The following is a 57,142-nucleotide window of genomic DNA, read 5'->3' on the forward strand; positions in this document are numbered from 1 at the left end:
GCCTAGAATCGAGTCAAATCCCTCGATGACGGTGTGCCATGTTTGATTTGAATGCCCTTCGCCTTGCAGCCCATACCGTGCACCAGACCCTGGCGCCCACACCGCAACTGGCCTGGCCTTTGCTGACCGAACGCATGGGTTGCACGGTATGGGTCAAGCATGAAAACCACACGCCCACCGGTGCCTTCAAAGTGCGCGGCGGCCTGTTGTATGTGCAGGGTTTGCTGGCCCGCGAACCGGGCACCAAAGGCCTGGTCACAGCCACACGCGGCAATCACGGCCAGAGCCTCGCACTGGCAGCGCGCAGCGTAGGCCTTCCAATCCGGATCGTGGTGCCGGAAGGCAACTCGGTGGAAAAGAATGCCGCCATGCGTGCCCTCGGCGCTACCGTGATTGAATGCGGCAAGGATTTTGACGAGGCCCGCACCCATGCGGCGGTGCTGGCACACACTTATAAATTGCACCTGGTCCCCGCCTTCCATCCCGACCTGATTCGCGGCGTGGCCACTTATGCGCTGGAGTTGCTAGAAGCAGTGGAAGAACTGGACACAGTGTATGTCCCCATCGGCATGGGCTCGGGCATTTGCGGGCTGATCCAGGCCCGCGACTTGCTGGGCCTGAAGACCGAGATTGTCGGTGTGGTGTCCGCGCACGCCGATGCTTATGCGCAAAGTGTCGAGCAGGGCCGTGTGGTCTGCACCGAGTCGGCCCACACGTTTGCTGACGGGCTGGCTTGTCGCCAACCGCTGCCCGAGGCGCTGGAAATTATTGCCAAGGGCGCGGCGCGGGTGATTCGGGTGTCCGACCAGCAGATCGCCCATGCGATTCGGGTCTACCATGAAACCACCCATAACACCGCTGAAGGCGCAGGCGCCGCCGCGCTGGCCGGCCTGATCAGCGAGCGCTCAAGGCAAAAAGGGCGCCGGGTTGCACTGATCCTGAGCGGCGCCAACATTGACCGCCTGCTGTATGCCGCCATTCTGGCCAACAGCGCTGACGCATGACCTAAAGGAGTGTGTATGCAGTACCTGATTCGCCGCGCCACACCGGGCGATGCCCAGGCCATCAGCAAGGTGGTGATTGCCGCCTTGCGCGAATCCAATGCCCGGGACTATTCCCCCGAGGTGATCACCCGGATCGGGCAGAACTTCTGCCCGGCCTCGATTCTGAAATTGATGCAGCAGCGCCAGATGTACGTGGCCGTACACGAACACCATGTAGTGGGAACTGCCAGCCTGGATCACGCGGTGGTGCGCAGTGTGTTCGTCAATCCGGGCCATCAGGGCCGAGGCATAGGCCAGGAATTGATGGCACGCATCAAGGAGGCGGCCATTGTTGCGCAGATTCAAGAGCTGCGGGTACCCTCCTCGCTTACGGCCGAGTCCTTCTACGCGCAACTGGGCTTTGCGAAAGTACGCGACGAGTTCCATGGGGACGAGCGCACCGTGATCATGGCCCTGCGTCTGGACGACTAAATCCCGGGGCAGCTATGCTGAGCCTGATGACTTCTTCTGCGTCGCTGCGCTCACCCTGCCCACCCGGCGCCTGCATCTGCGAGCGGGAGCAACTGTTGGCGACACCTGGCACCGACCTGCGCATCCTCAACCTCACGCGTCAGGCCGAGAAAGTGCTGATCGAGCGGCTGGAAAACCTGAAAAGCTTCGACGATCTTGAACATATGCAGCGCCGCATGCACGAGCAACTGGGCATTGAAGTACTGATCGACCCCGGCGTCACAGAAGTGCGTACCATGCGAGGCATTGCGATACACCTCGCCGAGCAACCGGGCCTGTGCCGAAAAACCCGACAGGCAATCCCGGCCGCCATCCGCCGGGCGCTGGAGAAACGACCTGAAATTGCCTGGAAACTGCTGGATGGTCACGGCTTGTTTAGCGACCCCTGAATCGGCTCTGAACAAGGGCTTTAACCCCGGAAAAGGTCATATTTTGCGGCATATGAACAAATTCGCTTGCCATAACCCGAATCTCTGCCCTATAAGCGCGTCTTTTAAATTAACTGAGTCATACCAATGAGTGCCGGATTCACCGAGGACGACATGCGCAGAGCGCTCGGCCTTGATCTGCCTGCTGCCCCGGTTCAACCTGAAGTTGAACCGGCTCCTGCCAAAACCATCCCTGCTCCGAAAAAAGCTGCGGCACCTGCCAAAGCGCCATCACCTGTGCCGAAAAAGCGCAGCGGGCCTGTCCTGCGCGTCACCATGCGGGTGACCAAGGTGTTTGACGGCGATGAAAGCCTGTTTGTCCATGACTCCAAGGATTTGAGCCGATTCAACGCCGAGCAAGAGGCGAAAAAAGCCCTGGCCAAGGCTGGCTTTAAATACTTTGAACTCGAGTCTATTGTTTCGGTGGACTGAGTCTGCCGCAGACCGCCCGTTTTGCCGCCACACCAAGGAGCCCGAACATGCAATCGCAACCCCTGAACGCCAGCGACTTTGACGTGATCGAAAACACGCTGCTCAAATACGGCGACGATCACTCCGTGCTCAACCCTTCGGAGCTCGACGGTTATTTCACCGCACTGGTTTCAAGCCCGACTCAGGTCGATATCGCCGACTGGTTCCCGGCAATCTGGGGCGGTCAGAACCCGGCCTGGGAAAACCCTGAGGAAGCCAAACAGTTCATCGAACTGAGCGTTCGCCATATCAATACCCTGGCCCGGCAACTGGCTGAGGACAGCAGCGCATTTGTTCCGCGTTTCGAGCAGACCGAACATCTGGGCCAGGATGTAACCCTGGCGGAAGAGTGGTGTTTTGGTTACACCCGTGCGGTGGCCATCAGCAACTGGCCAGCACTTCCGGCGCCGCAAGCACGCTTGCTCCAGGCCATCGCCGACTGCGCCGAGCAGGACAACTTCGAACTGCCCGACGACCTCGACGTTGCCGCCCACCAGCAAAGCGTTGCCGCCATTGCCCCTGCGGCCCGGGCGCTGCATGACTTCTGGTTGAGCCAGCGCTGACCTCGGCGAAGCTGATTTTGATTTTGTAGCAGCTGCCGAAGGCTGCGTCCGGCGGCGAAGCCGCCGTAAAATCAGCCACCGCGATTATCCAGATAAACCTTGCACTGCGCATTTACGATCGCTTCGCAATCGGACGCAGCCTTCGGCAGCTGCTACGAATTGTGCTGCGGCACACTATAGAAACCATCCCCATGACCACCCTCAGCCATTTCGATTCCCCGGTCAGCGAACCGATCAACAGCCAGATCCTGCAGCTCGTGGTCGATCACCTGAGCGATATCAGTGCGATGGAAATCGCCCCGAGCAATCTGCTGTACAGCATTTATCAGTACGCCATCGGCTTTGAAGTGCATCTGTACCTGCAGGCACTCGACGGCACCAAAGGCATTGCGATCGAGCTGATTGTCGCCACCGATGCCCAGGACCCGGAAAAAGTAACGGGCTTCGCCTTGTACCTGCCTTTCAAGGACGACCCCCAGGCCTGCGGCATTGCCTATATGGCCGAGCTGGCCAGCCACCGCCATCTGGGGGTGACCCGTTCGATGCTCGAGGAAGTCGTGCGCCGCTACCCTCACACCGAGCTGACTTGCAGTGTGACCAAGGTTGCGGAATTCGAGGCAATGGGGCTGCAAGTCATCGGTACCCGCGGACCGCAAGTGCTGATGAACACCCGTGACCATAGCAGCGACGGCCTGATGGCCGTGCTCGACGTCGCCGCGATCTACCAGTCCACCGAAGTGCGCCAGATCCATACCTACCTGCTGCAACGCAACGGCAAAAAGGCCATGCTCGACGCCGAGAAGAAACGTGATCGCCAGATCGATCAACTGACCGCCCGGGCCAAAGCCTTTGTGGCCCTGGCAAAAGACTAAAGGGGCGAAATAACGCATCATGGTTGCACTCCGTTAAGAGGGAACCCGTATGCGCGCTCACTTCACCCTGCCCCATCTCGGCGCCTTGACACTGAGTATGGTGTTCAGCGCTGGCGCCGTGGCCAGCGAAGAATCGCAACTGATCGACTCGATCAATGCTTACCGCAGCCAGATTCAATTGTGCGCAGGGCAGGCCTCGCAAGAGTTGCCGCCACTGTCGGCCGACACCCGCCTGGTGCTGCCGGCCAGCAGTTTTGGCGATTTGCAGCAAGCCCTGGCACAGGCGGCATACCCGATGGTCAACGTACAGGCGATCAACCTGTCCGGCCCCCGTGACGCCCAGGCCGCCATGAAAGCCGTCCAGGAAAGCTTTTGCCGCGTGGTGCTGGACCCGCAATTTGTCGATATCGGCGTCAGCCACGACCAGCGTGACTGGCGCATCGTTCTGGCCCGTCCGCTGCTGGCGGCACGCCTGGGAGACTGGCAGGCCGAAGGCCAGAAGGTCCTCGAGATGCTCAACAGCGCCCGTAACCAACCCCGCCAATGCGGCACCCAGGCCTTCGGCCCTGCCGCGCCCCTGACCTGGAACACCACCCTGGCTAGCGCTGCCGAGAGTCATTCACGGGACATGGCCAACAATAACTACTTCGATCACAAGGGCCGCGATGGCAGCACCCCGGGGGATCGCGCTGAACTGGCGGGCTATATCGCGCAGCAGATCGTTGAAAATATCGCCGCCGGGCAGGACACCACGCGCAAGCTGGTCGACGGCTGGCTGGCCAGCCCTGGTCATTGCGCCAACGTGATGAATCCGGGGTTTCGCGAGCTGGGCGCAGCCTACGCGGTAGACCCAAAAAGTGATGCAGGGATTTACTGGACGGCCCTGTTCGGGACGCAGTGAGGTATTGCGAAGGGGTTGAGCGAGGCGGTAACGCGAGATAAAGCAGCCCCACCCGAGCAGCGTCGGGTGGGGCCGTTTTTTTACAGCGCCATGTCAGCCGCTGGGTTGCTTGGAGCAGGCTTTGCCGGCTCCGTAGCAGGCGTTGCAGTGTGAGTTGCCGCCGGGATCGCCGGTGGTGGAGTCAATTGCAGGACTTCAGCCGTGTAGGCCCACTCTTGGGCAACGCGATCAGGATCGCCGTTCAGCTTGGTGCCATAGCTCGGCACGATCTGGTGCAGCTTCGCTTGCCACTCCGGTGTTGCAACCTTGTCCTTGAACACGGTTTCAAGCACGGTCAGCATGATCGGTGCAGCCGTGGAGGCACCCGGGGATGCGCCCAGCAGACCGGCGATGCTGCCATCTTTGGCGCTGACAATCTCGGTACCGAGTTTCAGCACGCCGCCCTTCTCTTCGTCACGCTTGATGATCTGCACGCGCTGACCGGCCTGCCACAGGCGCCAGTCTTCGGACTTGGCGTTCGGGAAGTACTCTTTCAACGCATTGAAGCGGTCTTCGTCCGACAGCATCAGCTGGCCGGCCAGGTATTCAACCAGTGGGTACTGTTCGATACCCACTTTGGTCATTGGCCAGATGTTGTGCGGGGTGGTGCTGGTCAGCAGGTCGAAGTACGAACCTTCTTTCAGGAACTTGGTCGAGAAAGTCGCGAACGGGCCAAACAGGATAACGCGCTTGCCATCCAGCACGCGGGTGTCCAGGTGCGGAACCGACATCGGTGGCGCACCAACCGAAGCCTTGCCGTAGGCCTTGGCCAGATGCTGCTCGGCAACAGTCGGGTTATCGGTTACCAGGAACGAGCCGCCAACCGGGAAGCCTGCGTATTCCTTGGCTTCAGGAATGCCGGACTTCTGCAGCAGGTGCAGGGCACCGCCGCCAGCGCCGATAAAGACGAACTTGGCGTCAGTTTCGGTTTTGCTGCCATCTTTCAGGTTTTTGTACACCACGCGCCACGAACCATCTTCATTGCGCTTGATGTCTTCAACTTCGCTCGACAGTTTCAGCGAGAAGTTAGGCTTGGTTTGCAGGTAAGCCGCGAACTGGCGTGTGATTTCGCCGAAGTTCACGTCAGTACCGATCGGAGACCAGGTGGCCGCGACTTTCTGGTTGGGATCGCGCCCTTCCATCATCAGCGGAACCCACTTCTTGATCTGCACCGGGTCTTCGGAGTACTGCATGCCCGCGAACAGAGGGCTGGCCTGCAGGGCTTCATAGCGCTTTTTCAAGAACTTGATGTTGTCATCGCCCCACACAAAACTCATGTGCGGCGTGGAGTTGATAAACGAGCGCGGATCTTTCAGTACGCCGTTCTTGACCTGCCACGACCAGAACTGACGCGATACCTGGAAAGCCTCATTGATTTCAATGGCCTTCGGGATTTCAACGTTGCCGTTCTTGTCTTCCGGCGTGTAGTTCAGCTCAGCCAGGGCGGAGTGACCGGTACCTGCGTTGTTCCAGCCGTTGGAGCTTTCCAGGGCAACGCCATCGAGACGTTCAATCATCTCCATGGACATGCCGGGTTCCAGCTCGTTGAGCCATACACCCAGAGTAGCGCTCATGATGCCGCCGCCGATCAGCAGTACATCCACGTGTTTAGGTTCTGCCGCATGCACGGAGGTAATCCCCATGGTCAGCGCCAGGCCCAGTAGCCCCTTGTTCATTTTTTTTAACATGTTGTAGTACCTAAGATAAAACGCCATCTGCCCGGCACTCGGTGCCTGAATTTGCCTGACCCACTACAGACGGTCACCTGCAATCGAGCCAGCTTCAAGCCCCGAACGGGCAGACATATAAGGCCTGTGCACGTTACAGACCTCACTTCATGTACCTTGGGCGCTGATCTCTTGTTGGTCTTGGCTTCAGCTACTTGGGTAACATTTTGGGTACAGCGGATGTGACTCCCTTGATGTCCGGCCTGCTCGCGGCTCCTTCCGGGGAACCTGCGTGGGCATGACGCTCCAGGGCGGCCAGCCGACTTACCGCGACATTCTACCTCAGGTGGCACTCTGGGCGAAGCAGCAGTAGCCAAGCCCCGCGCTCAGGTATAATCGTGCCTTTGCCCCGCCTATCAACAGGATTCACCCATGTCTTTAAGCAAACGCACCCAGGCACAGATCGAACGTCGCCTGATCACCTCCCTGACCGAGGCCTGCGAAACGGCCAAATCACAGATCCCGGGGTTTGCCTGGTTGACCCATGTTGTTGACTACGAGGCTTTCCCGGCCAGCCTGAAGGTGGTCTGGGTGTTCGATACGCAAGCCAGCAAAGACTTCGCCCTGGCCGATGGCGAGGCGCGCTATATGGGTGAACTGACGGCCCAGGCGCTGGCGGATGCCGGCGTAAAGGTGCGTAACGGCTCGGCCCATGTATTCTTCGATTCAGAAGAAGAGTGCCAGCGCAGTTGTGGCGGCAACTGGCCCAAGCGCCTGGCGCAAAAACAGACCGGACGCAGTTGAACCGTGGCAAAAGACATTGAAAACCCGTGCATTGCAGTTTGCCATTTAAGTGGTGAGCTCTGCGTGAGCTGCGGTCGAACCCGGGAAGATATCCGCAAGTGGCGGGGCATGAAGCGCCCGGAAAAAATGGCCGCCGTGCAGCGCGCCAGCGCTCGGCTCAAGAGCCTGCGCAAGAAGAACGGCTAAGCCCGCTACGCCAGATACTTGCCGAACCAGCCCAGGGTCCTGTTCCAGGCCAGAGTAGCCGCGGTTTCATCGTAGCGAGGCGTCGAGTCGTTATGAAAGCCGTGATTCACTCCCGGGTAGATATGCGCTTCATGGACTTTACCGTTACTGTTCAACGCCTGCTCAAAAGCTGGCCAGCCGTCATTGATCCGTGTATCCAGCCCGGCGTAGTGCAGCATCAACGGTGCCTGGATACGGGCGACCTCGTCTGCACCGGGCTGGCGCCCGTAAAACGACACTGCAGCTCCCAGCTCCGGGTAGGCCACTGCCGCCGCATTGGCCACCCCGCCGCCATAGCAGAACCCGGTAATCCCAACTTTGCCGGTACTGGCATCATGCTGCATCAACCACTCCACCGCCGCGAAGAAGTCATTCATCAGCCTGGCAGGGTCGACTTTTTGCTGCAACGCCAGGCCTTGCTCATCATTGCCGGGATATCCGCCCACTGACGTCAGGCCATCGGGTGCCAGAGCGATATATCCCGCCTTGCCCAGGCGCCGGGCAACATCTTCGATGTAAGGATTCAGCCCGCGGTTCTCATGCACCACCACCACGGCCGGCAGCTTGCCCGCCCCCTTGGCTGGCCGCACCAGATAACCGCGCACCTGGCCGTTGCCCCTGGGCGATGGGTACATGATGTACTCGGCAATGATATCCGGGTCGGTAAAGGAGACCTGCTCGGCGAGTGCGTAGTCTGGGCTCAACGCCGTCAGCACCGATAACGCAGTGGTGCCCAGGGCGAATACAGCAGCACGGTCAAGAAACTCGCGACGGTTGATCTTGCCGTGGGCGTAGTAGTCATAAAGCTCAAGTAACTCAGGGGCAAAGTCTTTCGCTGTCAGACGCGTCATCTTGGCGTTTCCTTGGGCCGGTAGCGCTTAACCATAGAGCAATTTGTAGCTAAATGCGTCTCAGAACTTTTACCTTGTGCTGTGGGATACCATACCGGCCATGCCTGAAACCTGTCAGGCCAGAACCATTAACTGAAGGGGTATCAAACGGTGAGAATTGCACTTGTGCTGTTGTTGAGCGCGTTTTCCATGCTGGCCCAGGCCGCGAATATCGGTGAGCGCCTGACGCCATGGACCCTGAACGACCAGCATGACCAACCCTACACGCTGGACGAAAAAACCCGCGTGCTACTGGTGGCGCGCAACATGGACGGCTCCAAGCTGGTCAAGGCTGCGCTGGAAAACCAGGCCAAGGGCTACCTGGAAGCACGCAATGTGGTGTTTCTCGCCGATGTGCAGCGCATGCCCTCGCTGATCGGCAAATTTATCGCCATCCCGGCCATGCGTGACTACAGCTACCGTGTTGTGCTTGACCGCGACGGGGCTGTTGCCGCCCAGTACCCCGGTGCCGAAGACAAGGTACTGTGGCTGCAACTGGATAGTGGCAAACTAATGTCACAGCAAGAGTTTTCCAGCGCCGACGAATTGCGTGCGGCACTGGAAAAACTGCCGGTGCAATAATCGCGTGTAAGGGATCTGGCTAGCACTTATCGCATCGGCGGCAAACCATAAGCCGCCAGATCAAAGTCGGCCAGCTGGCGGATGATCAGGTCGGCATGCGTGTACTTGCTGTCGGCCATGGCTACATCAGGTACGGCAATCGCAGTCATGTTGGCGGCTTTGGCAGCCGTTACCCCGAAAGGCGAATCTTCGAATACCAGGCAGTGCTCGGGCGCAACACCCAGGCGCCGTGCCGCCGTCAGGAAGATATCCGGTGCAGGCTTGGCTGCCCCCACTTCAGGGTCGTCAGCGGTGACAATGGTGTCGAACAGCTCAAACCACTCACCATGCAAGGTGGTTTTGTGGGCAAAGGAATGTTGCGATGAACTGGTGCCCACGGCAATTGGCACCTTGTGGGCCTTGAGATGGCGCACCAGCGCCTCGGCACCCGGCATGCCCGTGGCTTTGGGGAAGCGTTCTTTTAGCAACGGCTCGCGGACAACCAGAAATTCCTGCGCGGTGATCGGTAATTCCAGCGCCTTGACCAGAAATTCTGCCAGGTCCAGGGCGCCACGGCCGATGATGTGCTGCTTGATGCTCCAGTCATAGGTGCGACCGTAGCGTTCGGCGATGATCTGCGTGACTTCGGTGTAAATACCCTCAGTATCCAGCAATAACCCGTCCATATCGAAAATCACGGCCTTGATCGGGCCGACAGCAGCACGCGGTGTAGTCATCACAACAAATCCGTTGGCAGGAAGGATTCAGCACCATAACACCGGGAGAAGCACAATGTGCTGCAGTCATCGCCAATCATCAACTCTCAGCTGGTGATCAGCATCCGTGATCACGGCATCACCATATACGATTGGCACACTGCGCTGCAGGGGTTGAAAGTGGGCTTATTGCCCCACTCATAAATCCAATACTAGGAGGCACGCATGCCCCAGTCCCTGCCAACCCTGTGCGGTTCGATCATGGGCTCGCCCTTTTCTCTCTCTGCGAAAATCCACAATGCGGCCTACGCGGCCCTGGGCCTGGACTACACCTTCGTCTGCTTCGGCATCGAGGACCCGGTGGCGGGCGTCGCGGCCATCCGCGCATTGGGTGTGCGCGGCATGAACGTGTCCATGCCCTACAAAACCGTGGTGATGGAGCATCTGGACGCGATCGATGAGTCCGCACTGGTCATTGGCGCGGTCAACACCATCAATAACATCGACGGCGTTCTCACCGGCTACAACACCGACTACCTCGGTGCAGTACGCGCCCTGCAGGAAGTCTGCGAACTCAACAACCAGCGCATTGCCGTGATCGGCGCCGGAGGCGCAGCGCGGGCCGTGGTCTTTGGCTGCCTGCAAGCGGCAGCCCGGGTCACGGTGTTCAACCGCAGCAGTGAACGGGGCAAGGCCCTGAGCACAGACCTGGGCGCGCACTGGGGTGGCAGTGTCGAGGCCTTCGCAGCCCGGGATTTCGACATCGTGATCAATGCCACCAGCGTGGGCTTCAAGCAGCCCGACAACAATCCGCTGGACGGGCTGCTGGCCAGCCATCTGATCGTCATGGATGTAGCCTTTATGCCCGTGCGTACCGCCTTGCTTCTGCAAGCCGCCGCGCTGGGCTGCCGCACCGTGTCCGGCACACGCATGCTGGTGCAGCAGGCCTGCCGGCAAATCGAGTTGTACACCGGCATGGAGGCCCCCATCGACATCATGGAGCAGGCCATGCTCGAGGAGATACATCGACTCAAATTGTAAGCCCCCCCTGCTGCCTATCGATAACAAGATGCCGTAAAGGCGCCTACCAGAAGGTACCAACATGACTCACGATCATGCTTCATCTGATATTGAATTGGTCCCCGAAAGCCCGGAACACAAAAAAGACCTGCACCGCGCCGCCTGGGCCTGCTCCCTGGGCAGTGCGCTGGAATACTACGACTTTGCCCTCTACACCCTGGCAGCGGCGCTGATTTTCGGGCCGCTGTTCTTTCCTGAACAAACCCGCACCATGAGCCTGATTGCCAGCTTCGGCACCTACTTCCTGGGCTTCGCGATAAGGCCATTGGGTGGTGTGCTGTTCGGCATGATCGGCGACCGCGTGGGACGCAAGTTCGTGCTCACCTCCACGGTGTTGCTGATGGGTATTTCCAGCACCCTGATCGGTGCCCTGTCCACGTTTGATCAAGTCGGCTACCTGGCCCCGGTGCTGCTGGTGGTGCTGCGTTTGCTCCAGGGCCTCGGTGCAGGTGCCGAACAGGCCGGCGCGGCAGTGATGATGACCGAGTATGCCCCCCCGGGCCGACGCGGTTTTTACGCTGCCCTGCCCTTCCTTGGCATTCAACTGGGCACCATCCTTGCCGCGCTGGTGTACTTCATGGTTATCAGCAGCAGTGACAACGTGCTCGAAAGCGGGTTGTGGCGCATACCGTTCTTCAGCAGCGTGGTGATCGTCGCCCTGGGCCTTTACATGCGCCTGTCGCTCAAGGAGTCGCCGACCTTTATCCGCCTCAAGGCCCTCAAGCGCGTCTGCGACAATCCGCTAAAAAGTGCGATGAAACACTCAAAACCGACGCTGCTGCTGGGCATTGGCCTACGCCTGGGAGAAAACGGCGGGTCTTCGATTTATCAGGCCCTGGCGGTGAGTTACATCGTTGGTGTGGTCGGCCTGCAAGGGCCGGTGGGCGTGCTCACCTTGATCTGCGCCGCCAGCCTGGGTGCTCTGACCGTGCCGATTGCCGGTAAACTCAGCGACCGTTTTGGCCGTGTAGTGGTGTACCGGGCCTTTGCGCTGCTGCAACTGGCACTGGCGTTCCCGGTATGGTGGATACTGAGCCAGGGCAATGTGATCGCGAGCATTATTGCTATCTCTATTGCGCTGGGCATCGGCACCTGGGGCATGTTCGGCACCCAGGCGGCGCTGATGCCTGAACTGTTCGGCTCGCGCCACCGCTATATGGGCGTATCCATTGCCCGGGAAGCCTCGGCGGTGATTGCTGGCGGTATTGCGCCCTTGATTGGCGCCGGGCTGATCGCTCTGGTCGTGGCCAGTCACGATGGCGATGCCAGCGCCGGTATCGGCGCCTGGTTGCCGATTGCCTGCTACCTGTCGCTGCTGACGCTGATCACCCTGTACACCACCTTCAAGACCCCGGAAACCCTCAACCGAGATCTGGACGAGCCCCGTGATGCCTGGGAAATGCTGCCTGCTCACAACGCTCCGCAGATGACGCCACAGCCGGTGGTGCAACCGACGCCACGCTGATGCTGCGTGCTGCAACCTGACTCATGCAAGAGCCTGCTGACTGCAGGCTTTTTTGCGCCAGCACGATGCTGCTCTCCTCGTAATCATAATCGGTCACCAGAAATACCACCGCGACTGACGCAACGCTAAGAAAGGTCTGACTGTATTGATTCGGGATAAAAGTAGAATCTCAGGCAAGGAGTGAATCGCCCTCACAGTGACAGGAGTCAGGCGTCAGATGGCGGCCCGACGTCACTTGCCAATCGCAGGAGACAATATGAAATCATCCATTACCCTTTACGACGCGCTGACATCCATCAGTATGCCTTCAGGTAAAACTAAAGCCGTTGTCGAAGCCTGGGAGAATGAAGTGAAAGATCTCGCCTCCAAATCAGACCTGGGGCAAACCGAACGGCACCTGAAAGCCTCCATTTCAGAATTGGGCGCTGAACTGCGCGTTCTGATAAGGGAGCAAGGTGTAGAGCTCAGGTCATCCGTCAAGGAACAAGGCCTCGAACTGCGCTCGTCAATTACTGCGCTGGAGGCCCAGGGCAAGATTGTTCACTGGCAGTTCGGCATCATCTTCATTTGCATCAGCGTGCCATCGATCAAATTGGGATATGACTTTCTCAACAGGGCTTTACTGGGGGAGTAAAGCCCTGGCAAACCTTGGTGATGACTTCAACTGAACAGCCCTCCATCATTATGGGCTGTTCAGTATCCGGCTTGGGCTTGAAGCAGCTTGCGCATGAAAACCCGGGCAAAGCCGTATTGCGTGGCCCTGTGGGATTCCTGATAACCGAGCTCTTTATAGAGTTCGATGCATACCAGGAATCAGCGTGGATGGCTGATTGCCAAGGATGGAGTTGCCGGCACCCTGGCTGGCAACTCCATGGCATCACCCGTCGATAAACACCTTCAGAGGCGGTTCGTGCATCAGGAAGTTCTGGTGCGAGATATTCCAGGCATAGGCACCCGCCAGGCTAAACACCAGCAGGTCACCAATCGCCAGTTGCGCAACAGGTTGCTGCCTGGCCAGCACATCCTTGGGCGTGCACAACTGGCCTACCAGGGTGACGTCCTGACCGCTTATCTGCGGGGGGTTTGTGCCCCGCATAACCGTGAACGGATGGTTATGGTCTTGCGCTGCAGGCGTGCGGAAATGATGAGTGCCGCCTCGACCAATGGCAAAAAACTCGCCGTGGCTGCTTTTGATATCCAGCACCTGCATGACGTAATAGCCGCAGGCTGCGCTGATAAAGCGACCAATTTCGAAGCGGATTCGGGTCGCGCCCATACCGAACTCATCAACCAGCCCCTTGAGCCCCTGACAAAACCTTGGCCAGTCGAACGACTGCGCCGGGTTCTGGTAGTTGATGCCCATGCCGCCTCCGACATTCAGCACGGGCAGTTGCAGGTCGTGGTCGACACACAACTGGCGGAAAGTCAGGAAGTAGCTGCGTATCAACTCAAGGTGCGCGTCGACATCCAGCTGGTGTGACAGCATATGAAAGTGCAGCCCCTTGAGCTCCAGAGACGGCTCTTCGCGCAATAATTGCAGTGCACTTGCCAGCCCCTGCTCGTCCAGCCCGAACGGCGTGGGCTTGCCGCCCATGACCAGCCTGCTCTGCGGTGCCTGCGTCAGCTTGAGGTTCAAGCGCAACATCAGCGCAGCCCTCACGCCACGCTGGCGAGCGATGCGCGCCAGACTGCGAAGCTCGGTCACGCTCTCTACATGAAACGCCGAGATGCTGTACTGCATGGCGATATCCAGTTCACGATCAAGCTTGCCCGGGCCGCCAAAGATCAGTGGCTCGTCGGGGCACTGCTCATGCAGCCAGGCCAGCTCCCCGCCCGAGGCCGCTTCGAAACCGTCTACCCACGGTGCAAGGGTTTTCAACACCCGCGCCTCCGGGTTGGCCTTGGCGGCATAGAACAATTCGCAGTTAACGGGCAGCACCTCGCGCATTGCCTTTATATGCTGTTCAAGGGCAGGCAAGTCGTAGACATAGGCACACAATGGCCCCTCGTGTTCAGCCTTGAGCTGATCGATACAGCGGGTGACAGCGACAGGAAGAGTCATGCGCACTTACTCTTTGCAATAAACGCCAACGGGCTGGGCAGCTGGGTGTAACCCGCTTCGCGATCGGCGCGCATCATCAGACGGGTCATAAAGTTTTCCTTGCCGGGGAATGGCGCACCGGCGCACAACTCGCGCAGCTGCTGCGGATGACCGAGAAGCGCGCACTGTTCGTGCAACAGCTCGCCGGTGCGCGTCCACAACTGTTGTTCCAGAGCATCGCTACCATTGGCCAGATGAAAAATCGCCTCGCCCAGATTATTCACCAGCGCACAGTAAGCCACCCGCTGCCAGGCCTTTTGCGCGCTGTAGTACACCGAGTTGCGGGTACGCTCGTCGAGCGCGCTCAAGCGTTCTGCCGGCCAGATTTCAGGAACCAGCTTGGTGCCCTCCAGATCGCGGATCCACACCCGGTTCGGCAAGCCGTCCTGAGCAAAGCCGACAACCGTGTTTTGTAAATGCGGCTCCAGCGCCACCCCCTGACGGAACAGGCAGTGCAGCACGCCGCCGAGCATTTTCGCGGCATAGGCATCCAGCCAGTTGAGCGTGGCCTGCTCAATGCCCAGGCCGGTGATGTCGGCATAACGTCGAACCTGGTGACGACAGACACTGCGACCTTGCAAGTCCCAGGTAAACAGCGCCATTGCCACCTGCGGCTGATACGCCCCGCGATCGGCCATGGACAGGTTTTCCCGGTAAACGATACCGAAGCATTCGGTGACTTCGCGGGCCTGCTCCAGCGTACCCAAAGCACCGAGATCAAGGCTGGAGGCTGCGGGCTCGGGCATCAGCAAAAAGCCCGGCTGCCGGATTGCCAGCTCGCTCATGACCGGCCGGAGCAGATGAGTCAGGGCCACGGCACTGTCCAGCTCATACCAGGCATTCTTGCGTACGCAATTGGTCAGCCGCACATGCATCGAGAACTTCATGAAATAAGCCAGTTGCGGGTGGTAGAGCGTACGCACCGACGAGGTCGGGAACATGGCCTGACCCAGAGGGCCGAGGTATTCGATCAGACCCTGCTGTTGCGCCCGCTGCACCAGCGGATCGGCCAGTATGCGGGCGACTTCCCAGGGGTGACACGGATAGGCGTCGTCGCGCCCCGACAGTTGCTGCAGGGTACTGCGCGGGTCCTCACCCTGATGGCGAAACAGCGCCGGGTCGATCTTGAACCAGTGCAACTGAAAACACGCCCCAACCTCAGGCGAGCAGGCCAGCAAATCGTTATGGGAAATACCCTCGCGGCTTTTCGGTGTCGGGTGCAGGGCATGCCCCCAAAGCTGATGCTGCTCGGATGCGAGCAGGCTGTCGGCAGCTTCGTTGGCCGGACGGGAATGACGCAAAAAGGCCCGGGTGATCTGCAGGCTGTTGGCGAACTGTTGCAGCATCTCGCCGACACGCCCGGCACCGCTCAGTGGCGTACACAGAAGGCTGGCCAGTTCCCGGGCCTCCAGTGGCCGCCAGCCCTGCTGGTTGCCCTTGAAATAAGGCGCGCCGATGTAATGACAGCGGCCCAACAGGCTGGCGCTGTCGATGCGCACCACCAAACGGCCGCCCGGCAGGTTGATGCTGATGCAACGAGCGCCGGCCTGACGCAGACTCATCGGCACATCCTGTGCCTGGTAGTTCAGATCGGCTTCGTTGCGCGGCAATGCATATTCGCGCAAATAGCAATTGAGCAGGCACTCGATGGCATGGCGCTGGGCTTCACCATCAAGGGCATGGTCATTCAGGGACAAGGTATTGGGAACGAACGTCATGCCGGAATCTCCCGGGAAGTGATCATTAGAGGGCGCGCCATGACCATGGCGGCCATGGCAGCCAGGCAGGCAACCAGAAAGGGGGATGCAATGCCGCAGGTCTGAGTGACCAGAGCAGCCGTAACACCGGCAGCGGTACCGGCCCATTTGCCGCTGGAGTCAAACCAGCCGAACAGGCGCCCTGCACTGCCTTGCCGGCTGCGCTGACTAAGGCAGCGGTGCAGCCCGACAAAGCTGAGCAGCATGCCCGCGCCACTGAGCAGACGCAGGGCGAACAACGGCTCTGCCTGCACGCTCCAGAATTGCAGCGCATTGCTGATCGCCAGCAGCGCCAGCCCCGGCAACAGGACGTTGCCCTGATACTTGTGGACCCAGGGCAAGGCCAGCAGATAAACCAAATGCGGCAGGCTGTAGAGCACACCGATCAAGGTGTCGTTACCTATCCCCAATTGTTCACCGTATGGCATGAAGTAGGGAAAGGTGACCACCATGGCGAAGCTGAACAGGAACTGCACCGCCAGCAGGCGCGCCATGTCGGCTGGCAGTTGGCCTGGCGGCGGTTTTTGTTTGCGGTCCAGGGCATGCCCGGGCTTGTCGTTGGGCAGCGCCAACACCAGAACAAAAGCCAGCAGCGGCAACCACGCCAGCCAGCTGTAAAGGTTGATGCCCAAGCCCCGGGAGGTCAGCAGCCCCAGCAGGATCGGGCCGCTGATCATTGCCAGCCGTGCCGAATACTGAGTCCAGTTCAGGGCGCGGGACAGCCCGGAGCCCTTGAGCTGGGTCGACAGGTAGGCGTTGGAGGCCGCCATTGCTCCGCCGAAGGTGCCCTGGATAACCAATGCCAGCACGAACACGGTCAGATTAGGGCTCAAGCCTGCCAGCAGAAAACCCGCGAACAACCCGGCGTGGGCGCGCAGCAACGACAGACGACAACCGTTGCGATCGGCCCAGCGCCCCCATACTGGCGCGGCCAGGGCGGTGCACAGGGTTGGCAGGACAAACAGCACGCCGATGGCCCATCCCGGCGTGCCGGGCGCGAGGTCGCCCAGGATGCGCGGTAGATAGAGCGGAATCCCCAGCGCCGTAAAGGCCGACAGGTAATGCCCCAACAAGACGCTGGCGATTAAACGGCGCTGCATGGCACCTCCTCCAGCAGGAAATTCGCCGCGCTGTAGCCATAGAACTTGTTGATATCACTGGCACCGGAATGGGCCTTGCTGAACAGGCTGCCGGCGCTGAGCAGGTACTTGACCGGCAACCTTGGGCTGTCGAGCAACCAGCGGCGTGCGTCGTCACAGTTGATGCCTTCGGCTTCGAGCTGCTGCAGACAACCGGTCAAGCGCCGGCGCAGCGTGTCGTACAGGCTGGCTTGAGGCGCCAGCCCCGCTGCCGCAATGGCCTGCAAAATTGCGACGATATTCAGTTGCAGGGTGATGGTGCAGAACATCTCGGCCAAAGGCTGACTGCTGTTGACACGAATGCGCTCATCCTGCAAGGCGGCTGGCAGCCCGGCAAGATCAGCACAAGCTGCAGCGAAACGTTGCGGCCAAAGGCGCGCGGCGTCGTTGTCCTTCATCAACAGGCGCATTGGCCGGCCGTGTTCGAATATCAGCACGGCGTTCTGCTGGTTGGCCTCAAGCGCGATGCCGTATCGCAGCCACAGCCGTAGATGAACCTGCAGTAACAGGTCAAGGTAGTCGTCGAGCCAGTGTTGCAGGGAGCCGGCATAAAAACGCTCGACCAGCTGTTCGAGGAACAGGCGCCCACCCGCAAGAGGGCTGGCCAGTGCAGCCACCGGCACCAGTGTGGTGTGCTCCAGCCCCGCCGGATAGCGGCGCACGATATAGGCCAGATGACGGCTTTGGGCGACATGACCGCCGTGTTGTTCATCTACGTGCAAATAGCGTGATCCCAACTCCGGATCTCGCCTGGCGAGCGCCTGCAAGGTGGTTTCAAACCAGTGGCCATCGTACAGGGTGCTTGGCTTGATCAGACGCAGATTGCGCGCGCCCAGGGTAGTGACCAGCAACGGTAATTTGATATGCCAATGAGGCTGATCAATGCACACCACCGTACGCACAGACAGCGTCGGCTCAACCTGCATGGCCGTGCGTGGCGCCTTGAGTGCGCCCTCAGGCAAGCCATACTGTTCAAGCACAGCCCAGGTCAACGGATGCACCGGCAGCAGTGAGTGGCTGTTGTGCAAAGTGCCTGGCAAGCCTACTTCCTCGAAACCCGGCCAGTGCGGCGGCTGCACACTGGTGAGGGTCATGGCCTGCCTGGGGATCGCCAGCCAGTTGAGTTCGAAACGCGGTGCAAACTCCGGCGCATAGCGTTCAAGGGCTGCGCCATCGAAGCCGCTTTTGGCCCGTGCAGTCGGGTAGTACGGGTGGTCCAGATAGCTGGCCAGCTGGTCAATCTTCAACAGGCGCTGCGACCAGTGCTGGAGCCCGATCACATCGCCGAGCGCGGCGGCATTGCGTTGACCGGCTTGCTTGCACAGGGTCCGGTGTTGCGTGGCGCAATCGGCCTCTTTCAGATACGCCTCGAACAACCCCAGGCTTTCAGCGTCCAGCCCCTGGCTCAGATGGCCAAGCCAGAGTGAGTAGCCACGCTGGACCTCAGGCGGGTGCTGTCGCGATACCCGGATCCAGGCATCGCCGGTAACACTCCAATCCTGCAACGGATACGCCTTGACCACTGGCAGCCACAACTCGTCAGCCGCCAGATCGGTGATCCGCAGCCAGATGCCGCTGGGTTGATGCGCAAGCAGCTGATGCAACGCCTCGGGCAGCGGACAGATCCGGCCCTGACTGACAACTCCGCGGATATCTTCACGCAGGCAGCAATCGATGATGCGGCGGGTGATGTAGGCCTGATCGGCAACTTCTGGTTGCAGGTTCATGCCACCACCCATTTCAGGTCGTTGAGGGTCGAATGCAATTGCGCATCCAGGCTCACGTCATCCGGGGCAATCAGGCGCAATACGCCGACGTAGTCCTTGTTGGAGTGGCTGATGGTCACCGTGTCGCCGGGATGTTGCAGCGCCCGGTAATCGCACCAGTGGTCTGCGGATTCGACATTGAAACTGGCACTGGCCTGATCCAGCCGCCCCGAACGCTCGGCCACCAGATAGTGCACGGTTGCCTGGGCCCGAGCCGGTTGTGCGTCGACCAGCGCCTGCCCCAGATGCAGGGCAACGATTCGGTCAAACCAGCCCTGTGGCAGCAGCCGGTCCAGCAAAAACTCGCGGCCGTCACCGATACTGCGATAGTTGATCTCGACCAGCACCGGGCCTTGTGCGGTGAGGATGAATTCGCTGTGGCAAACGCCAAAATTGACCCCGAATGCCGCCACTTGCGCCAGCGCCGCGGTGCGCTGTGCGCTGCTTAGCGGGCCATTCCAGCGGGCAGCGAGTTCGACAAAATGGGGCGGCGCAGAAAGGCTTACGTCAAAGCCGCCAATGGCTTGCAGGCTACGACCGTCACCGAGGGTTTCAAGGGTGAACAGTGGCCCTTCCAGGTAAGCCTCCAGCAGCAGTGCACGGTCCGGTTGCTGCTCCCAGAACCGTTCACAGTAAGCACTCAGTTCAGCGGCGTTGTGACACAAGCGCACGTCCAGGCTGGCCACCCCTTCACGGGGCTTGGCCACCACTGGCCATGGCGCATCAGCAGGCAACGCGCAGCCCGAGGCAAGCACCTGGAACCACGGCCCGGGCAGGCCCAGACGCTGCATGCGCTCACGCATGGCGGCCTTGTTCTTGGCGGCATGGCACAACCGCCAGTTCTTGCCGGGGCACTCGAACGCCTCCGCCACGACTGCTGTCGCGGTTTGCAGGTGATCGCTGTTGGAAAATACGGCAACCGGGCGCAAACCCTGGCCATTGAGGGTTTCGATGACCGCCAGCGGGTTGAATACATCACATTCGATCACCTGCAGCCGGTCCGGCGAAAGAGACGAGCTGGCAAGCAGGCGACGATGTTCCTGAGCATGATCGGTGATCAGCACAATTGGCAGCCCGCGCTGCTGCGCGGCTGGCATAAAGCCCTCGAGAATGGCTGGGTGTGCGACGTGAGCAAGGATGACGAATGGACGTTGCATGGCACTTTCCTGGGGGCAACAGTTGCCCGTCCCGCAGGATGGGCAACTGATTTACAAAAGCGCGTGTGCGCGGTTTAGAAGCGGTAATTGACGCCTAAGGTGAGCGAACGCTCTGGCGCGGGTTGACGACCCCAAGGGCTGGTGTCGATACCTCGGAAATAGTATTCGCGGTTGAACAGGTTACTGATGCCCGCCGAGGCGGTCAGGATGCTCTTGTCGGCCAGCGGGAACTCACGTTCGATAGCCGTGTTCCACACCCAGTAAGAAGGCAGTTCACCCACGCTGGCAGAGGCGTTTTCTTCGCGGGTATTGGCAGCGTCGGTGTAGGCCTTGCTGATGTACAGACCGTCGAGGTTGTAGGTCCAGTGTTCGGCAAAACGGTAGCGGGCATCCACCATAAACTGGTTTCGCGAGGAGTACGGCACTTCGTTGTCTTTGTAAGTGCCGTTGCGTTGTTTGGCATCGAGGTAGGCATAACCGGCATGCAGGTCCAGATCACGCATGGCCTGCGGGGTCCAGAAAATATCGGTCTCGAAACCCTGATGACGTGTGCTGCCAAGGTTGTCGAAACGGTCGGTGGTGGCGTTGTAGACAATCTGGTCATCAAAGTCGATGCGGTACAAGTTGAAGTCGACACGCATGCCCTCCCACGGGGTGTAACGCACGCCAGTCTCGTAGTTCCAGGCCAGCTCGGCACCGACCGCACCTTCCTTGACGATCTGCGTAACCTGAGGCGGACGCAGGGACTTCTGGGCGTTGGCATAGACATACCAGGCGTCGTTGGCCTGGTAACCCACGGTCAGGCCCGGCAGCCATTCTTCAGACTTGTTCTCGCGCTCGAACCCGGTGATGCCATCGCTGTAGTTCATGCGCGCGTTTTCATAGCGCGCGCCGGGGGTAATGGTCAGGCGATGATCAAGCAGGCTGATGGCGTTGCTGATGTAGAAGGCACGAGCACTGTCATCGAATTTCCAGTCGCGAAACGGTGCAGTCACACCCGTAGCCAGACTCTGCCGGTTGACCTTGTAACTGATGTCTTCGCTGACATAGCGGGCACCGAGTAGCCAGGTCTGGCCGACGGTGTCGCCATCGATGGTGGCGCTGATGCGCGGCTCCGAACCCCAAACCTTGAAGTCTCGCGGGCCGTCCTGCTTGGTCACGGCCGTACCGTCCGGAGTGAACGGCAGGCCTACGACGAAATTGCGGTAGCTGTTGTGGGCAAAGTTGGTCCAGCTGAACTCCACCGAATCGAACGGCCCCATGGCGCCAAGACGCTGGGTGTAAGTGCCCCACACACGATCCGTGTCACCCTCGAAGCGGTCCAGCGGGCGCGTTGACTGGCGCGGGTCGTCCTTGTAGTCCTTGACGCTGAGGGCACCGGCCAGGTCCATGTCGGCCTTGTAATGCTGAACGCCGAAACTCAGATCCCGGTCATCATCTATGTTCCATTGGCCGCGCAGGCGGTAGTTCTGCACATCGGTATCAGAGTGTTCGCGCCCGTATTCGCCGCTCAGGGTATTGATGTCCAGTTGCAGCCCGAAGTTGTCAGTCAGGTAGCCGCCGGTGCCCAGATAGGTATCCCACAACTGGCGCCCGCCAGCATTGAACGTGGTTTTCTCCTGCAGGGTGGTTTCCCATTCGCGGGGAATCGGCTTGCTGATGAAGTTGATCACCCCGCCGACGTTGTTTGGACCGTATTGCACCGCTGCGCCCCCGCGCACGATATCAACCCGGTCGACCGTGGCCATGGTCATTGGGAACAGCGACAGGCCGGTCTGGCCATAGGGTGCCAACGCGAGCGGGATGCCGTCCGACAAGGCCTGGATGCGTCCGCTGCGGCTCTCGTACAGGCCGCGTACCGAAATCTGGGGCAGCGCACCGGTACCGGTCTCGTCGAAAATCTTGATACCCGGAACCCGTTGCAGCGCATCATCCAGGCCACGGGTGCTGGCTTTTTTCAGGTCGCTGGAATCGATGACGCTGCGACTCCCGGCATAGGTACGCACTTCCTGATCGCTGGCGGCACCCAGTACATCGCCCTCAATCGTCATGGGCGCCAGCTCAACGCTGTGGCCGGGGGGTTGTTGATCGGCGGCCATGGCAGCCTGGCAAATACCCAGTGTCATGAGGCTCAGTGAAAAGTGTAGGGATATTGTTTTCATTGGACTACGTCGACTCATTATTGCTGTTGGAGAGAATGCAGGCGGGCTTTGAGTGCGTTATGCAGCAAGCCACGGTCTTCACCGGCCAGAAAACTGCGCACGCCGCGGGCGCGCCATAGCGCGTTCTGTTCGACGGTGCGGGGGTTGGCGCAAAAAGCGACGCCGGCGCCAAGACAGGCGTCGGCCATGCCTTGCAGGGTTTGCCAGACCCGAGGATTGAGAGGATCAGGCCCCAGGCCGAGATCGAGGGCCAGGTCCAGGGCGCCTTCCATGATCATGCCGACCCCGTCCAGTTGCAGGATGTCGCCCAGCGCGTCAACACCGGCGCGGCTTTCGATCATCGGAATGATGGGGGTCTGGCGGTTGGCCAGATCGATGTATTCGGGCAGTGGCAGGCGACCGAAGCCGGTGATGCGCCCACCGGTCATGCCGCGCTTGCCCAGGGGCGGAAAAAAGGCCGCCTCAATGGCGCGCTGGACCTGGGCGACGCTTTCAGTGCGTGACAGCACGATGGCTTCGATACCGGCGTCCAGCGCCCTGCCGATCAATTTCTCGTCCACTTGCGCCATGCGCAGCCAGGGCGAAATACCTGCGGCCTCACATGCCCGAACGCAATGCATGATGTCTTCTTCGGAGCGCAGCAAGTGCTCCAGATCAAGAATTACAAAGTCGTAGCCGGCAAACGCGAGCATCTCGCAAAGCATGGGTGAAGGCAGGGAATTGAGCATGCCGTAAACAACTTTCCCGTCTTGTAGCCGGGAAAAAACCGGAGAAGTTTTTATCACTGACACAGGTCCTTTTAGCGAGGCAGCACTGGTGCCAATAATAATCATTCTCAGATATAGGTAAACGATTTTTATTATCGAATAGCGATATTCGTGACGAACATCTTAAAAAAAACGTTTCAGGTTGTAGGAAAATGGCCATAAGCCATTGTTTTGCTGAGGTCCAGGTCCAGGTCCAGGGGGGAGAATCTGTACCTTGCCAAATTTCAGGCAAAAAAAAGCCGCTATCGCTAGCGGCTTTTTTACTATCTGGCTCCACGACCTGGACTCGAACCAGGGACCCAATGATTAACAGTCATTTGCTCTACCAACTGAGCTATCGCGGAATGGCGTCTATCTTACTGATATAAAAAGAGAAGTCAACACTTTTGCTGACTTCTACCTGCATTATTCAGATGACCTGAACAATGGCGTCGGTTACCGCCTCAATGTTGCGCTGGTTCAAAGAAGCCACGCAGATTCGGCCGGTATCAAGGGCATAAATACCGAATTCGGTACGCAGACGCGTTACTTGTTCAACGGTCAGACCGGAGTACGAGAACATGCCACGCTGACGTGCAACAAAGCTGAAGTCATGCCCAGGAGCCTTTTTCGACAGCAGCTCAACCATTTGCAGACGCATGCCACGAATGCGCAGGCGCATTTCTGCCAGCTCGTCTTCCCACATCGCACGCAGCTCAGGGCTGTTAAGCACGGCTGCAGCAATGGTTGCACCGTGAGTCGGCGGGTTGGAGTAGTTGGTACGGATCACGCGTTTGACCTGGGACAGCACACGGGCGCTCTCTTCCTTCGATTCGGTGATGATCGACAGTGCACCGACACGCTCGCCGTACAGAGAAAACGACTTGGAGAACGAGCTGGAAACAAAGAAGCTCAGGCCCGAGCCGGCGAACAGGCGTACTGCTGCTGCGTCTTCGTCGATGCCGTCGCCAAAGCCCTGGTAGGCCATGTCCAGGAACGGGATCAGGCCTTTGGCCTTGACCACGTCCAGCACGTTCTGCCAGTCGGCCGGGGTCAGGTCGACACCGGTCGGGTTGTGGCAGCAAGCGTGCAGCACAACAATGGAGCCGGCCGGCAAGGCATTCAGATCTTCGAGCATGCCGGAACGGTTGACGTCATGGCTGGCGGCGTCGTAATAACGGTAGTTCTGCACCGGAAAACCGGCGGCTTCAAACAGTGCACGGTGGTTTTCCCAGCTTGGATCGCTGATCGCGACTACTGCGCCTGGCTGCAGTTGCTTAAGGAAGTCAGCACCGATTTTCAGCGCGCCGGTACCGCCAACGGCTTGAGTGGTGATCACCCGGCCAGCTGCCAGCAACGGCGACTCGGCACCGAACAACAGCTTTTGCACGGCCTGGTCGTAGGCGGCAATACCATCGATCGGCAAATAACCGCGCGACGCGTGCTGGGCAACCCGGATCGTTTCGGCTTCGACAACGGCACGCAAGAGCGGAATTCGTCCCTCTTCGTTGCAGTAAACACCAACCCCCAGGTTCACTTTGCTGGTACGGGTATCGGCGTTGAATGCTTCGTTGAGGCCCAGGATAGGATCGCGTGGTGCCATTTCGACAGCGGAGAACAGGCTCATTATTACGGCGGCTCTGAATGGGGAATGGAGGGGGTGACAACGCTCCAGCCGATTGCACTAGAGCGGTGCACAAACGGGGAGCAAGTATAAGCCCGATCAGGATTCGGGCAACAGCCTATTGCCGGTTTTACCCAAGTATTTGAGTTTATTTTCAGGCCACTGGTCTAATTGCAATCTTTGCCGATATGCCCGTATCAGAGCTGTACCTTGAAACAGTCGAACATGACCTCCATATTTAGCCGTATCCTGTTTTTTCCTGCGGCCTGAGTCGCATGCACTTATAAAGGCTACTGCTTTTATAGAAGCAAACCCTGAGGTCCTTCATGCCCGATTTTCAGCTTGTTACCCGCTTCAAGCCCGCAGGCGATCAACCCGAAGCCATTCGCCAGATGATTGAAGGCATCGAAGCCGGCCTGTCGCACCAGACCCTGCTCGGGGTAACCGGTTCGGGCAAGACGTTCAGCATTGCCAACGTGATCGCCCATGTGAACCGCCCCACCCTGGTGCTGGCGCCCAATAAAACCCTGGCTGCCCAGCTGTACGGCGAGTTCAAGTCATTCTTCCCGAACAACGCGGTGGAGTACTTCGTCTCGTACTATGACTACTACCAGCCCGAAGCGTACGTGCCCTCCTCCGATACCTTTATCGAGAAGGATGCCTCGATCAACGACCATATCGAGCAGATGCGCCTGTCCGCAACCAAGGCCCTGCTGGAGCGCAAGGACGCGATCATCGTTACCACGGTGTCGTGCATTTATGGCCTGGGCAGCCCCGAGACCTATCTGAAGATGGTGTTGCACGTCGACCGTGGCGACAAGCTCGACCAGCGCGAGTTGCTGCGCCGCCTGGCCGATCTGCAATACACCCGCAACGATATGGACTTTGCCCGCGCCACCTTCCGCGTGCGCGGCGATGTGATCGACATCTATCCTGCCGAATCGGATCTGGAGGCGGTGCGCATCGAACTGTTCGATGATGAAGTCGAAAGCATCAGTGCCTTTGACCCGCTGACCGGCGAAGTCATCCGCAAGATGCCGCGCTTTACCTTCTACCCCAAGAGCCACTATGTGACACCGCGCGAAACCCTGCTCGACGCCGTGGAAGGGATCAAGGAAGAACTCAAGGAGCGGCTCGAATACCTGCGGTCCAACAACAAGCTGGTCGAGGCCCAGCGCCTGGAACAGCGCACCCGCTTCGATCTGGAAATGATCATGGAGCTGGGTTACTGCAACGGCATCGAAAACTACTCGCGCTACCTTTCGGGCCGCGAGTCCGGGGCCCCGCCACCGACCCTGTTCGACTACCTGCCGGCCGACGCGCTGCTGGTGATCGACGAGTCTCACGTCAGCGTGCCGCAAGTGGGCGCCATGTACAAAGGCGACCGTTCACGTAAAGAGACCCTGGTGGAATATGGCTTCCGCCTGCCCTCGGCACTGGACAACCGGCCGATGCGTTTTGACGAATGGGAACGCATCAGCCCGCAGACCATTTTTGTTTCCGCCACCCCTGGCAACTACGAAGCCGAACATTCGGGCCGCGTGGTCGAGCAGGTGGTGCGCCCCACCGGCCTGGTCGATCCGCAGATCGAAGTGCGTCCGGCCCTCACCCAGGTCGACGATTTGCTCTCCGAGATTGCCAAGCGCGTGGCGCTGGAAGAGCGTGTACTGGTCACCACCCTGACCAAACGCATGTCCGAAGACCTCACCGATTACCTGGCCGACCATGGCGTGCGGGTACGCTATCTGCACTCGGATATCGACACCGTGGAGCGCGTCGAAATCATCCGCGATCTGCGCCTGGGCGTATTTGACGTGCTGGTGGGGATCAACCTGCTGCGTGAAGGGCTGGACATGCCCGAGGTGTCGCTGGTGGCGATCCTGGACGCCGACAAGGAGGGCTTCCTGCGCTCCGAACGCTCGTTGATCCAGACCATTGGCCGGGCGGCGCGTAACCTCAATGGCCGGGCGATTCTGTACGCTGATCGCATCACCGGCTCGATGGAACGCGCCATTGGCGAGACCGAACGCCGGCGCGAGAAACAGATCGCTTTCAACCTCGCCAACGGCATTACGCCCAAAGGCGTGTTCAAGGATGTCGCGGATATCATGGAGGGTGCGGTGGTGCCGGGTTCGCGCAGCAAAAAGCGCAAAGGCATGGCCAAGGCCGCGGAAGAAAACGCCAAGTACGAGAACGAGCTGCGCTCGCCCAGCGAGATCAGCAAGCGCATTCGCCAACTGGAAGAAAAAATGTACGCCCTGGCCCGCGATCTCGAGTTCGAGGCGGCGGCGCAAATGCGCGACGAAATCGGCAAACTGCGCGAGCGGTTATTGCAGGTTTAACGCCCCACATTGTCCCTGTGGGAGCGGGCTTGCTCGCGATTGGATCGATGCGGTGTATCAGGTAAACCGCGCCGTTTCTATCGCGAGCAAGCCCGCTCCCACAGGGCAATCTCTCAGACGGCTACCGCCGCTACCGCCTCGACCTCAAACAACATCTCATCCAGCGCCAGGCGCGGCACCGGGATCAAGGTGCAGGCCGGGGCCGGCAGCTCCCCCCATACCCGCTTCACTTCGGCGCCCAAAATCTGTAAGCGCTCCAGGCTGTGATCCACGATCAATACGGTGATCTTGGCCACGTCCTTGATCTGTGCATCGGCCGCTGCCAGGGCGATCTGCAGGTTGGCAAAGGCCTGGCGCACCTGCTCGGCGAAGTCCGTCGACAGCTCACTGTCGGCGTTCTCGCCGCCCTGGCCGGCGGTGTACACCAGCCGCACATTCGCGGCCACACGGGCAACATGGGAGTAACCGTTGGGCGCAGGGTCATACAGCCCGACGGGGTTGAGCAACAGCACTGCGGAGTCAGAATTCTTGTCCATAAAATACGCACCAGTGGCAGTGGGATAAGCAAGCGCGCTATTCAACCACTCTCGCCAAGCCGTACGCCAGCGCCCTCGCGACACAGGCCGCAAATATGCAAGGATGTTACGCCGCAGCGCACCAAAGCCGTTTCCCAAGGATGACCATGACTGCCATCACCACCCAAATGCCCCTTGTGCCGGGGCGCCTCGAACAAATGTCGACCCGCATTGCCTTTTTCATCGCCGGTTTTGGCCTCGCCGCCTGGGCGCCACTGGTGCCCTACGCCAAAGCCCGTGCGGGACTGGACGAGGCCACTTTGGGCTTGTTATTGCTGTGCCTGGGCGCGGTCTCAATCCTGGCGATGCCCATTGCCGGCATCCTCGCCAGCCGTTATGGCTGCCGCCGGGTGCTGGTGGGCGGCACGCTGTTGATCTGCCTCGCGCTGCCACTGCTGGCGACGGTCAGTGCCATACCGCTACTGATCGCCACACTCTTCTTGTTTGGCGCTGGGCTCGGCGCCGTCGACTCCACCGTCAACTTGCAGGCCGTGATCGTCGAGCGTGCCAGCGGGCGCACCATGATGTCGGGTTTTCACGGGCTGTTCAGCGTCGGCGGGATTGCCGGCGCGGCCGGGGTCAGCGCCCTGCTGGCGCTGGGCCTGACGCCGCTGTGGGCGATTGTGGTGGTGATTGCATTGATCCTCGCAGCCCTGCTCAAGGCTTCTCCGCACCTGCTGCCTTATGGCAGCGAAAGCAACGGCCCGGCGTTTGCCGTGCCCCACGGCGTGGTGCTCTTTATCGGCTTGCTGTGCTTTACCGTGTTCCTGGCCGAAGGCGCAATGCTCGACTGGAGCGCCGTATTCCTGACCTCCGAGAAAGGCATTGGCGATGCCTATGCCGGGCTGGGTTATGCCGCGTTTGCCTTGACCATGACCGCGGGCCGACTGATGGGCGATACCATCGTCAAGCGTCTGGGTGCGCGGCTGGTGATTGTCCTGGGTGGGTTGTTTGCCGCCGCGGGCATGGCCCTGGCAACCCTGGCACCGAACTGGGAGTCAGCATTGCTCGGTTATGCGCTGGTGGGCGCAGGGTGTTCGAATATCGTGCCGGTGCTGTACACCGCCGTGGGCAAACAGACCGTAATGCCGGAGCATATCGCCGTGCCAGCCATTACCACCCTGGGGTATGCGGGGATTCTGGCAGGGCCTGCGGCCATCGGCTTTATCGCCCATGCCAGCAGCCTGGGCGCGGCCTTTTTGCTGATCACCGCCATGCTCATAGCCGTAGCCATCAGCGGGCGGATTTTGCGGGTTTAGAGCGAGCCCCTCACCCCAGCCCTCTCCCGGCGGTAGAGGGGGCCGATGGGTGGTGTTGCACAAATTTGCTTCTGCTTTTAGTCCCCTCTCCCTCCGGGAGAGGGGGCTTTTGGGTTAAAAACCCACACTCGCCTGCACAAAGAACGTACGCGGCTCGCCCAGGTAAATCCCCGCGTTGTTGTCGCTGGAGCGGGTGTAGTACTCCTGGTTGAACAGGTTCTTGATCCCCGCTCCCACTTTCAGGTTTGACGCTTCAGGGCCGAAGTCGTAACCGACTCGGGTGCTCCAGGTCGCATACCCAGGAATATCGCCGTACTGGCCATCCGGGGTCGGATCAGTGATGTACACCCCGCCAGTGCCCGGCGCGTGCTGCTGGGACTGGGCAAACATGTCCAGGTTGTAGGTCCAGCGGTTGACCACGTAACGCGCCCCGAGGTTGACCACCTGGCGCGAATACAGCGGCAGATCACGCCCCTTGAAGTTGGGAATGTCACCCTCGGACGTCGCCTTGGTGTAGGTAAAGCCCGCATTGACCGACAGGCCGTCAAGGCGTGCGTCCAGTGCCGACATATCGTAGTGAACCGAGGTCTCGATACCCTGGTGCCTGGTCGCGCCCAGGTTGGTCCAGCCCACATCGTTGCTCACATATTGCAACTCGTCGGCAAAGTCGATGTAGAACAGCGTCACTTCACCGCCCCACACACCATTGTCGTAACGCGTACCCAGCTCATAGGTCTTGGCCTTTTCAGGACGCAAACCCGCTGCGGTCGCATCGCCGACACCGCCCTGGCCCAACTGGAAGTACTGCAGGCTGCCGAACGAGGTCTCGTAGTTGGCAAACAGTTTCCACGCGTCCGACAGGTGATACATCACGCTCAGGGCCGGCAGTGCTTCGCTGCTGTCGATGCTGCGGTTTTTTTCCTGCACTGGTTTGCCGTTATTGCCCAGTACCGGGCGGTCGTGCCAGTTGGTGCTGATCCGCTCAAAGCGGATACCCGGGGTGACCGTCCAGTTACCCACATCGATCTTGTCATCGATATAGAACGCGTTGGCCTCGGTGCCACCTGTGCGATCCTGATACACATGACCGTCTGCCCCGGGCCCCGGCACCGGCACGTTATTGACCAGGTACACCTGGCTGGCCTCTTCATGCATCGCCTCATTGAGGTAGCGATAGCCCAGCCCCACTTCCTGCGTGACCGGCCCCAGCGTGAACACATGGGACACCCGCGGCTCGATACCGAAGGTGTGGTAACTGCGCGGATACGAAGCCAGGGTTTGCAGATTGCGGGCTGCAATGTTGCTGCCACGGAAGCTGTCGGTGTAATAGGTCAGGACTTCAAACTGGGTCTGGTCGTCGATCTGACGCAGGTACTTGAAGGACACATCCTTGCGTCGCCCGGTAAAGTTGTCGTAGTCACGCAGCGACTGGTACGGGTCAGCGTCAAACTGCTTTTGGGTCAGGCCGCCGGGCATGTCCGCGGTGGCGTCGTAGTAGTGGAAATTGAGGGTGAAATCATCCTGGTCGGTGGGTGCCCAGTGGGTCTTGAGCAAGACGTCATCGATATCGTTGTCGTTGTTGCGCGCGCGATAGCCATCACCCTTGACCCCGGAATACAGCAATGCAGCACCGATACCGTTGTCCGCCGTGCCGCCGAGAAATGCCGATTCAATATGTTTCCAGCCACCACGCTCGGAGGTTTCCAGGGTTGTGCCGACCTCGCCCTGGAAGGTCTCGGGGATGGCCCGGGTCACAAAGTTGATCACCCCGCCCACGTTTTGCGGCCCGTAGCGCACCGAGCCGGCACCCCGCACCACGTCGATGCTGTCCAGGTTGCCCGATGAAATCGGTGCCATCGACAATTGTGGCTGGCCGTAGGGTGCAAACGCTGCCGGAATACCGTCAATCAGGACGGTGGAGCGCGGTGACAGACGCGACGTCAAACCCCGCACCCCCACGTTCAGCGAGATATCACTGCCGCCCGTGCCGTTGGACTCCTGCACCTGAACACCCGGGATACGCTTGAGGGCATCACTGACGTTCATCGTGCCCTGCTCGACCATCGCTTCGCGACGCACCACTGTCCGCGCCCCCGGGTGGTTCTGCACCACCGCGTCATTGGCATCGCTCAGCCAGTTGCCGACCACCTTTACATCCACCGGCCCCAGTTCCAGCGGCCCGGACGCTGGCGCAGCAGCACTGACCGTGGGCGCCGCACGCAGGGTTACAGCATCACCGTCAAGCTCGTAGCTCAAGCCACTGTCCTGCAGCAGTCGGGCCAGCGCCTGTTCTGGCGACAGGTTGCCATTCACCGCCGGAGCCTGCTTGCCAGCCACCAGCTGCGGGCTGAAAAACACTTGCAATGCCGTTTGCTGCGCCAGTTGGCTCAGGGCCGAGCCCAGAGGCTGGGATTGAATATGGATCACAGCCGGCGCAGATTCGCCAGCAAAAGCACAGGGCATTGCCGCGCCCACCGCCAGGGCCAACGCCAGCGGTAGCAGGCGCGTCCGGGCGACAGAAGATGGAATGCTCAGGGGTGTTTCAAGCGAGGATAGTCGCCCACGAAGATTGTTGTTTTTCACGTCGAGTCTTGCCCTATGGATCGCACTTGAGTGCAACTGTTAATACAAACCAGTTGCAGTTGATCAAGAAGACGAAGAACTCGAAAAAAACCTGAATCCCCAGCGCAATTATTTTCTGGCAATGATCTCCTGGCTGCCATCTGCGCGGGTTTTGATAGCCACCGGGAGGATCTGCGGCAACGCCTTGAGCAGGGCATCGGTGTCATCGGTTTTGAATACGCTGGAAAGCCGCATTTGCGCCAGCGCTGGGGTGCTGACGTGCAGCGGCTTGTCGCGATAGCGCGAGACCTCGGCGGCCACCTCGCCCAGACTGGCATCTTCAAATACCAGTTGCCCCTTGCGCCAGGCCGTCAACGCCCCGGTATTGACTGCCTGCGCGGCCGCTACATGGCCCCGGGCATCGACCACGGTACCCAACCCGGCAGTCAGGTTGACCTGTGCATCCGGATTGCCTCCCTGGACCCGCACATGCCCTGATTCCACCGCAACCCGCGTCTGCTCGGCTTCGCGCAGCACATCAAAACGGGTACCGGTCACCGTTACCCTGCCGGCCCCGGCCTGCACCACAAATGGCCGCTTCGGATCATGGGCCACACTGAACATGGCTTCGCCCTGCTCCAGTTCAACATTGCGCTGCTCACGCGCAAAGCTGACGCGCACACGGCTGCGACCATTGAGTTCAATGCTCGAGCCATCAGGCAAATCAAGGGTGCGGTGCTCTCCCAACACCGTGGCAAATTCGGCGTGATAACCCGCCGACGACTGCAGTTGCATCCATACACCCGCCCCCGCCGCCACGGCCACAATACCTGCGGCCAGCCCGCAAGCCAGTAACGAAAGGCGTGTCGGTTTCGCCACCGGCACTTCACACAGCGCCCGCATGCGGGCCCGGGGCAAGAGATCGGCGGCTGACCACAGGCCGGCCAGCCACTGATACTCCGCCTCATGGCTGGCATGCTGCGTACGCCAGGCTTCAAACTCGGCCTGCTCGCACGCACCCAGGGTTTGTGCTTGCACGCGGGTAAACCAGGTGGCCGCCGCATCACGCACGTTGGCGCTGCCACAGGTACAGTCTCGTGTATCCATCCTGCAATCCTTTACCGATGTCATCACGGCGCCTCCACCCGTTCACGCAGATGGCGCAGGGTGCGGATCATATACTTTTCCACCATGTTCCTGGACAGCCCCAGGCGTTCGGCAATCTCGGCCTGGGTCAGGCCTTCGATTTTCTGCCAGACGAAAACCTTGCGACAATTGAGCGGCAGTTCCTGCAAAGCCCTTTCGACCGACTCAGCCAACTGGATAGCGCGCATATACTGCTCCGGATCGCCGGTTTGCGACGAACTTGGGGGAACGGCAGCCAGCTCCTTGGCGTCGCGTAACTCCTGGCGGCGAAAACCGTCCACCGCAATATTGCGTGCAGTCTGATGCAAATAGGCGCGTGGCTGCTCAACCGCATCCGGGTTGGATTCAAGCACGCGGACAAAGGTGTCATGGGCCAGGTCTTGCGCCTGCTGCCGATTGCGCAGGCGCCGGGTCCAGGTGCCGATCAACTCTTCGTAGTGTTCAAAGAAGCCCGTTCTACGGGGCACTTTCTGAGTCATCGCACAGGACTGCACAGGTGGGGCGCGAATAGTAATGCTTCCTATTAGAGCCAGCAATCACCCGGATGACAGAAGGTCTTCGCACTACATTTCGGCCTTGGCCAGCAAACGCCTCTCAACCGCTGTAACACCGCTGAAACCGTAACGCCATGCAGTTGACAGACCCACCAGCCCCATCAGCGCACAAAATCCCAGGCACACCCAGGGACTCCACGGCATCAGCGCGATCAGCAGCAACGGCGTGGTACTGGCCCAAAGCGCATAGGCGATATTATAGGTAAAGGAAATCCCCGAAACCCGGATCGGGGCCGGGAACAGTCCGACCATCACCGACGGCACCACCCCGACAATCCCGCAGGTCAAGCCGGCGAACGCATAGGCCAGGCCGGGCAAAACCCACTCCCCGACCAGGCTGGCATACAACACGCCAATGCCCAGCGGCAGCAGCACACTGTACAGTGCGATGCTGCGCCATACGCCGATACGGTCAACGATCAACCCGGCCAGCACACAGCCTATATTCAAAAATACGATACCCAGGCTGCTCAACGCAAAGGTATGGCTGGCAGTCATGCCGAAGCGCTGCTGCATCACGGTCGGCGTGATAACCACAAACACCACAACGGCACTGGTGAGCACGCAGGTCAGCAGCGCTGCCGGCAGCAATGAAGCCCGGTGCTCGCGCAATACTGTGCGCAAGGGGAACTCGGCCCGGCCCTCTTTACGTTCACGCAGGGCCAGAAACACCGGCGTTTCACTGAGCCAACGGCGCAACCACACGCCAATCACGCCGAACACGCCACCGAGCAGGAACGGAAAGCGCCAGGCGTAATCGAGGATTTCTGCCGGGGTAAACAGCTGTGCCAGCAGTGTGGCGGTCAAGGCCCCGATCAAGTAACCAAAAGTCAGCCCGGCCTGCAAAAAACCAAGGGCAAAGCCGCGGCGACCGGCCGGCGCATGTTCGGCCACAAACACCCAGGCACTGGGCACTTCGCCACCGACCGCTGCGCCCTGCAGGATGCGCAGGGCCAGCAGGATCAGCGGGGCGAAGTAACCGATTTCGGCGTAAGTGGGCATGATGCCGATCAGCAGGCAGGGCAGCGCCATCATCAGGATGCTCAGGCTGAATACCCGTTTGCGCCCCAGGTGATCGGCAAAATGCGCCATCAGAATCCCGCCCAGCGGACGCGCCAGATAGCCGGTCACAAAAATCCCGAAGCTTTGCAGCAGACGCAGCCATTCGGGCATGTCCGGGGGAAAAAACAGCTGGCTGAGGGTCAGGGCAAAGAACACGAAAATGATAAAATCGTAGATCTCCAGCGCCCCGCCCAGGGCAGCAAGGCCCAGGGTTCTGTAGTCGGAACGGGAAAAACGCACCGTTGTGGCTTGGGTATCGGCAGACATAAATAGGCTCAATATGAACGGGGCACGCCTATATTGGCGTTTGCGGTCGAAGGCGCGAGCATAGCAAAACCTGTGGGCAATCACTCATTACCTGCGGGAGCTGGCTTGCCTGCGATGCCGGTACTGCGGTTTGCCGGGATAACTTCGTCGATGCGCCCGCTCCCACCAGAATCTGCAAGCAGCTAGCCCTGCCACCCCCCACCCAGCGCCGCAAACACATCCACCAGGGACAACGAGACCTGCGCAGTGCTGTCCACCAGCGCCGCTTCGTTGGCCAGCAACGCGTTTTGCACCGTGAGTACGTTGAGAAAGTCCACCGTACCCTGGGCATATTGCTGGTGCACGCTGTCCAGCGCCCGCTGGCTATGCATCACCGCCTGCTGCAGGCTGTCGCGCCGGCGCTGGCTGGCCTGATACGCCACCAGCGTATCGTCCACCTCATGCCAGGCGCGCAATACGGTTTGCTGGTAGGCAATGCCCGCCTCCTGCTGGCGCCCTTCCTGCAACTGCAAGGCCCCCTGCAAACGCCCGCCCTCGAACACCGGTACGCTCAAGCCCGGGCCGAATGCAAAATTGCGCGAGCCCCAACTGCCCAGATCCGACAGCTGCGTGGCTTGAAAACCGATACTGCCGGACAGGGTAATCCGCGGATAGAAGTCCGCCTCGGCCATGCCGATCGCTGCAGTGGCTGCATGCAATCGGGCCTCGGCACGACGAATATCGGGCCGCCGTTGCGCCAATTCGCTGGGCAGACCGATCGGCACATCGGCGCCATAGGCCGGCACCCCTGCCGCTGCGCTCAATTGCGCCTGCAAGGCTCTTGGCTCGCGGGCCAGCAGCAAGCCGAGAGCATTGATCAACTGTGCACTGCGTTGCTGCAAGGGGGCCTGACGTGCTTCGATCTCGGCCACTTGGGCGCCAGCTTCAGACACCTGCAAATCCGTAGCCACGCCCTCCCGCAGCTGCAACCGGGTCAGTTCCAGGCTGCGGCGGGCGATTTGCAGGTTTTGCTCCACCACGGCCAATGCCTGCTGAGTGCCGCGCAACTGAATATAGTGCTGCGCGGTCTGCACGATCACCAACAGTTGCACCGCGTTGCGGTCCTGCACCGCCACTTGTACCGAGGCATCAGCCGCTTCCACCGAACGCTTGACCCGGCCCCAGAGGTCAGCCTCCCAACTGAACCCAAGGCCACCATTCCACAGGTTGAAAGCCTGCTTGCCACTGTGCCCGGAAGGGTCACTCAAACCTTTCTGGCTGTTACGGCTCCGACTGTAAGCCGCCGTTGCACCGACCTCGGGCAAGGTGTCGGCGTTGATCTGACGGCGGATAGCCAGGCTTTGTTGCAAGCGGCTTGCAGCCAGCTGCACATCAAAGTTGCGCTGCTGCGCCTCGCGCACCAGCGCCGACAATTGCATGTCGCCGAAACGGTCCCACCAGTGCAGGTCCACCGCTGTTTGCAGCGCATGGTTGTGCCCTGCCTCAGTGGGTACCGACGCCCAGTTCGCAGGCAACTTGGGCACGGGAGCCTTGAAGTCCGGGCCGACCACGCAACCACTCAGGCTCAGTACGCTGTAACAGGCCACAGCCAGGGCCACTGCAGTTTTGTTCATCGAGTGCTGACCTGCTGATCGTGAGCCATTGCCGTGTCGATGGAGGCATCCACCGACATCCCCAGGCGCAATTGGCTGGCCAGTAACTGCCCGTGATCCAGAGTGACTTTCACCGCAATACGTTGCGCCACTTTGGTGAAGTTGCCCGTGGCGTTATCCGGAGCAATCGCCGAGAACGTCACCCCCGTGGCCGGGGCGATGCTGTCCACGGTGCCTTGCAGGGTCTGCCCCGGAAAACTGTCGACCTTGATCGTCACACGCTGCCCTGCCTGCATGTTGGTGAGCTGGTGCTCGAGAAAGTTGGCCACCACATAGGCGTCGGCCAGCGGCACCACCGCCAGCACGGTGTCGCCGGGTTTGACGTAAGCGCCGAGGCGCACACTGCGACGCCCCACCACACCGTCAAACGGTGCCAGCAGTTGTGTATGCGACAAGTCCAGATCGGCCCGTGCCAGTAAGGCCTCGGCATACTGCACCGAGGCTTGCGCGGCCGTAGCCCGGGCGGCCAGTACCCGGGTTTGCTGGCGAGCGGCTTCCAGTGCAGCCTTGTGCTGTGCCAACTCGGCACGCGCGGTGAGCGAACGGTTTTTCGCCTGCTGGGAGTTCTGCAGCGTGCCTGCGCCCTGCCCGGCCAGATGCTGATAACGCTGCAACTCATGCTCGGCAAATTCGACCTGCGCCAGATCCGCATCGACCGTGGCCTTGGCCTGCTCGATCAACGAACGCTGGCGTTCCAGCATCGCCAGGGCATTGACCCGTTGTGCCTGTGCCGTCGCCACGCTGGCTTGCGCAGCCTGCACGGCAGCGCGGTAGTCCTGCGGATCGATCCGCGCCAGCAACTGACCGGCCTTGACCGGCTGGTTATCCTGCACCAGCACCTCGTCGATAAACCCCGCCACTTTTGGCGCAATCAAGGTGTAATCGGCGCTGACAAAGGCATCATTGGTGTTCTGCACGGTGCCCGTGGCAAAGACCAACCGCCACAACCCGTACAGCACGATCACTGCCAACGCGACTGCGCCGACCAGAACCCAGGGCTTGCGCCCGTTTGTTGTACTCATTTCACAACTCCAGCAGCTGTGCCCGGCGCGTAGATCCGCGTGGGGCCAAAAGGAATTAACACAATCAGAAAAAGCGCCAGGACGGCCATGTACAGATAAAGATCAGAACTGGTCAGCACCACGGCCTGCTGGTGAACCCGACGCGCCAGGTCTGTGCCGGAATTGACCAGCGGCGAGTTGCCCAGCCGATCGAGCAACATGGTTGAGTGGTAGTGCTCGCGATTGAGCGTCAGCACCCCCAGCACACTGCTTGCTGCCACCGCCGAAAACCCTTTGACGGTATTGAACCAGGCCGATGCAAACGGGCCATCCGCCGGGTTCAGGCCGCCGGTGGCGAGCATCAGCAGAGGAATCACTGCCATGGGCTGGGCGATGATCTGTATCGCCTGCAAGCCGTAAAAATTTTCCCGGTTCCACACCGAGGTAACTTGCGAACCGATGCCGCAGGCCAGCGCCAGCAACCCCAGACCAATGGCCAGCACCCAGCGACAATCGACCCAGCGCAGATTGCACAACGCAACGACCAGTGGCAGCGCAATCAATTGCGGCAAGGCCACCAGCAACATCACCGGCGCGGTTTCGAGGGGGCGATAGCCCTGCACCTGAGCGAGGTAACTGGACGGAATCTTGATCACTGCCAGCAACACAAACAACACCCCGCCCAGCGTCAACAATGCATGGGCAAGATTGCGGATTTTCAGCAGTTGCAGCTTGAAAAACGGCAGCGGATGGGACCACTCATTGATAAAGAACAGCACCATCAGGGCCGTGCCGGCGACGATAAAAAAACGGATCATCGGCGACTCGAACCAGTTCAGGCGCTGACCCAGCTCCAGCGCCAGTACCAGCATGATCAACCCCGGCAAACCCAGGAGCAGACCGCGCCAGTCAAACTGCTTGAAACGCTCCAGACGCAACGGGTCTTGCGGCAAGCCCCAGGCCACGCAGGCCATCGACAACAGGCCCAGGGGGATGATTTGCCAGAACGCCCATTGCCACCCGGCGTACTCCACCCACCAGGCCGATAACGGCGTGCCGAAGCTGGGCCCGAAAGTGGCCGTCAGCGCATAACTGCCCAGGCCATACAGGCGAATGCCCGGCGGCAGGAAGCGCAACGCCACTGACATCAACATCGGCGGCAAGGCCCCACCGGCAAAGCCTTGCAAGGTGCGCAGCAGCATCAGCGCATCAACATTCGGGGCCAGAGGGCAAAGAATGCCCAACAGTAAAAAGGCGCCGATGGCACACAGGGTAAAACGGCGCAGGGAAAAGGTGGCGGCACACCACGGCGCAAAGGCCATGGCACTGATGGACGTGGCCGAATACACCGCCAGCAGCCAGGTGCTTTCGTCATAACCGATACCCATCGCCCCGCGGATATCGGGCATGGCCACCTTGGTGACATTCTCGTTGAACCCCGACACCAGCACGGCGAGCAAAACGCCCAGCAGACCGGTAAAAATCCGCAGGCCAAACGCCGCACTGCTGGCCGGGGCCGGGGTGGGAGCCACGGCACCCGCAACCAGCGCCGTCACAGCGCAGCTCCAGGCGCCAGACTGCGCCCATGGTCAAACCGCCAATACATGGCTGACTCCGTCGTCTTGATAGATGACAGAAAGTTTAATCAGCCGGCATAGCTATAAAAATTGATAAATAACTAACTGTGGAGTGCGTCAGACGCAACCATTGTAATGTTGACCCCCTCCCCGTAGCAGCCTCGTTCCTTCGGCAGCGGCTACAGAGGTTGCGGTCAAATCACCGCGTTGTCGCAAAAGGTCTTGAGGGTACGACGCAGCCAGCGGTGGGCATGGTCGTTATCCAGCCGCGGATGCCAGGCCTGGACAATATCCACCGGCTGCAGGGTGATCGGCAGCTCGAACGGGCGCAGTTTGAGGCCCAGTGGCTCCAGGTTTTTGAGCAGCACCTGGGGCATCAGCGGCAGGATCAGATCCTCCCCTGCCAGGGCAAAAATCGCCGAGTAGAACGTCGGCGTGGTAAACGACACCCGACGCTCCAGCCCCAGTTCGGCCAGCAGCGCATCAATCGGCCCGCGGGCATGGCCCCTGCGGGACACACTGATGTGGTCAAAACTGGCAAAGCGCCGGGCCGTAACAGGCTCATCGAAAATCGGATGCCCTTCCCGTGCCAACCCCACAAACGGACAGGTAAACAGCCTCTGGACCTTGATATCCGGGCTGAAGCGGTTAGTGGCGCAGATAGTCAGGTCAATGCGACCTTCATTCAGTGCCTCGTCATCAGTAAAACCCTCAGGTACCACCCGCAACGTAGCCTTGGGCATCTCCAGGGCCATTTGCTGGCGCAGTGCTGCGCCATACACACCAAAAAACACGTCATTGGCGCGAATGCTGAACGTACGCTCCAGCTCACGCAAATCACTGTTCTGGCTCTGGGTGAACACCCCGTGCGCCAGCTCCACCACACCGCGCACCTGTTAACGCAACTCCAGTGCACGGGGCGTGGGCACCAGGCCACGCCCTGAACGCACCAGAATGGGGTCGTTCAAGACCTCGCGAATCCGGGTCAGGGTGCGGCTCATGGCCGGGGCACTCAGGTTCATGCGTCGGGCAGCACCCACCACAGAGCCCTCTTCGAGCAAGACATTCAAGGTAACCAGTAGATTCAAGTCAGGTATTTGCATGGAGCAAAGGGTATCGGCTAACGCTCCCCCTGCCTAGCCAACCAGCAATGCACCATTGTTGCGCAGCAGGTAAAACAGTTTCGCTCACTCTTAGCTAGCTAACTAAGAGTGGCATTGATACATTGCCGCTCGTCAGGTTTGCGCCTGACGCTCTCTTTGGTTGAGATTTTTGGCCATTACCGGATCCCCATGATGGTAATGGCCTTTTTTACGCCTGCCGCTTTTCCTGCCCCACGATAGAGCCATCCCCAGTGGTGGACCCGCCAGACCTGAACTACGCTGCCAGCCCAATCCACTACAGCAATTGGGGACTTTATGCGGCTGGGTAAAAAGATTTCGAATCTGGAACAGTTGGTCTGCAAAAATTACCGCTGGATCCACGCCACCCGCATCAGCCTGGCGTTCCTGATTACATTTGTTGTCATCCGCTTCTTCAAGCTCGACGGCGCCTCCTATGCCCTGATCACCATGCTCATTGTCATGGGACCACAGCCCTACTGGGGCAACGTATTCTCCCGGGCCCTGCAGCGTACCGGCGGCACAGTACTGGGCGCGCTGTCCGGGCTGGTGGCGCTGTATCTGGAGATGCACTCTTTTAGCCTGATGCTGCTCTGGTGCGCGGTGATGATGTTTATTGCCGGCTACCTGACCCTGGGCAAACACCCCTATATGGCCCTGCTGATCGGAGCAACCCTGGCGGTGGTCAGCTGCGCCCCGCCCAATGACATGGAGTCGGCACTCACCCGCAGCGGCTATGTGCTGGCAGGTTCTTTGTTGGCCATGCTCTACACCAGCATTTACCCACAGCGGGCCTATACCGACCTGCGGATCAAGTTCAGCGAGAGCCTGGGCAAGATCAATACCCTGTACTCGCAATACTTCTCCCCGCGAATCCCCGAACGCCCCAATCTGGATGATCAACTGAAGTACGAACTGGACGCGGTCATCAAGTTGCGCAACTACATCACCCCTGCCAGCAACGAAAGCAACCTCAAGCCACAAGTGTTCGAGTCCCTGCAAACCCTGCACCGCAACCTGCTGGCCACCATGAGCCTGATGATCGATGCGTATTGGTCATCACGGGAAAGCCACCTGCTGATCGAAAGCGAGCCCGCCTTGAACGGTCTGCACCAGTTGATCCCGCAAGCGCTCGAATCGCTGCAGAACAAGCTGTGCATGGGCATTTCCAACAACCAGATCAGCGGCGAACTGCGCCAGAAAGCCCACGATCTCAAGGAGCTTGTGCTCAAGAGCCTGGACGGCAAGATCACCGAGACACCCTTTTATGCCTATGTCTGGCTAAGCCTGGAGATGCTCAGGCAATTGACCGAACTCAATGACCAGTTGCATGCCGCGCTGTACCACTGCGGCCATCGGCATTTGTTTAAAAACGACAAGTTGCCCGACGAAAAATAACGTAACACCCACAGCAAAAAGTTACATCCGACTCATTTAGATGACTTATCGCACTAAAGATGAAGATTCTTCGTACATAAACATGGAATTTTCAGCGATTAACGACGCTTAAACCACAAACTCAAAACATATAACAAATTGTTTTATAAGAAGTTTTCAACAAAACCTTGTATTTCATTTTGTGTCAACAACCTCTGACCCGCACGCCTGCAACACCTGGCCTGCCTGAAATTATGGTCTAGGCTCTGCTCGCACCCGTATTAATGGATTTGAACGGTTGAGCTTATGAAACGACAACAGGCATTAAAAAACCCCACTCACACGTCAACCCGCCTTCACACGTACCCATCGTGTGGAGTGTTTTGCATGCGCGCACGCCTGAGCGGCACTCCAGAACGTTAATTCTTACCGCACTGTAGATAGGAGGGCTTATGCAGCTCACCCCCAGAGAAGTCGAAAAGCTGATGGTTTACACCCTGTCGGACGTCGCATTCCGGCGCAAGGCTCGCGGCTTGAAATTGAACTATCCAGAGGCTGTTTCAATTATCACCGTGACCGCCCTGGAAGGCGCACGCGATGGCAAGTCGGTTGAGGATGTGATGACCGAGGCCAGCAAAGTACTCACCAAGGATGACGTGATGGAAGGCGTCAGCGACCTTATTCCCAACGTTCAGGTTGAAGCGATTTTCACCGACGGCAGTCGTCTGGTCACGGTCCACGACCCGATCAAGTAACCGTCTGCTTTAAACCCGGTAAACGCAAAACTTTCACGTTTTGAGGAATCAGTCATGAGCACCAAAGAGACAGCAGGCCCGCACCAGGATACTCACCCGAACCACAGCATCCCCCACGCCAAGAACCCCGGTGGCGTCAGCAAGGGCAATGAAGCCGATGTGCCTCTGGGCGGCACGATTTACGCCAGCACGCCCATCACCTTTAACGAAGACCGCCCCGTCACCAAGGTAAAGGTGCGCAACACCGGTGACCGTCCGATCCAGATCGGCTCGCACTTTCACTTCTTTGAAGTCAACCGTGCCCTGGAATTCGACCGCGCCGCCGCCTTTGGCAAGCGCCTGAACATCACGGCCACCACAGCCATCCGCTTCGAGCCGGGCGACGAAATCGAAGTGCCGTTGATCCCCTACGGTGGCAAGCAAACGCTTTACGGCTTCAACAACCTGGTCGATGGCTGGGTACCGGACAAGCTCACCAGCAACCATGAGCGCCCGGAAAAACTGCAGGCCATCCAGCGCGCAGTCGATCGCGGCTTCAAGTTCTCCGAGCCGGCCAAGCCGTCCAAGCCCGTCAACGACAAGTAACCACGCATTCTCATACTTTGCACTCGCGCCGTTGAACCATTGACGCTCGCGCGGCATTAGAAAAGGAGCCACCGATGCCAACCATTTCACGCAAAGAATACGCAGGCCTGTTCGGCCCAACCACGGGCGACAAAATCCGCCTGGGTGACACCAACCTGTTTGTCGAGATTGAAAAGGACCTGCGCGGTTACGGTGAAGAATCCGTTTACGGCGGCGGCAAATCCCTGCGCGACGGCATGGGCGCCGACAATACCCTGACCCGCGACAACGGCGTACTGGACCTGGTTATCACCAACGTCACCATCATCGACGCGATCCAGGGCGTAATCAAAGCCGACGTGGGTATCCGTGACGGCAAGATCGTCGGGATCGGCAAAAGCGGCAACCCGGGCATCATGAGCGGCGTGACCCCCGGCCTGGTCGTGGGTGTGAGCACCGACGCCATCTCCGGCGAGCACCTGATCCTGACTGCAGCCGGGATCGACACCCACATTCACTTGATCTCGCCGCAGCAGGCTTATCACGGGCTGTCCAACGGCATCACCACCTTCTTCGGCGGCGGTATCGGCCCTACCGATGGCACCAACGGCACCACCGTAACTGCCGGCCCCTGGAACATCCGCCAGATGCTGCGCTCGCTCGAAGGGCTGCCGATCAACGTCGGCATGCTGGGCAAGGGCAACTCTTTTGGCCGCGAGCCGCTGGCCGAACAGATCATCGCCGGTGTCGCCGGGCTCAAGGTTCACGAAGACTGGGGCGCAACCTCAAACGCACTGCGCCATGCGCTGCGTACCGCCGACGAGATGGACGTGCAGGTGTCGGTGCACACTGACAGCTTGAACGAATGTGGCTACGTCGAAGACACCATCGATGCTTTCGAAGGTCGCACCATTCACACCTTCCACACGGAAGGCGCCGGTGGTGGTCACGCCCCCGACATCATCAAGGTGGCCAGCCAGAGCAACGTGCTGCCAAGCTCGACCAACCCGACCCTGCCCTACGGCGTCAACAGCCAGGCCGAGCTGTTCGACATGATCATGGTCTGCCACAACCTCAACCCGAACGTGCCGGCTGACGTGTCGTTTGCTGAAAGCCGCGTACGCCCGGAAACCATTGCCGCCGAAAACGTGCTGCAGGACATGGGCGTGATCTCCATGTTTTCCAGTGACTCCCAGGCCATGGGCCGGGTCGGTGAAAACTGGCTGCGGGTGATGCAAACCGCCCATGCGATGAAAGTGTCGCGTGGCAAACTGCCGGAAGACAGCGCCGATAACGACAACTTCCGGGTGCTGCGTTACGTGGCCAAGATCACCATCAACCCGGCACTGGCCCAGGGTATCAGCCATGTGCTGGGCTCGGTGGAAGTCGGCAAGATGGCCGACCTGGTGCTGTGGGATCCGCGTTTCTTCGGGGCAAAACCGAAAATGGTGATCAAGGGCGGCATGATCAACTGGGCCGCCATGGGTGACCCGAACGCCTCTCTGCCAACCCCGCAGCCGGTGTTCTACCGTCCGATGTTCGGTGCCTTCGGCAAGTCCCTGCAAGACACCTGCGTGACCTTCGTGTCGCAAGCGGCGCTGGAAGACGGCGTGAAAGAAAAGGCCGGGCTGGAGCGTCAGGTCATGGCGGTGCGCGGTTGCCGCACCGTGTCCAAAAAGGACCTGGTGCGCAATGACCAGACCCCGCATATCGATGTTGATCCGGAAACTTTCGCGGTAAAAGTCGACGGCGTACACGCCACGTGCAAGCCCATCGATGTGGCCACCATGAACCAGCGTTATTTCTTTGGCTAATGCCTGAACGGGCCTCTACCGGGGGCACCTGCACCCGGTAGCACACGCCCGGCACATGATTCAGGGAAGGAGTTTGCGACGTGATTTTGATTGAACACATACTCGGCAACGCCAAGAAAGACCCGCACTGGCAACACAAACTCGAAGGCGCCAAGGTTGACCTGCTGGTGCTCGACCAGCGTGAAGCGCAAAAAAGTCGCTGCCGGCGCACCAGCCTGGGCGGTCTTGACCTGGGCATTTCGCTGGAACGTAACGTGGTGCTCTCGGACGGCGATGTGCTGCTCTGGGATGAAGGCTCCAACACCGCCGTAGTGGTGCAACTGAACCTGCGCGACGTGATGGTCATCGATCTCAAGGAGCTGAAAAAACAGCCCCTGGACGTGCTGATCAAAACCAGCTTCGAGCTCGGCCATGCCCTCGGCAACCAGCACTGGAAAGCCGTGACCAAAAACAACGAGGTCTATATCCCGCTCACCGTCGAAACCAAAATGATGGACTCGGTGATGCGCACCCACGGCTTTCAACACCTGCCGTACGCTTTTGTTGGCGGCGCCGAAATCCTGCCGCTGCTGACCACATCCGAGGCGCGCCTGCTGTTTGGCGGTGCCGAAGAAACCGACACCCATGTTCACGTGGCCAGCCCGCAAGACAAGCTGGACGCTGCCGCCCTGAAGATCCAGGGCGTGCACAGCCATGACGCACACAGTCACAGTCACGACAACGGCCATACGTTTCACAGCCATAAGCACTGAACCCGGCAAGAAGGCGCATAGATGAACGCATCAGATCTAATTCGCATCATGCAGTTTGGCGATTCCGTATTGCCGGTCGGTGCCTTTTCGTTCTCCAACGGCGTGGAATCGGCCATTCAAAAAGGCATCGTCCACGATGTCCCGACCCTGAAGGGTTTTGTGCTCACCGCCCTCAAGCAGGCGGCCAGCTGTGACGGCATGGGCGTGGTCGCTGCGCACCGGGCTGCCGTGGCAGAAGACCGCGACGGCATTTTACGCGCCGACTGGGCGGTGAATAACCGCAAGCTCAATGAAGAAAGCCGGTTGATGGCCACGCGCATGGGCAAAAAACTGGCGGAAATGTCGATCCATGTCGTCGAAAAACCGCTGGTGCGCTGGTGGCTTGAACAGATCAAGGCCGGCAACGCGGCAGGCACCTACCCCGTCACCCAGGCCGTGGTGATGTCGACCCAGGGCATCGGTGCCCGTGAGGTCGTGGTGATGCACCAGTACGGCGTGGCCATGACCATCCTCAGCGCGGCCATGCGCCTGATGCGGGTCACGCACCTGGACACCCAGCACATCCTGTTCGAACTCAACCACGACATTGAAGCGTTCTGCGATATCGCCGAAGTCGGCGATATCGAGCAGATGTCCTCCTATGTCCCGATAGTCGATGTGCTCGCCGCCGTGCACGTCAAGGCACATGTACGGCTATTCATGAACTGACACCCCGGGCTGCGTCGGCATGTGTCGACGCAGCTTCCGCTCCCCTATCTGGTAAGGAAATAACCGTGAAAAAGATTACTCGTATTGGTATTGGCGGCCCGGTCGGTTCAGGTAAAACCGCGATCATCGAAGTGATCACTCCGATCCTGATCAACCGTGGCTACAAGCCCTTGATCATCACCAACGATATCGTCACCACCGAAGATGCCAAACAGGTCAAACGTACCCTCAAGGGTATCCTCGATGAAGACAAGATCCTCGGTGTGGAAACGGGTGCCTGCCCGCACACCGCCGTGCGTGAAGACCCTAGCATGAACATTGCCGCGGTCGAGGAAATGGAAGAGAAGTTCCCCGACAGCGACCTGATCATGATCGAGAGCGGCGGTGACAACCTGACCCTGACCTTCAGTCCGGCCCTGGCCGACTTTTATATCTACGTGATCGACGTCGCCGAAGGCGAGAAAATCCCGCGCAAAAATGGCCCGGGGCTGGTGCAGGCCGATATCCTGATCATCAACAAGATCGACCTCGCCCCCTACGTTGGCGCCAGCCTGGATGTGATGGAAAGCGACACCAAAGTGGTACGCGGCAACCGCCCGTATATCCTCACCAACTGCAAGACCGGCCAGGGCATTGAAGAACTGGTGGACATGATCGAGCACATGTTCCTGTTCGCACAAAAACCGGCGGTCAAAAGCGGGGTCAGTGCATGACAGCGCAGAGCCAGATCGTGAACAACCCGTCACGGCTACGCGCTCACTCACTCGGCATTGATGCGCCGGAGCTGTCGCAGTACCAGGACGAACCGGCGCAAATGCACAGCGGTGCTGTGGGTAAAAGCGGCTACCTGCGCCTGGGTTTTGAAAAGCGCGGTAACCGCAGTGTGCTGGCGGACATGGAGCGCCGCGTACCATCGCTGGTGCAACGGGCCTTGTATTGGGACGAGGAAATGCCCGAGTTGCCCTGTGTGACCATGATTTCAACTTCGGGCTGCGTGCTGCAGGGCGACCGCCTGGCCACAGATGTCAACGTGGGGGTGGGTGCCTGCGGGCACGTCACCACCCAGTCGGCGACCAAAGTGCATTCGATGAATGCCAACTACGCCTCGCAAATCCAGCACTTCACTATCGAAGAAGGCGGCTACCTGGAGTTTATGCCCGACCCGCTGATCCCCCATCGCAATGCACGGTTTATCACCGACACGCAAATCAGGATCCACCCCACGGCGACGGCCATCTACTGCGAAATCCTGATGTCGGGGCGCAAGTATCATCATGTGGATGAGCGTTTCGGCTTTGACGTGTACTCCTCCCGGGTGCGCGCCGAGAACCTCGAGGGTCGCGAGCTGTTTGTCGAGAAGTACATTCTTGAGCCAAAAAAAGAGAGCCTGGACGCCATTGGCGTGATGCAGACCTTCGATGTGTTCGGCAACGTGGTATTGCTCACGCCCAGGGAGCATCACGACCGGATTGTCGAGCGCATCCCGGCGCTGTTTGACATGCAGGCCGGGCTGGCCAGCGGGGTGACCCGCCTGCCCAACGACTGCGGGCTGATATTCAAGGTGCTGGGCAACGACAGTGGCGAGGTCAAGGCGCAAATCCGCGAGTTCTGGAAGGTGGCCCGCGAAGAAATCCTGGGTGTGACCCTGCAACCGGCGTTTTTGTGGAAGTAGCTGTGTAGCAGCTGCCGAAGGAACGAGGCTGCGTCCGGCGGCGCAGCCGTCGTAATTCCTGAGGACAGGGTTTGACTGGCACACCGCAGTGCCTGATTTTGCGACGGCTGCGCCGCCGAACGCAGCCTCGTTCCTACGGCAGCTGCTACGCAAGCTGATCCTGGCCAAATGCTCAATTGGGAGAGTCAATATGGAAGCTGCATCCAAGTGGTCGAAAATCGTGGATGGCAACGTCGTCCTTGAGTTTATCGACGTCACCCTGCGTGGTTGTGCTCAGGTCATGTTCCAGAATAACCCGCTGACCGGGCTACTGTTTTTTGCCGCCATTTTTGTCGGCGCGTTTGGCGAAGGCAACCCGGCCATGGCCTTCGGCAGTGTCCTGGGCACGGTCGTGGCAACCCTTACCGGTATGCACCTCAAGGACCGCACTTCCTGGAAGGCCGGCCTCTACGGCTATAACGGCTGCCTGGTCGGCGCTGCCCTGCCTACCTTCCTCGCCGTCACACCCATCCTGTGGCTGTGTATTATCCTCGGCAGCGTGGTCTCGGTAATCGTCACCATCTGCATCGCCGATATTCTGAAGACCTGGAAAGTCGCCGCCCTCACGGCGCCCTTCGTGCTGGTGACCTGGACCATGCTGCTGGCCAGCTATGCCTTTGGCGGCCTGAACACCAGCGCCCTGCCCGTGCCCAACCTGCCCCATGATCTGGTCGCGTACAACACCAGCCTGTTCGATGGTATAGACCTGTTCAAGAGCACGTTCTACGGGATCTCCGAAGTGTTCTTGATCAGCACGGTGATCGGCAGCGTGCTGTTTCTCGCCGGGTTGGCGGTGTCATCGTTGTGGGCCGCGGTGTTCGGCCTGCTGGGCTCGCTGCTGGCGGTGCTGGTGGCCGTGGTGCTGCAAGCCGAACACGCCAGCATCAATAACGGCCTGTATGCCTTCAGCGCCGTGCTGACTGCCATCGCCCTGGGTTCGACCTTCAACAAGCCCAGCTGGCGCGTGTTGATCTACACCCTGATTGGCGTGGTTTTCACTGTATTTGTGCAAGGCGCCTTGAATACAGTACTGGCCCCGGTTGGCATCCCGACATTGACCATGCCCTTTGTACTGGCTTCCTGGCTGTTTCTGGTGCCCAACAAAGACGTCATGCCGGCCCACCGTCAATAATTTCGATCCCTTTGCCGGAGTCTTTCCATGACCGCGATTGCCTACCCCCTGACAAATGCCGAGCCGTCGAACACCACACGGCGCGCCATTTATCTGCTTACCGGCCTGATCGTGGCCAACCTGCTGGCTTGGGCCTGGGCCTTTATCGAGTTCGGCAACAACCCGGTCTTGATGGGCACCGCATTGCTCGCGTACGGCTTCGGCCTGCGCCACGCCGTGGACGCCGACCATATTGCCGCCATCGACAATGTCACCCGCAAGCTGATGCAACAGGGCAAACGCCCGATAGCCGTAGGCACCTGGTTCTCCCTGGGGCATTCGACCATTGTGGTGCTGGCGTCTTTCGCGATTGCGGCCACGGCAATGGCGTTCAAGGACGATATGGAGTGGTTCCATGAAACCGGCGGCCTGATCGGCACCCTGGTGTCCTCGGTATTCCTGCTGCTGTTCGGCGTGCTCAACCTGGTCATCCTGATCTCGGTGTACAAGAAGTTCAAACAGGTCAAGGCCGGCCACACCCTGCCCCCCGAAGAACTGGACCTGATCACCACCCACCAGGGTGGCCTGATGGCGCGAATTTTTGGTCGGGTGTTCAACCTGGTTAACAAAAGCTGGCACATGTACCCGGTGGGCTTTCTGTTTGGCCTGGGCTTTGACACTGCCACCGAAATCGGCTTGCTGGGCATCAGCGCCACCAGCGCCTCCCACGGCATCAGCCTGTGGTCAATCATGGTGTTCCCGGTGCTGTTTGCGGTGGGCATGGCCCTGATCGATTCACTGGACAACTTCGTGATGATCGGCGCCTACGGCTGGGCGTTCTCCAAACCGGTGCGCAAGCTTTACTACAACATCACCATCACTGCCGCCTCGGTGGTGGTGGCCCTGTTTATCGGCGGTGTCGAAGCGCTGGGGCTGATTGCCGAAAAACTGCAACTCACCGGCGGGATATGGACGCCGATCAATGCCATCAGTGAAAACTTCGGCGAGATTGGCTACTGGATCATCGGGATGTTTGTCCTGTGCTGGCTGATTTCGGCCCTCAATTACTACATCCGCGGCTATGACCAACTGCCTGCCAACGCCTGATCAGAGGCTCAAGCACACGGGCTGCTGGTGGCAGCCCGATAAACCTGACCTACACTCCCCTCACCCCTTAACTGACGCGTCGTAGGTGCCATGACTTTATTACAGGACGTAAAAAATCGGATCTCCTTTGCCTATGGGGTCGCCTTGCTGGTTGCGATCAACGGCTTTCTTTTGTTTCTGCCGGTGCTGGAACGTGGCGTTGCCCATGCCAATGCCAAATCCGGCTCCTTTGATACCTGGAAGGAGGCATTAAGCTTTTTAGCCTTGCTGGAAATCCCCGGGTTTGTGGTGGGGCTTGTACTCCTGCTGATGTCACTGGGGCTGTTGATCAAGTCACGCATCAGCTGGTTTTTTTCCCTGCTGCTGCTGGTGGCCACGGTCTGCGTGGATTTTTTCATTCTGAAAAAACCTGACGGCGTGACCTTCTTCTCGCTGGTCACCATTGCCGTGCTGGCCTTCTATTGGCGCCGTTTTGACCACTACAGCCTGGCCTCGGGCAGCTTCTTTGCGGTGGTCAGCATCGCCTCACTGATCGTCTACAGCACGCTGGGCACGCTCTACATCGGTGATGGCTTTGCACCGCCGGTGACGGACCTGCCATCGGCGTTCTACTTCGCCATCGTGGTGATGTCCACCGTAGGCTTTGGTGACATCGTCCCGCATACCACCGATGCGCGTTTTTTCACCCTGACAGTGATCATCCTGGGCATCACCATCTTCGCGATTTCGGTGGCGTCCATTGCCGGCCCGCTGATCAGCAACAACATCCAACGTATTGTTAAAGGCAGGATTACCCATATGGCGCGTAAAAATCACTACATTCTCGTTGGCGTTGGTTCCCTGGCACAAAACGTCTATAAAGGTCTGACCGATCGCGGCGAACACGTCACGGTGGTATGCGTGGCCGGCAGCCAGCATGACCTGCCGGAAAAGGCCGATATCATTGAAGGTGACCCGTCGGCCGCGTCGACCCTGAAACTGGCCGGTGCAGCGGACGCCAAGTACATCGTCACCCTGTGCGACAGCGACGCCGAAAACGTGTTCACCATTCTCGCGGCCAAGGAAGTGGCAGGCGACGAAACCCAGATCATCGCACTGGTCAACGAAACGCGGAACATGCCCAAGGTCAAACGCGTCAACCCGACCATGGTGCTGTCGTTGCCGTTGCTGGGCAGTGAGTTGCTGGTGCGTACCCTGCAGGGCGATCAAATCAACAATGATCTGATCACCGAGATGTTCTTCGGCAAGCGTACGTCTTTGGCCTGAGACTTGGCAGGATAAAAAAAGCCCTCTGACGAGGGCTTTTTCATGGGTGCTGCAAGGGCTTATTGCGGGGTATCGGATGCAGGCAGCGGCGTAACCTTGGCCCCGGCAATCAGACCCAGTTCGACGGCAGCAAAACCGATTATCAGGCTGATCACCAGGTAGCAGATGGAGACAAAAACACTGCCCGGGTCTTGCATCATCTCGACTGCGCCAAACACGAAACTGGAGAACGTGGACAACCCGCCCATGATCCCGGTGCCGACCATCACGTGCACGTACTGGTTGATGCGGTTGCTCTTGAACAACGACGTGGCCACGCCCAGCAGGAACGCGGCGACGATATTGGCGACAAAGATATCCATGGGAAAGCCATCGGCCAGGCGCGGCACCGACAGCATGACGAACTCGCGGCACATGGCGCCGAACGCACCACCGACGAAAATCAGAATAATCATGTTGAGCATGGTGTGACTCCTGAGTCAGCGCGCCAGCCAGGCGCCGAAAGCGGCGGCGGCCAGGCCGACCAGTACCGAGATGATCAGATAACCTGCGGCCCATGCACGATCCCTGGCCTTGGCCAGTTTCGCGGCATCCAGCTGCATGCTGCTGAATGTGGTGTAACCGCCCAGGATACCGGTGAGCACCGCGGCGCTGAGGAAGTCGCCGTAGCGGTCGCGCCAGTCCACGGTAAACAGGATGCTCAGGTAACCGATTACAAAGGCGCCGCTGACGTTGATCAAAAATGTACCCAGCGGAAACGGCCCCTTATAGAACTGCCCTACCCGCAAACCGATCCACCAGCGCAACAGCGAGCCCAGCCCGCCCCCCAGCCCGACCCAGAAAACATCCAGCGCAGTCATGAAAGTCCCTCTCGTGTCTGTTGGTGAGTGGGGGAAACTCTAGTTCATAAAACAGCGGGCGGGCATGACTTGGGCCGGGTCTTTCGCTGTTACAGAAGAGTCCATGCCGGGGGCAGTGAGGCCTGAATGGCGCAGCTCATATTTGCTCAAGCTTTCAAACTGGCGCTCCTGAGAGTTGCAGGGTATTTGAGCAGCACAGGACGTAAAGCCAACTTGCAAAAGTCCCATCATGGGACTAGGATCGTTTTATGAGAATCATCGCAGTCAGTCAGCTCAAGATTTTTTGGCAACAGCACCCAGGCTCAGAGCAATCCTTCCTCTGCTGGATAGATGAAGCGAAAAAGGCGAACTGGCAAACGCCGGCCGACATCAAGGCGCAGTTTCGCCATGCCAGCATTCTCAAGAGCAACCGGGTCGTGTTCAACATCAAAGGTAACGACTATCGGCTCGTGGTAGCTGTGGCCTTCCGCTTCAGCGCCATCTATATCAAATTCGCAGGCACTCACCAGCAGTACGACGCCATCGATGCCAACACCGTGGAAATGGAGTAAGCCATGAATATTCGTCCAATTCGCACCGAGCAGGACTACAAAGACGCACTGAAGTCGGTTTCGCCGCTGTTCGACAATGAACCGCAGCCCGGGACACCTGAGGGCGATTACCTGGAGGTCATGATCACCCTGATCGAAGCCTACGAAGCCAAGCACTTTCCCGTCGACCTGCCCAACCCGCTGGATGCCATCCGCTTCAGGATGGAGCAGTCCGGGTTGTCAGCGGCTGACCTGGTGCCTGCGATCGGCCGGCAGAACCGGGTGTATGAAGTGCTCAACGGCAAGCGCTCCCTGACCCTGCCCATGATCTGGAAGCTGCATGAGATGTTTGGCATCCCGGCAGAGAGTCTGATCAAGCCGGTCAAGTCGTGACCGCCGGGGTAGGCAAAATCATGGGCGCGGGTGAAAAGGAGTACCATGCCCTCCGGCTTCATCCTATCGCCCCATGGAACCCCTATGTTTCCCAACGCTGAACGCTACAACCACTCCACCGAATACGCCAACAAACTGGTCGACCGTATCGGCCAGACCCCGGCCTGGATTGCCCTGCGCCTCGGGGTCACGGAAAAACGCATGCGCTATATCCTCGCTGGGTCCCGCACGATCAAGGGCGACACCACCGAAATCCTGATGAGCTATGCCGAGCAGTTCTGCCTGGAATGCCTGGCCGCCGAAGCCAAGGCCGCCAAGGATCGTGCCCGCTCCAAGGCCGCCGCCAGCCCTGCCAGCGACGCTTAGAACAACCCCAGTTGCCCGCCCACCAGGGCGCTGAAATTGTCATCGACAAACACCAGAATCGCGTCGGCCACCGGTTGCAGCTGACGCGACAGATAGTGCTCGTAATCCACTTCTGCGGTGCGGTTCTCCAACGGCTGGGGGCCGGCCACGGTGATCACGTAGCTGATCGTCCCGCCATTCTGGTACTGCCGGGGCCGCCCCTGCCGGTCGTTATACTCATCGGCCAGCCGCGCCGCCCGCACATGGGGCGGCACATTGCGCTCGTAATCACTGAGCGGGCGGCGCAGGCGCTTGCGGTAGATCAGCAGTTCATCATGCTCACCCGCCAGGGTGGCACGCACAAAGTCACGCACGTAGGCCTGCCAGGGCTGACGATTGAAGATGCGCAGGTACAACGCCTGCTGGAACTGCCGGGCCAGCGGTGACCAGTCGCTGCGCACGGTCTCAAGCCCCTTGTAGACCATCTCCCGACGGCCGTCGGCGTGCACCACCAACCCCGCATAGCGCTTTTTGCTGCCCTCTTCGGCGCCACGAATGGTGGGCATGAAAAAGCGGCTGTAGTGGGTCTCGAATTGCAGCTCCAGTGCGCTGGTCAGCCCATACTCGTCACGCACATGGGCCTGCCACCAGTCGTTGACGTACTGCACCAGCTCACGGCCGATACTCGCCGCGTCCTCCTCACTGTGCTGACTGCGCAGCCAGACAAAGGTGGAGTCCGTGTCGCCATAGATCACGCTATAGCCCCGGGCCTCGATCAGTGCCCGCGTCTTGAGCATGATTTCATGCCCGCGCAGGGTGATCGAGGATGCCAGCCGCGTATCAAAAAACCGGCAACCGCTGGAGCCCAGCACCCCGTAAAACGCATTCATGATGATTTTCAGGGCCTGTGACAGGGGCGCGTTTTTGTCCCGCTTGGCCACTTCGCGCCCCTTGGCCACGCGCTCGATAATGGCCGGCAAGCAATGCCGGGTGCGAGAGAAACGCGCACCACGAAAGCCCGGTACCGAGGTTTCATCGCCAGGCTCGCGCAAGCCTTCAACCAGCCCCAGAGGGTCAATCAAAAAAGTGCGGATAATCGACGGGTACAGGCTTTTGTAATCGAGCACCAGCACCGACTCATACAACCCCGGCTCGGACTCCATGACAAAGCCGCCGGGGCTGGCCTGGGGCGGTTTGTCCCCCAGATTGGGGGCGACAAAGCCCTGACGGTGCATCAACGGCATATACAGGTGATAAAAGGCCGCCACCGAGCCACCGCTGCGATCGGCCTCCAGCCCCGTGACCGAGGCGCGCTCCAGCAAAAAGGTCAGCAGCTCGGTTTTCGCGAAAATCCGCGTGACCAGTTCGCAGTCCTTGAGGTTGTAGCGCGCCAACGCAGGTTTGTCGTGGGCGAACATGCGGTTGATTTCGTCCATGCGCTGGTACGGCGTGCTGATGTCCTTGCCTTCGCCAAGCAGGGTCTGGGCGACGTTTTCCAGGCTGAAAGACGGGAACGACCAAGTCGCTGAGCGCAACGACTCGATGCCATCAATGATCAAGCGGCCCGCAGCACTGGCGAAAAAATGGTTTTTGCGCGTGCCGTGTTCGCGCCACTGCATTTCACTGCTGCCACGCCCCAGCAGCAACGGGATACCAAGGCGCCGGGCATGCTCGTGCAACACCCGCATGTCGAACTGCACCACATTCCAGCCGATGATCGCGTCGGGGTCATGCCGGGCCATCCACTGGTTAAGACGCAGCAACAGGTCGCCGCGGCTGGCGCAGAACTCCAGGTCGAAATCCACCGGGGTATCGGCCGCGGTGGCCTTGCCCAGCATATACACCTGGCGCTGGCCACAGCCCTCGAGGGCAATGGAATACAGATCGCCCTGCTCGCTGGTTTCAATATCCAGGGACACCAGTTTCAACCGTGGCCGGTAGTCGGGATGCGGCTTGATCCGGGCGTCCAGCAGCGGGCCATCGCCCTGTACACGGCCGCCAAAGCTCACCGGCGCAGTGATAAAACGCTCCATCAGGAACCGCTCCGGCGGGCGTATATCGGCCTCGTACACATCGACCCCGGCGCGGCGCAGGCGCTGGGCGATGTCCATCAACTGGGCATGCTGGCGGCAGTAGAGGCCGATCACCGGGCGCGACTGAAAATCACACAGCGCCAACTCACGCCATTCGATATCGCGCTCGTTCTGCAGCAGAGCCTGGGCCTGGCCAAGCTGAATCTTGGGGATAAACGCGGTGCAGGTTTGGTAAGGCAGGCGCACCTGCTGCGGCCCGTCATCGGTGGCCAACCAGAAGTCGACCTCGATACCCGACGGCGTATCACGCCAGTGCCGGGTCAGGACAAAGCCCTGCCTCAAGTCCATTACGCGGTTACAGGCATGTCGCCAGCATCGCCAGGCGGCGCATGGCAGCAGCATCACCCGGCTGTTGGGCGTAGTAGCTCACTGCCGTGCCGGTGCCCTGGGGCGTCAGATCGGCAAAGGACTCGGCGCCACGGGTGTAGACGGTCTGTTTGCCAGCCTTGTCGTTATTGATATAGGCACTGGCATCGACCCCGAACACGCTTTCATCCTGCCAGGAAAACTTGATGCATTCGGCGACCAGCGCCGTGGCTTTTTCCGAAGCCAGCACCCGGGTCGGGGCCTGGCTACGGGCAGTGTCCATCGCAGGAGACACACAACCGGCCAGCATGGCCAGACTCATGACGCTAATCAGCATTCGCATTGGATAGCCTCTGGATAAAGGTCAATACGATATCACGCAGCCAGTGCTCATAGGTGGCTAAATAACCAGTAGTCCGCTGAATGGGCTTGGTCCCATAGAGAAAATATGTCGCCGGTATTGCAGTTAAAACCACCGGGGACAAATCCATTCATGGGGGTGGCTACAGCAAAAGCAAAAATTTGAACAACACCAACCCTGCTCCCCGAGCGCAACACCTATAACCGCTCGTCATTTAAAAGAGACCCAGCCCACAGAATCAGCAGCATTTGCGTCACCAGCCAGCGAATTTCGCGGTTGCTGCTAGCTTCAGTAAACAAATAAACACGCCGGGCATCGGACGATAAACCGCCAAAGAGCGATTGAAGAAGCACTACGATGGGAGCAAGTACCGCTCGCAAGGCCAGCTTTACCGCCCTCACCCTGATCCTGACGCCGCTGGCGGGCTGGGCCGACAACGCCCGTGACTGGCAAAACACCCCCACCGACCTGAACATGCTGTTCGGCTATTACAACCGCGTCGACTCCAATACCCCCATCGACACTTCGCTACCCATCGACGGTCTGTCCCTCAATGCCGACCTGTATATCCTGCGTTATGCCCGTAGCTTCGGTATCGACGGGCGCAACAGTGCCTTCGAGATCCTGCAGCCTTACGCCGATCTATCCGCATCATTCGACAACGCCCGCTATTTCACCGGTACCAAACACAACGGTGGCATGGGTGACACCCAATTGGTGTTCGCACACAACATCTTTGGCGGCCCCGCCCTGAGCAAGGAGGAGTTCGCCAAATGGACTCCCGAGACCTTTCTCACGGCAGCCCTGACAGTCACCACCCCCACCGGCGACTATGACAAGAACCGGGTGATCAATATCGGTGCCAATCGCTGGGTGTACAAACCCGAGCTGGGTTTCGGCACCCCCATCGGCCCCACCTGGCTGGAGATCAACACCATGGTGTCGTTGTTCGGGTCCAACGATGAATACCAGGGCAACAGCAAGCTCGAACAAAAACCCCTGTATGCCATCGAAGGCCATTACAGCTACGACTTCAACCGCGCCCTGTGGGCTTCGCTGGACGCCACCTATAGCCGGGGCGGCGAGACAAAAATTGACGGCGACTGGCAGGACAACAAACAGGAAAGCACCCTGGCAGGCGCCAGTATGGGCTTTATGCTCACCCCCCAATTCGGCGGCCTGCTGGCCTATACCGACACCGTGAGCGAGCGCAAAGGCTCACCGGATATCGCCACCTGGACGCTGCGCATGCAGTACGTCTGGTAAGCGTCGTGACCATGCCTCGGGTACGTCGCGTAGTGCCAGGCCTGTTACTGGCCCTGG

At 59.6% G+C, this 57,142-nt stretch carries 54 protein-coding genes, 1 tRNA gene and 1 pseudogene (1 of these 56 cut by a window edge); 31 read left to right on the forward strand and 25 right to left on the reverse strand.

All coding sequences use genetic code 11. The features are described from left to right. The first annotated feature begins 38 nt into the window (after positions 1-38). The 7 genes from QN377_RS13460 to QN377_RS13490 all read left to right on the forward strand — a co-directional run bounded on the left by QN377_RS13460 (position 39) and on the right by QN377_RS13490 (position 4,749). The gene (locus tag QN377_RS13460; protein ID WP_095000444.1) at positions 39-1,004 is read left to right on the forward strand and encodes a threonine dehydratase; all 966 of its coding nucleotides are present in this window, start codon (positions 39-41) and stop codon (positions 1,002-1,004) included. A gap of 15 nt (positions 1,005-1,019) precedes the next feature. Further along, positions 1,020-1,475: a GNAT family N-acetyltransferase gene (locus QN377_RS13465; protein WP_322213004.1), complete on the forward strand. Its 456-nt coding sequence runs from the start codon at positions 1,020-1,022 to the stop codon at positions 1,473-1,475. Positions 1,476-1,501: 26 nt separating this feature from the next. After that, positions 1,502-1,903: a hypothetical protein gene (locus QN377_RS13470; RefSeq protein WP_095000642.1), complete on the forward strand. Its 402-nt coding sequence runs from the start codon at positions 1,502-1,504 to the stop codon at positions 1,901-1,903. A gap of 126 nt (positions 1,904-2,029) precedes the next feature. Further along, complete coding sequence (locus tag QN377_RS13475) at positions 2,030-2,374, forward strand: hypothetical protein (RefSeq protein WP_095000446.1); 345 nt, start codon at positions 2,030-2,032, stop codon at positions 2,372-2,374. Positions 2,375-2,421: 47 nt separating this feature from the next. Beyond that, on the forward strand, positions 2,422-2,976 hold the full coding sequence (locus QN377_RS13480) for a UPF0149 family protein (protein WP_095000447.1): 555 nt from the start codon (positions 2,422-2,424) through the stop codon (positions 2,974-2,976). A gap of 191 nt (positions 2,977-3,167) precedes the next feature. Beyond that, positions 3,168-3,848: a GNAT family N-acetyltransferase gene (locus QN377_RS13485; protein WP_218722922.1), complete on the forward strand. Its 681-nt coding sequence runs from the start codon at positions 3,168-3,170 to the stop codon at positions 3,846-3,848. 49 nt (positions 3,849-3,897) lie between these two features. Further along, on the forward strand, positions 3,898-4,749 hold the full coding sequence (locus tag QN377_RS13490) for a CAP domain-containing protein (protein WP_322213006.1): 852 nt from the start codon (positions 3,898-3,900) through the stop codon (positions 4,747-4,749). Positions 4,750-4,829: 80 nt separating this feature from the next. On the opposite strand, the gene mqo is transcribed toward QN377_RS13490, so the two are convergent. Beyond that, complete coding sequence (gene mqo / locus QN377_RS13495) at positions 4,830-6,476, reverse strand: malate dehydrogenase (quinone) (RefSeq protein WP_095000450.1); 1,647 nt, start codon at positions 6,474-6,476, stop codon at positions 4,830-4,832. Positions 6,477-6,887: 411 nt separating this feature from the next. Between mqo and QN377_RS13500 the strand changes: the two genes are divergently transcribed. Both QN377_RS13500 and QN377_RS13505 read left to right on the forward strand, forming a co-directional pair. Beyond that, entirely contained in the window at positions 6,888-7,259 is a 372-nt protein-coding gene (locus QN377_RS13500; RefSeq protein WP_095000451.1) for a hypothetical protein, read from the forward strand. A gap of 3 nt (positions 7,260-7,262) precedes the next feature. Beyond that, complete coding sequence (locus tag QN377_RS13505; RefSeq protein WP_322213008.1) at positions 7,263-7,445, forward strand: DUF1289 domain-containing protein; 183 nt, start codon at positions 7,263-7,265, stop codon at positions 7,443-7,445. Between the two features lie 5 nt (positions 7,446-7,450). Here QN377_RS13505 and yghX read toward each other — a convergent pair whose 3' ends face one another. Further along, positions 7,451-8,335: a YghX family hydrolase gene (gene yghX / locus QN377_RS13510; RefSeq protein ID WP_322213010.1), complete on the reverse strand. Its 885-nt coding sequence runs from the start codon at positions 8,333-8,335 to the stop codon at positions 7,451-7,453. Between the two features lie 150 nt (positions 8,336-8,485). Here yghX and QN377_RS13515 point away from each other — a divergent pair, with 150 nt between their 5' ends. Next, the gene (locus tag QN377_RS13515; protein WP_150628397.1) at positions 8,486-8,956 is read left to right on the forward strand and encodes an FAD/FMN-containing dehydrogenase; all 471 of its coding nucleotides are present in this window, start codon (positions 8,486-8,488) and stop codon (positions 8,954-8,956) included. A 26-nt stretch (positions 8,957-8,982) separates the two neighbouring features. On the opposite strand, the gene QN377_RS13520 is transcribed toward QN377_RS13515, so the two are convergent. After that, positions 8,983-9,672, reverse strand: a complete 690-nt coding sequence (locus tag QN377_RS13520; protein WP_095000455.1) for an HAD-IA family hydrolase — start codon at positions 9,670-9,672, stop codon at positions 8,983-8,985. 204 nt (positions 9,673-9,876) lie between these two features. Here QN377_RS13520 and aroE point away from each other — a divergent pair, with 204 nt between their 5' ends. The 3 genes from aroE to QN377_RS13535 all read left to right on the forward strand — a co-directional run bounded on the left by aroE (position 9,877) and on the right by QN377_RS13535 (position 12,830). After that, complete coding sequence (gene aroE, locus QN377_RS13525) at positions 9,877-10,692, forward strand: shikimate dehydrogenase (RefSeq protein ID WP_322213013.1); 816 nt, start codon at positions 9,877-9,879, stop codon at positions 10,690-10,692. 61 nt (positions 10,693-10,753) lie between these two features. After that, the gene (locus QN377_RS13530) at positions 10,754-12,196 is read left to right on the forward strand and encodes an MFS transporter (protein WP_323567632.1); all 1,443 of its coding nucleotides are present in this window, start codon (positions 10,754-10,756) and stop codon (positions 12,194-12,196) included. Between the two features lie 256 nt (positions 12,197-12,452). Further along, a complete protein-coding gene (locus tag QN377_RS13535) occupies positions 12,453-12,830 on the forward strand; it encodes a DUF1640 domain-containing protein (protein WP_095000458.1) in 378 nt (125 codons plus the stop codon). A 243-nt stretch (positions 12,831-13,073) separates the two neighbouring features. Here QN377_RS13535 and QN377_RS13540 read toward each other — a convergent pair whose 3' ends face one another. The 9 genes from QN377_RS13540 to QN377_RS13580 form a co-directional block, all read right to left on the reverse strand. Next, positions 13,074-14,258 carry a type III PLP-dependent enzyme gene (locus tag QN377_RS13540; RefSeq protein WP_322213014.1) on the reverse strand — a complete coding sequence of 395 codons (1,185 nt, stop codon included), beginning with the start codon at positions 14,256-14,258 and terminating at the stop codon, positions 13,074-13,076. Beyond that, positions 14,255-16,015, reverse strand: a complete 1,761-nt coding sequence (locus tag QN377_RS13545) for an IucA/IucC family protein (protein ID WP_296302152.1) — start codon at positions 16,013-16,015, stop codon at positions 14,255-14,257. The genes QN377_RS13540 and QN377_RS13545 overlap by 4 nt, the downstream gene beginning before the upstream one ends. Further along, positions 16,012-17,154: an MFS transporter gene (locus tag QN377_RS13550; protein WP_095031646.1), complete on the reverse strand. Its 1,143-nt coding sequence runs from the start codon at positions 17,152-17,154 to the stop codon at positions 16,012-16,014. Before QN377_RS13550 ends, QN377_RS13545 begins: the two co-directional genes overlap by 4 nt. Beyond that, on the reverse strand, positions 17,139-18,920 hold the full coding sequence (locus tag QN377_RS13555) for an IucA/IucC family protein (protein ID WP_322213016.1): 1,782 nt from the start codon (positions 18,918-18,920) through the stop codon (positions 17,139-17,141). The genes QN377_RS13550 and QN377_RS13555 overlap by 16 nt, the downstream gene beginning before the upstream one ends. Further along, complete coding sequence (locus QN377_RS13560) at positions 18,917-20,116, reverse strand: siderophore biosynthesis protein PvsA (RefSeq protein WP_322213017.1); 1,200 nt, start codon at positions 20,114-20,116, stop codon at positions 18,917-18,919. Before QN377_RS13560 ends, QN377_RS13555 begins: the two co-directional genes overlap by 4 nt. Positions 20,117-20,190: 74 nt before the next feature. Continuing rightward, a complete protein-coding gene (locus QN377_RS13565; protein WP_095024765.1) occupies positions 20,191-22,278 on the reverse strand; it encodes a TonB-dependent receptor family protein in 2,088 nt (695 codons plus the stop codon). A gap of 17 nt (positions 22,279-22,295) precedes the next feature. Further along, positions 22,296-23,006 carry an HpcH/HpaI aldolase family protein gene (locus QN377_RS13570; RefSeq protein WP_095000464.1) on the reverse strand — a complete coding sequence of 237 codons (711 nt, stop codon included), beginning with the start codon at positions 23,004-23,006 and terminating at the stop codon, positions 22,296-22,298. A gap of 307 nt (positions 23,007-23,313) precedes the next feature. Beyond that, positions 23,314-23,389: transfer RNA gene (locus QN377_RS13575), tRNA-Asn, on the reverse strand. A gap of 65 nt (positions 23,390-23,454) precedes the next feature. Further along, the gene (locus QN377_RS13580) at positions 23,455-24,651 is read right to left on the reverse strand and encodes an amino acid aminotransferase (RefSeq protein ID WP_095023547.1); all 1,197 of its coding nucleotides are present in this window, start codon (positions 24,649-24,651) and stop codon (positions 23,455-23,457) included. 323 nt (positions 24,652-24,974) lie between these two features. On the opposite strand from QN377_RS13580, the gene uvrB reads away from it, so the two are divergent. Further along, positions 24,975-26,990, forward strand: coding sequence for an excinuclease ABC subunit UvrB (uvrB, locus tag QN377_RS13585; protein ID WP_095020062.1), 2,016 nt, complete (start codon positions 24,975-24,977; stop codon positions 26,988-26,990). 113 nt (positions 26,991-27,103) lie between these two features. Here uvrB and QN377_RS13590 read toward each other — a convergent pair whose 3' ends face one another. Beyond that, complete coding sequence (locus QN377_RS13590) at positions 27,104-27,526, reverse strand: RidA family protein (protein WP_095024768.1); 423 nt, start codon at positions 27,524-27,526, stop codon at positions 27,104-27,106. Positions 27,527-27,672: 146 nt separating this feature from the next. Between QN377_RS13590 and QN377_RS13595 the strand changes: the two genes are divergently transcribed. Next, positions 27,673-28,824 (forward strand): MFS transporter, encoded by a 1,152-nt coding sequence (locus QN377_RS13595; RefSeq protein ID WP_322213018.1) that lies wholly within the window; start codon positions 27,673-27,675, stop codon positions 28,822-28,824. Between the two features lie 114 nt (positions 28,825-28,938). Here the strand turns inward: QN377_RS13595 and QN377_RS13600 are convergent, their stop codons facing one another. From QN377_RS13600 to QN377_RS13635, 8 genes and pseudogenes are all read right to left on the reverse strand, one after another. Continuing rightward, entirely contained in the window at positions 28,939-31,287 is a 2,349-nt protein-coding gene (locus QN377_RS13600) for a TonB-dependent siderophore receptor (protein WP_323567633.1), read from the reverse strand. 228 nt (positions 31,288-31,515) lie between these two features. Beyond that, entirely contained in the window at positions 31,516-32,493 is a 978-nt protein-coding gene (locus QN377_RS13605; protein WP_322213019.1) for a FecR family protein, read from the reverse strand. Between the two features lie 23 nt (positions 32,494-32,516). Further along, a complete protein-coding gene (locus QN377_RS13610; RefSeq protein ID WP_095000470.1) occupies positions 32,517-33,011 on the reverse strand; it encodes a sigma-70 family RNA polymerase sigma factor in 495 nt (164 codons plus the stop codon). Between the two features lie 84 nt (positions 33,012-33,095). Then, positions 33,096-34,415, reverse strand: coding sequence for an MFS transporter (locus tag QN377_RS13615; RefSeq protein WP_095000471.1), 1,320 nt, complete (start codon positions 34,413-34,415; stop codon positions 33,096-33,098). 182 nt (positions 34,416-34,597) lie between these two features. Further along, positions 34,598-36,028, reverse strand: coding sequence for an efflux transporter outer membrane subunit (locus QN377_RS13620; protein ID WP_322213020.1), 1,431 nt, complete (start codon positions 36,026-36,028; stop codon positions 34,598-34,600). Beyond that, positions 36,025-37,089 carry an HlyD family secretion protein gene (locus QN377_RS13625; protein ID WP_095000473.1) on the reverse strand — a complete coding sequence of 355 codons (1,065 nt, stop codon included), beginning with the start codon at positions 37,087-37,089 and terminating at the stop codon, positions 36,025-36,027. The genes QN377_RS13620 and QN377_RS13625 overlap by 4 nt, the downstream gene beginning before the upstream one ends. Next, positions 37,086-38,624: an MFS transporter gene (locus QN377_RS13630; RefSeq protein WP_095000474.1), complete on the reverse strand. Its 1,539-nt coding sequence runs from the start codon at positions 38,622-38,624 to the stop codon at positions 37,086-37,088. The genes QN377_RS13625 and QN377_RS13630 overlap by 4 nt, the downstream gene beginning before the upstream one ends. 215 nt (positions 38,625-38,839) lie before the next feature. Continuing rightward, positions 38,840-39,748: pseudogene (locus QN377_RS13635) on the reverse strand (LysR family transcriptional regulator). A 315-nt stretch (positions 39,749-40,063) separates the two neighbouring features. On the opposite strand from QN377_RS13635, the gene QN377_RS13640 reads away from it, so the two are divergent. The 11 genes from QN377_RS13640 (at position 40,064) to kch (ending at position 50,931) form a co-directional block, all read left to right on the forward strand. Next, positions 40,064-41,164 carry an FUSC family protein gene (locus tag QN377_RS13640; RefSeq protein WP_322213021.1) on the forward strand — a complete coding sequence of 367 codons (1,101 nt, stop codon included), beginning with the start codon at positions 40,064-40,066 and terminating at the stop codon, positions 41,162-41,164. Between the two features lie 431 nt (positions 41,165-41,595). Then, complete coding sequence (locus QN377_RS13645) at positions 41,596-41,898, forward strand: urease subunit gamma (protein ID WP_016781195.1); 303 nt, start codon at positions 41,596-41,598, stop codon at positions 41,896-41,898. A gap of 54 nt (positions 41,899-41,952) precedes the next feature. Beyond that, the gene (locus QN377_RS13650; protein WP_153328757.1) at positions 41,953-42,483 is read left to right on the forward strand and encodes an urease subunit beta; all 531 of its coding nucleotides are present in this window, start codon (positions 41,953-41,955) and stop codon (positions 42,481-42,483) included. A 74-nt stretch (positions 42,484-42,557) separates the two neighbouring features. Continuing rightward, positions 42,558-44,276 carry an urease subunit alpha gene (locus QN377_RS13655; RefSeq protein WP_095000477.1) on the forward strand — a complete coding sequence of 573 codons (1,719 nt, stop codon included), beginning with the start codon at positions 42,558-42,560 and terminating at the stop codon, positions 44,274-44,276. Between the two features lie 80 nt (positions 44,277-44,356). Next, positions 44,357-45,028, forward strand: a complete 672-nt coding sequence (gene ureE / locus QN377_RS13660; protein ID WP_095018078.1) for a hypothetical protein — start codon at positions 44,357-44,359, stop codon at positions 45,026-45,028. 21 nt (positions 45,029-45,049) lie between these two features. Further along, positions 45,050-45,736, forward strand: coding sequence for an urease accessory protein UreF (locus tag QN377_RS13665; protein ID WP_095000479.1), 687 nt, complete (start codon positions 45,050-45,052; stop codon positions 45,734-45,736). Between the two features lie 65 nt (positions 45,737-45,801). Then, the gene (gene ureG / locus QN377_RS13670) at positions 45,802-46,449 is read left to right on the forward strand and encodes an urease accessory protein UreG (RefSeq protein ID WP_016781201.1); all 648 of its coding nucleotides are present in this window, start codon (positions 45,802-45,804) and stop codon (positions 46,447-46,449) included. Further along, positions 46,446-47,408, forward strand: coding sequence for an urease accessory protein UreD (locus QN377_RS13675; protein WP_095000480.1), 963 nt, complete (start codon positions 46,446-46,448; stop codon positions 47,406-47,408). Before ureG ends, QN377_RS13675 begins: the two co-directional genes overlap by 4 nt. Before the next feature lie 190 nt (positions 47,409-47,598). Then, on the forward strand, positions 47,599-48,579 hold the full coding sequence (yut, locus tag QN377_RS13680) for an urea transporter (protein ID WP_095018079.1): 981 nt from the start codon (positions 47,599-47,601) through the stop codon (positions 48,577-48,579). A 27-nt stretch (positions 48,580-48,606) separates the two neighbouring features. Beyond that, on the forward strand, positions 48,607-49,665 hold the full coding sequence (locus tag QN377_RS13685; RefSeq protein ID WP_095000482.1) for a HoxN/HupN/NixA family nickel/cobalt transporter: 1,059 nt from the start codon (positions 48,607-48,609) through the stop codon (positions 49,663-49,665). Positions 49,666-49,755: 90 nt separating this feature from the next. Continuing rightward, a complete protein-coding gene (kch, locus tag QN377_RS13690) occupies positions 49,756-50,931 on the forward strand; it encodes a voltage-gated potassium channel protein (RefSeq protein ID WP_095026517.1) in 1,176 nt (391 codons plus the stop codon). A 59-nt stretch (positions 50,932-50,990) separates the two neighbouring features. On the opposite strand, the gene crcB (QN377_RS13695) is transcribed toward kch, so the two are convergent. After that, positions 50,991-51,395: a fluoride efflux transporter CrcB gene (gene crcB / locus QN377_RS13695; RefSeq protein ID WP_322213025.1), complete on the reverse strand. Its 405-nt coding sequence runs from the start codon at positions 51,393-51,395 to the stop codon at positions 50,991-50,993. A gap of 15 nt (positions 51,396-51,410) precedes the next feature. Continuing rightward, positions 51,411-51,791 (reverse strand): fluoride efflux transporter CrcB, encoded by a 381-nt coding sequence (gene crcB / locus QN377_RS13700; protein WP_095000485.1) that lies wholly within the window; start codon positions 51,789-51,791, stop codon positions 51,411-51,413. A 248-nt stretch (positions 51,792-52,039) separates the two neighbouring features. Between crcB (QN377_RS13700) and QN377_RS13705 the strand changes: the two genes are divergently transcribed. The 3 genes from QN377_RS13705 (at position 52,040) to QN377_RS13715 (ending at position 53,080) form a co-directional block, all read left to right on the forward strand. Continuing rightward, a complete protein-coding gene (locus QN377_RS13705; protein ID WP_133144508.1) occupies positions 52,040-52,342 on the forward strand; it encodes a type II toxin-antitoxin system HigB family toxin in 303 nt (100 codons plus the stop codon). Positions 52,343-52,345: 3 nt separating this feature from the next. Next, entirely contained in the window at positions 52,346-52,714 is a 369-nt protein-coding gene (locus QN377_RS13710; protein WP_095018083.1) for a helix-turn-helix domain-containing protein, read from the forward strand. An 84-nt stretch (positions 52,715-52,798) separates the two neighbouring features. After that, on the forward strand, positions 52,799-53,080 hold the full coding sequence (locus QN377_RS13715; RefSeq protein WP_016781210.1) for a hypothetical protein: 282 nt from the start codon (positions 52,799-52,801) through the stop codon (positions 53,078-53,080). Here the strand turns inward: QN377_RS13715 and QN377_RS13720 are convergent. Further along, complete coding sequence (locus QN377_RS13720) at positions 53,077-55,440, reverse strand: DNA polymerase II (RefSeq protein ID WP_095023539.1); 2,364 nt, start codon at positions 55,438-55,440, stop codon at positions 53,077-53,079. The genes QN377_RS13715 and QN377_RS13720 overlap by 4 nt on opposite strands. Before the next feature lie 7 nt (positions 55,441-55,447). Then, positions 55,448-55,801 carry a hypothetical protein gene (locus tag QN377_RS13725; RefSeq protein ID WP_165446478.1) on the reverse strand — a complete coding sequence of 118 codons (354 nt, stop codon included), beginning with the start codon at positions 55,799-55,801 and terminating at the stop codon, positions 55,448-55,450. A 375-nt stretch (positions 55,802-56,176) separates the two neighbouring features. Here QN377_RS13725 and QN377_RS13730 point away from each other — a divergent pair, with 375 nt between their 5' ends. Together QN377_RS13730 and QN377_RS13735 are read left to right on the forward strand one after the other, a co-directional pair. Further along, positions 56,177-57,085: a transporter gene (locus tag QN377_RS13730; protein WP_095000488.1), complete on the forward strand. Its 909-nt coding sequence runs from the start codon at positions 56,177-56,179 to the stop codon at positions 57,083-57,085. 11 nt (positions 57,086-57,096) lie between these two features. After that, the coding region annotated (locus tag QN377_RS13735; RefSeq protein WP_323567634.1) for a DUF2092 domain-containing protein crosses the window boundary (this coding region is incomplete at its 3' end): on the forward strand, positions 57,097-57,142 show 46 of its 352 nt. 306 nt of the annotated region lie beyond the right edge of the window.

Origin of the sequence: Pseudomonas sp. CCC4.1 (assembly GCF_035019225.1) — a bacterium.
GTDB classification, from domain to species: Bacteria; Pseudomonadota; Gammaproteobacteria; order Pseudomonadales; family Pseudomonadaceae; genus Aquipseudomonas; species Aquipseudomonas bubulae.

What these genes read in the sequence shown, in the direction of transcription:
- QN377_RS13615 (WP_095000471.1), bottom strand. Translation starts at nt 34,415, where the DNA reads ATGTCTGCCGATACCCAAGCCACAACGGTGCGTTTTTCCCGTTCCGAC.
- QN377_RS13710 (WP_095018083.1), top strand. Translation starts at nt 52,346, where the DNA reads ATGAATATTCGTCCAATTCGCACCGAGCAGGACTACAAAGACGCACTG.
- uvrB (WP_095020062.1), top strand. Translation starts at nt 24,975, where the DNA reads ATGCCCGATTTTCAGCTTGTTACCCGCTTCAAGCCCGCAGGCGATCAA.
- crcB (WP_095000485.1), bottom strand. Translation starts at nt 51,791, where the DNA reads ATGACTGCGCTGGATGTTTTCTGGGTCGGGCTGGGGGGCGGGCTGGGC.
- QN377_RS13650 (WP_153328757.1), top strand. Translation starts at nt 41,953, where the DNA reads ATGAGCACCAAAGAGACAGCAGGCCCGCACCAGGATACTCACCCGAAC.
- aroE (WP_322213013.1), top strand. Translation starts at nt 9,877, where the DNA reads ATGCCCCAGTCCCTGCCAACCCTGTGCGGTTCGATCATGGGCTCGCCC.
- QN377_RS13600 (WP_323567633.1), bottom strand. Translation starts at nt 31,287, where the DNA reads ATGCCCTGTGCTTTTGCTGGCGAATCTGCGCCGGCTGTGATCCATATT.
- QN377_RS13725 (WP_165446478.1), bottom strand. Translation starts at nt 55,801, where the DNA reads ATGCGAATGCTGATTAGCGTCATGAGTCTGGCCATGCTGGCCGGTTGT.
- QN377_RS13555 (WP_322213016.1), bottom strand. Translation starts at nt 18,920, where the DNA reads ATGAACCTGCAACCAGAAGTTGCCGATCAGGCCTACATCACCCGCCGC.
- QN377_RS13590 (WP_095024768.1), bottom strand. Translation starts at nt 27,526, where the DNA reads ATGGACAAGAATTCTGACTCCGCAGTGCTGTTGCTCAACCCCGTCGGG.
- QN377_RS13645 (WP_016781195.1), top strand. Translation starts at nt 41,596, where the DNA reads ATGCAGCTCACCCCCAGAGAAGTCGAAAAGCTGATGGTTTACACCCTG.
- QN377_RS13580 (WP_095023547.1), bottom strand. Translation starts at nt 24,651, where the DNA reads ATGAGCCTGTTCTCCGCTGTCGAAATGGCACCACGCGATCCTATCCTG.
- QN377_RS13705 (WP_133144508.1), top strand. Translation starts at nt 52,040, where the DNA reads ATGAGAATCATCGCAGTCAGTCAGCTCAAGATTTTTTGGCAACAGCAC.
- QN377_RS13675 (WP_095000480.1), top strand. Translation starts at nt 46,446, where the DNA reads ATGACAGCGCAGAGCCAGATCGTGAACAACCCGTCACGGCTACGCGCT.
- QN377_RS13520 (WP_095000455.1), bottom strand. Translation starts at nt 9,672, where the DNA reads ATGACTACACCGCGTGCTGCTGTCGGCCCGATCAAGGCCGTGATTTTC.
- yut (WP_095018079.1), top strand. Translation starts at nt 47,599, where the DNA reads ATGGAAGCTGCATCCAAGTGGTCGAAAATCGTGGATGGCAACGTCGTC.
- QN377_RS13560 (WP_322213017.1), bottom strand. Translation starts at nt 20,116, where the DNA reads ATGCAACGTCCATTCGTCATCCTTGCTCACGTCGCACACCCAGCCATT.
- QN377_RS13550 (WP_095031646.1), bottom strand. Translation starts at nt 17,154, where the DNA reads ATGCAGCGCCGTTTAATCGCCAGCGTCTTGTTGGGGCATTACCTGTCG.
- QN377_RS13540 (WP_322213014.1), bottom strand. Translation starts at nt 14,258, where the DNA reads ATGACTCTTCCTGTCGCTGTCACCCGCTGTATCGATCAGCTCAAGGCT.
- QN377_RS13485 (WP_218722922.1), top strand. Translation starts at nt 3,168, where the DNA reads ATGACCACCCTCAGCCATTTCGATTCCCCGGTCAGCGAACCGATCAAC.
- QN377_RS13530 (WP_323567632.1), top strand. Translation starts at nt 10,754, where the DNA reads ATGACTCACGATCATGCTTCATCTGATATTGAATTGGTCCCCGAAAGC.
- mqo (WP_095000450.1), bottom strand. Translation starts at nt 6,476, where the DNA reads ATGTTAAAAAAAATGAACAAGGGGCTACTGGGCCTGGCGCTGACCATG.
- QN377_RS13655 (WP_095000477.1), top strand. Translation starts at nt 42,558, where the DNA reads ATGCCAACCATTTCACGCAAAGAATACGCAGGCCTGTTCGGCCCAACC.
- yghX (WP_322213010.1), bottom strand. Translation starts at nt 8,335, where the DNA reads ATGACGCGTCTGACAGCGAAAGACTTTGCCCCTGAGTTACTTGAGCTT.
- QN377_RS13595 (WP_322213018.1), top strand. Translation starts at nt 27,673, where the DNA reads ATGACTGCCATCACCACCCAAATGCCCCTTGTGCCGGGGCGCCTCGAA.
- QN377_RS13610 (WP_095000470.1), bottom strand. Translation starts at nt 33,011, where the DNA reads ATGACTCAGAAAGTGCCCCGTAGAACGGGCTTCTTTGAACACTACGAA.
- QN377_RS13605 (WP_322213019.1), bottom strand. Translation starts at nt 32,493, where the DNA reads ATGGATACACGAGACTGTACCTGTGGCAGCGCCAACGTGCGTGATGCG.
- QN377_RS13465 (WP_322213004.1), top strand. Translation starts at nt 1,020, where the DNA reads ATGCAGTACCTGATTCGCCGCGCCACACCGGGCGATGCCCAGGCCATC.
- QN377_RS13730 (WP_095000488.1), top strand. Translation starts at nt 56,177, where the DNA reads ATGGGAGCAAGTACCGCTCGCAAGGCCAGCTTTACCGCCCTCACCCTG.
- QN377_RS13470 (WP_095000642.1), top strand. Translation starts at nt 1,502, where the DNA reads ATGACTTCTTCTGCGTCGCTGCGCTCACCCTGCCCACCCGGCGCCTGC.
- kch (WP_095026517.1), top strand. Translation starts at nt 49,756, where the DNA reads ATGACTTTATTACAGGACGTAAAAAATCGGATCTCCTTTGCCTATGGG.
- crcB (WP_322213025.1), bottom strand. Translation starts at nt 51,395, where the DNA reads ATGCTCAACATGATTATTCTGATTTTCGTCGGTGGTGCGTTCGGCGCC.
- QN377_RS13625 (WP_095000473.1), bottom strand. Translation starts at nt 37,089, where the DNA reads ATGAGTACAACAAACGGGCGCAAGCCCTGGGTTCTGGTCGGCGCAGTC.
- QN377_RS13640 (WP_322213021.1), top strand. Translation starts at nt 40,064, where the DNA reads ATGCGGCTGGGTAAAAAGATTTCGAATCTGGAACAGTTGGTCTGCAAA.
- QN377_RS13665 (WP_095000479.1), top strand. Translation starts at nt 45,050, where the DNA reads ATGAACGCATCAGATCTAATTCGCATCATGCAGTTTGGCGATTCCGTA.
- QN377_RS13480 (WP_095000447.1), top strand. Translation starts at nt 2,422, where the DNA reads ATGCAATCGCAACCCCTGAACGCCAGCGACTTTGACGTGATCGAAAAC.
- QN377_RS13685 (WP_095000482.1), top strand. Translation starts at nt 48,607, where the DNA reads ATGACCGCGATTGCCTACCCCCTGACAAATGCCGAGCCGTCGAACACC.
- QN377_RS13620 (WP_322213020.1), bottom strand. Translation starts at nt 36,028, where the DNA reads ATGAACAAAACTGCAGTGGCCCTGGCTGTGGCCTGTTACAGCGTACTG.
- QN377_RS13475 (WP_095000446.1), top strand. Translation starts at nt 2,030, where the DNA reads ATGAGTGCCGGATTCACCGAGGACGACATGCGCAGAGCGCTCGGCCTT.
- QN377_RS13565 (WP_095024765.1), bottom strand. Translation starts at nt 22,278, where the DNA reads ATGAAAACAATATCCCTACACTTTTCACTGAGCCTCATGACACTGGGT.
- QN377_RS13570 (WP_095000464.1), bottom strand. Translation starts at nt 23,006, where the DNA reads ATGCTCAATTCCCTGCCTTCACCCATGCTTTGCGAGATGCTCGCGTTT.
- QN377_RS13545 (WP_296302152.1), bottom strand. Translation starts at nt 16,015, where the DNA reads ATGACGTTCGTTCCCAATACCTTGTCCCTGAATGACCATGCCCTTGAT.
- QN377_RS13500 (WP_095000451.1), top strand. Translation starts at nt 6,888, where the DNA reads ATGTCTTTAAGCAAACGCACCCAGGCACAGATCGAACGTCGCCTGATC.
- QN377_RS13715 (WP_016781210.1), top strand. Translation starts at nt 52,799, where the DNA reads ATGTTTCCCAACGCTGAACGCTACAACCACTCCACCGAATACGCCAAC.
- QN377_RS13535 (WP_095000458.1), top strand. Translation starts at nt 12,453, where the DNA reads ATGAAATCATCCATTACCCTTTACGACGCGCTGACATCCATCAGTATG.
- QN377_RS13490 (WP_322213006.1), top strand. Translation starts at nt 3,898, where the DNA reads ATGCGCGCTCACTTCACCCTGCCCCATCTCGGCGCCTTGACACTGAGT.
- QN377_RS13460 (WP_095000444.1), top strand. Translation starts at nt 39, where the DNA reads ATGTTTGATTTGAATGCCCTTCGCCTTGCAGCCCATACCGTGCACCAG.
- QN377_RS13720 (WP_095023539.1), bottom strand. Translation starts at nt 55,440, where the DNA reads ATGGACTTGAGGCAGGGCTTTGTCCTGACCCGGCACTGGCGTGATACG.